We start from the raw sequence: 55920 nt of genomic DNA on the forward strand, positions 1-55920 counted from the left end.
GACTACGGCGCCCCCGCGGGGTGGCACGCACCAGGCTGGCCGCCGTCACCGCAGCAGCAGCAGCAGCCCCCGGCCCAGCAACATCCGCCGGCCCAGCCGCAGCCGCCGGTCCAGCAGCCGCACGGCTACTGGTATCCGGCGCCGCATCAGGGTTGGCAACAGCAGCCCTACCCGCCGTATCAGCCGTATCCGCAGCAGGGGCCACCGCAGCAACAGGGTGCACCACCCCCATCGAACGAGGACAAGGGTCAGGACAACAGCCGGCGTAACGGCTGACAGGCCGGCCGGCTCACAGGGAGGCTCCATTGGCGCAGTCGCAGCACAACTCTGTTTCGTTCAGGCCCGCGAACTTCGACCAGCCACGCGCTGAGGCGGCGGTCCGCGAACTGCTGCTCGCGGTGGGGGAGGACCCGGACCGCCATGGGCTCGAGTCCACGCCCGCGCGGGTGGCGCGGGCGTACAAGGAGTTGTTCGCCGGCCTGTACATCGATCCGGATTCGGTGCTGGACACCACATTTGACGAGCAGCACGACGAGCTGGTGCTGGTCAAGCAGATCCCGATGTACTCGACCTGCGAGCATCACCTGGTCTCTTTTCACGGCGTGGCACACGTCGGTTACATCCCCGGCCAGGACGGGCGCGTCACCGGGTTGTCCAAGATCGCCCGGCTGGTCGATCTCTACGCCAAGCGACCGCAGGTGCAGGAACGGCTCACCGGTCAGATCGCCGACGCGATGATGCGCAAACTCGATCCGCGCGGTGTGATCGTCGTGGTCGAGGCCGAGCACCTGTGCATGGCCATGCGCGGAGTGCGCAAGCCGGGCGCGGTGACGACCACATCGGCCGTGCGAGGGCAGTTCAAGGTCGATGCGGCATCGAGGGCCGAGGCGCTGGACCTGATACTGCGCAAGTGAACTCGACACGGGTGCGCGTCATGGGGGTCGTGAACGTCACCGACGACTCCTTCTCCGACGGAGGGCTGTTCCTCGACCGCGACCGCGCCGTCGAGCACGGGCTGGAGCTGGTCGCCGAAGGCGCGGCGATTGTCGACGTGGGCGGTGAGTCGACTCGCCCCGGGGCCACGCGCATCGACCCCGAAGTCGAGAAATCGCGGGTGTGCCCGGTCATCTCCGAGCTCGCCGCCGAAGGCGTCACGGTCAGCATCGACACGATGCACGCCGACGTCGCGCGGGCGGCACTGGAGAACGGCGCCCAGATCGTCAACGACGTCTCCGGCGGGCGCGCGGACCCGGGTATGGCGCCATTGCTCGCCGACGCGAAAGTGCCGTGGGTGCTGATGCATTGGCGGTCGGTGGGCGCAGACCGTCCGCACGCGGTGCCCGCCTATCGGAACGTCGTCGACGAGGTCCGCACCGAACTGCTCGCCAGCGTGGACGCCGCGGTGGCCGCCGGGGTCGACGCGACCAACCTCATCATCGATCCGGGGTTGGGCTTCGCCAAGACCGGCGACCACAACTGGACGCTGTTGCGCGCCCTGCCCGAATTCGTCGCCACCGGCATCCCGGTGTTGGTCGGCGCGTCGCGCAAACGCTTCCTCGGAACGCTGCTCGCCGACTCCGACGGAGAGCCGCGACCGCCGGACGGCCGGGAGACAGCGACCGCGGTGATCTCGGCGCTGGCCGGTCTGCACGGCGCCTGGGGTGTGCGGGTGCACGATGTGCGCGCGTCGGTCGATGCGGTCAAGGTGTTGGAGGCGTGGTCGCATGGCTGACCGAATCGAGTTGCGCGGCTTGCGAGTTCGCGGCCATCACGGTGTCTTCGAGCACGAGCGTCGCGACGGCCAGGAGTTCATCGTCGACATCACGGTCTGGATCGACCTCGCCGCCGCGGCGGCCAGTGACGACCTCGCCGACACCCTGGACTACGGCGCGTTGGCACAGCGGGCGGCCGACATCGTCGCCGGACCGCCGCGGGACCTGATCGAGACGGTGGCCGCAGAGATCGCCGACGGCGTCATGGATGACGGCCGTGTGCACGCCGTCGAGGTGGTCGTGCACAAGCCCGCGGCGCCGATCCCGCTGACGTTCTCCGACGTCGCGGTGGTGGCGCGTCGATCGCGGCGCGCCCGGGGTGGCCCTTGACCACCGCGGTTTTGTCGATCGGGTCGAATCTCGGCGACCGGCTGGCGATGCTTCGGTCGGTCGTCGACGGGCTCGGTGACGCGCTGCGTGCGGCGTCGCCGGTGTACGAGACCGCCCCGTGGGGCGGTGTCGAACAGGAGCCGTTCCTCAACGCCGTCCTCGTGGCCGACGATCCCGCGCTCGACGGCCACGGTTGGCTACGGCGCGCCCACGAGTTCGAACAATCCGCCGAGCGGGTGCGCGCACAACGATGGGGGCCGCGCACGCTCGACGTCGACATCGTCACCTGCCGAAGCGGGGGACGCGAGCTGATCTCGCAGGACCCCGACCTGACCCTGCCGCATCCGCGTGCCCACCAACGCGCGTTCGTGCTCGTGCCCTGGTTGGTGGTGGAACCGGACGCGGCGTTGACGGTGGCAGGCCGACTGCGCCGGGTCGACGAACTGCTCGCCGCGCTCCAACCGGCCGAACGCGACGGCGTGCACCGCACGGAGTTGGTGTTGCGCTGATGGGGCCGACCAGAAGGCGCGACCTCGCGGCCGCTGCGGTGCTGACCGCTGTCGTCGGCTATTTGCTCGTGCTCGCGTCATACCGGTGGTTCCCGCCGATCACACTGTGGACGGGTGTGTCGCTGCTGGGGGTGGCGATCGCCGAAGCGGGCTGGGCGTTCCACGTCCGCGCCAAGATCAACGACGGTGAGATCGGCGTGGGATCCGGCCGGCTGAACCCGCTCGCGGTGGCGCGGTCCGTGGTGATCGCCAAGGCCTCGGCTTGGGTCGGCGCGCTGGTGTTCGGTTGGTGGGCGGCCGTCCTGGCGTACCTGTTGCCGCGCCGTTCCACTCTGCGCGTCGCCGCCGAGGACACCGCGGGTGCCGCGGTGGCCGCCGGGTGCGCATTGGCTCTGGTGGTTGCCGCGCTGTGGTTGCAGCATTGCTGCAAGTCTCCGGGCGAGCCGCCGGAGAACCCCAATGGGGCAACGGATTAACGAAGTTCGGCCCACGCGGTAACGAATCGCCGACGAGGCGACACGCGGAGTGACCTGTGACAGGTACAGTCGCCCCCATGACCGATCCGACCCGCAGCGCACGCTATCGGCGTGCCGCCCGCAGGCCGGGTTGGATGCTGTTGACCGCGTTGCTGGTGCTGGCGATCGCGGCCAGCTCCGCGCTGGTGTTCACCGATCGGGTGGAGCTGCTCAAGCTTGCGGTCATCCTGGCGTTGTGGGCGGCGGTGGTCGCGGCGTTCGTCTCGGTCATCTACCGACGGCAGAGCGATGTCGACCAGGCCAAGGTGCGCGACCTCAAGCTCGTCTACGACCTGCAGCTGGACCGTGAGATCTCGGCGCGGCGCGAATACGAGCTGTCGTTGGAGACGCAACTGCGCCGCGAGCTGGAAGCCGAGGTGCGCGCACAGGCGGCCGACGAGATGGCGAGCCTGCGAGCCGAACTGTCCGCGCTGCGCGCCAATCTGGAGATCCTCTTCGACGCGGACCTGTCGCACCGGCCCGCGATCGAACCCGAGCGCACGACCGTGCGCGCTTACAGCGACTGGGCGAGGGATTCGGAGACCACGGGCCGCGTCAGCAGCAGCCGCATCGACGATTACCGGCCCGACATCGAAGAGCGGACCGAGGAAAGCGCGATCATCGACGTGCCCGCCGAACCCCAACCGCCCGAGTTCGATTGGCAACCGACCGCCGAGCACGGCGGGGCGCACCGCAGAGCCTCCGACGCCGACTGGGGACAGCAACCGGCACAGGAGCCTGCCGCGTGGTCGCCGCCGCCTGCCGAGCCCGCTCCGCCACCACCGCCGCGGGCCGAGCCCGTTCCACCACCGCCACCGCCGCCACCACCGCCGGTCGAGCCCGTGGCACCGCCACCGCCGCGGGCCGAGCCCGTGCCGCCGCCACCACCGCGGGCCGAGCCCGTGCCGCCGCCCCCGCCCGAGCCTGCGCCGACCAGTGACTGGCAGCCGGCACCGGCGGATGGGCGCTGGATTCCACCCGGCGCCCCGGGCAGCAACTGGGTGTCGGGAGGCAACGGATCGACGACCGAGTACGTCGGCAGGCGCCGGGCGCCGGAACCCGGAGAAGACGCGGCCCGGCCGGCCGCCGAACCCGACCTCTCGCCGCCGGTGCCCGAACCGCGACGCGGCAGGCATTCGGCGTCGCCGGGAAGCGGTGATCCGGGGCGTCCGGAGCAGCAGGCCGGGCCCGCAGAACCGCCGGAACCACCCGCGCCCGGAGGGCGGCGACACCGCAGCGCCGACGACCCCGACACCGCCGGACAGTCCGTCGCTGAACTGTTGGCCCGGCTGCAGGCGAGCCCCACACCGGGCGGGCGTCGCAGGCGCCGCGAGGAGTGAGCTAATCTCGTAGCGACCGTCCGGTACCCGCACCGCAGGACCGGAACGTACACACATCAACTCGCAGCGAGGTCGACTTCATGGTCGCCATGGGGACACCACCTGGCGGATTCCGCCCGGCGCGGCTCACTGTCGGCATCGTTTCCGCAGGCCGCGTCGGTTCCGCGCTGGGTGTGGCCCTCGAACGCGCCGAGCATGTGGTGGTGGCGTGCAGCGCGGTCTCGCGCGCGTCGCGTGACCGCGCCCAGCGCCGGCTGCCCGACACCGCGGTTCTTCCGGTCGACGAGGTGGCGAGCCGTTCCGAACTGTTGATCCTCGCCGTGCCGGACGCCGAGTTGGCGAAGTTGGTGTCCGGTCTGGCCGCGACCCGGTCGGTGCGGCCGGGCACGATCGTCGCGCACACCTCCGGTGCGAACGGCATCGACGTGCTGACACCGCTGACCTCGCTGGGCTGCACGCCGTTGGCGATCCACCCGGCGATGACCTTCACCGGCACCGACGAGGACATCGACCGCCTCTCGGACACCTGCTTCGGGGTGACGGCCGCCGACGAAGTCGGATACGCGATCGCCCAATCACTGGTGCTCGAGATCGGCGGGGAGCCGTTCCGGGTCCGCGAGGACGCGCGCACGCTCTATCACGCAGCACTGGCGCATGCCGGTAATCACGTGGTGACGGTGCTGCTCGACGCGGTGGAGGGGCTGCGCTCGGCGTTGTGGGGCCAGGAACTGCTCGGCCAGGAACTGGTCGGCGACGCGCCGGGAGGGCTGGCTGAGCGGGTCATCGGCCCGCTGGCCCGCGCCTCGTTGGAGAACGCGCTACAACGCGGGCAGGCGGCGTTGACCGGCCCGGTGGCACGCGGGGACGCCGCCGCCGTCGCGCGTCACCTGGAAGCCCTGACGGAGGTGAATCCCGAATTGGCGCAGGCATATCGGGCGAACTCGCTGCGCACCGCTCAGCGTGCGCACGCCCCGGACGACGTGGTCGCGGTGCTCACCGCCGATTCGGACGCCGGTGGGGCAACGCGTCGGATGGGGACGGGCCGATGACCGTCGGTAAACCGCAGTTCACGGCGGGTGAACTGAACGTCTACTCCAAACCGACAGACGTCTCGGCGGTCACCAGAGCGCTGCGCGCCACCGGTCGCCGCGTGATGCTGGTCCCGACGATGGGCGCTCTGCACGAAGGTCACCGCATGCTCATCCGCTCCGCCAAGCGTGTCCAGGGCGCCGTCGTGGTGGTGTCGATCTTCGTCAACCCACTGCAGTTCGGGGCGGGTGAGGATCTCGAGGCGTATCCGCGCACACTCGACGACGACCTCGACGCCCTGCGCGACGAGGGGGTCGAGATCGCGTTCACCCCGACCGTCGCCGACATGTATCCGGACGGAACGCGCACGTCGGTTCATCCCGGCCCGCTGGGTGCTGACCTCGAAGGGGCTTCTCGGCCAACGCATTTCGCGGGTGTGCTGACGGTGGTGCTCAAGCTGCTCAACATCGTCCATCCCGATCACGCGTTCTTCGGGGAGAAGGACTACCAGCAGTTGGCTCTGCTCCGGCAGATGGTCGCCGACCTCAACGTCGACACGAGGATCGTGGGCGTGCCGATCGTGCGGGAGGCCGACGGCTTGGCGATGTCGTCGCGCAATCGCTATCTGGACCCGGAGCAACGCGAACATGCGGGCGCACTGTCCGCTGCGCTGCTGGCGGGTATGTACGCCGCGGGGGAGGGGACCGCTGCCGCGTTGGACGCCGCACGTGCGGTGCTCGACTCGGTCCCGGCGATCGAGGTGGATTATCTCGACGTGCGCGACCCGATGCTCGGGCCGGCACCGGAGGTCGGGGCGGCACGCATGTTGGTGGCCGGCCGGCTGGGGTCCACCAGGCTGCTGGACAACATCGCCATAGATATCGGGGTGCCGTCGGGGCCGGGCCCGGACGTCCCGTTTGACGAGCACGAACTTCCTTGGAGGAACTGATGTTACGGACAATGCTGAAATCGAAGATCCACCGCGCCACGGTGACGAAGGCCGACCTGCACTACGTCGGCTCGGTGACCATCGACGCCGACCTCATGGATGCCGCCGACCTGCTCGAGGGTGAGCAGGTGACGATCGTCGACATCGACAACGGTGCGCGGCTGGTGACGTATGCCATCACCGGTGAACGTGGCAGTGGCGTGATCGGAATCAACGGCGCGGCAGCACATCTGGTGCACCCGGGCGATCTGGTGATCCTGATCGCCTACGGCACCATGGAGGATGCCGAAGCCAGGGCATACCAGCCGCGGATCGTGTTCGTCGACGCCGAAAACAAGCAGGTCGACCTCGGTCACGACCCCGCATTCGTACCGGCCGACGCGGCCGAGTTGATGTCGCCTCGGTGAGTCCGTGTTACTAGCCATCGACGTCCGGAACACCCACACCGTCGTGGGTCTGGTCTCGGGTTCGGGGGATCACGCGAAAGTCGTGCAGCAGTGGCGGATTCGCACCGAATCGGAAGTCACGGCCGACGAACTCGCGCTGACCATCGACGGGCTGATCGGCGACGACTCCGAACGTCTGACGGGGGCCGCGGGCCTGTCGACCGTACCGTCGGTGATGCACGAACTGCGCGAGATGCTGCGCCAGTACTGGCCGTCGGTGCCCCATGTATTGATCGAGCCCGGTGTCCGCACGGGGATTCCGCTGTTGGTGGACAACCCGAAGGAAGTCGGCGCCGACCGCATCGTGAACTGCCTCGCGGCATACCACAAGTTCGGGACCGCAGCCATCGTCGTCGACTTCGGCTCGTCGATCTGCGTCGACGTGGTCTCGGCGAAGGGCGAGTTCCTCGGCGGCGCGATCGCTCCCGGCGTCGAGGTGTCCTCCGACGCGGCCGCGGCGCGGTCGGCGGCGTTGCGTCGCGTCGAGCTGACCCGGCCGCGTTCGGTCATCGGCAAGAACACCGTGGAGTGCATGCAGGCCGGTGCGGTGTTCGGGTTCGCCGGCCTGGTCGACGGCCTGGTGCAGCGCATCCGCGACGATGTCGACGGCTTCGGGGGCACCGACGTCGCCGTGGTCGCCACCGGACACACCGCGCCGCTTCTACTGCCGGATATGCGCACCGTCGAGCATTTCGACGAGCACCTCACCCTCGACGGGTTGCGGCTGGTGTTCGAGCGCAACCGCGACAACCAGCGCGGTCGCCTCAAACAGGCCCGCTGAATGGTGATTTCAGTGCCCAACCGGTCGCCCGGTGAGCGTCGACGCACCGAAATTCCTAGTCGGCGCACGTTCATTTAGGCTGGCACGACGTGACCGAACCCGACTCGTCCCGCGCTGCACCGGCCGCGGACGCCACATCCGAGCCCGACGTTCCTGAGCAGTACCGGATCCGTCAGGCCAAGCGTGAGCGGCTGCTCGCCGAGGGACGCGAACCGTATCCGGTGGCGATCGGGCGCACCCATTCCCTGGCCGAGATCCGCGAGACGTATCCCGATCTGGCCGCCGGCTCCGAGACGGGGCAGATCGTAGGCGTGGCGGGGCGGGTGATGTTCGCCCGTAACTCCGGGAAGCTGTGCTTTGCCACGCTGCAGGAGGGGGACGGCACGCAGCTGCAGGCGATGATCAGCCTCAACAAGGTCGGACAGGATTCGCTGGACGCGTGGAAGGCCGACGTGGACCTCGGCGACATCGTCTTCGTGCGCGGTGAGGTGATCAGCTCCCGGCGCGGTGAACTCTCGGTGTTGGCCGACTCCTGGCAAATGGCTTCGAAGGCCCTGCGGCCGCTGCCGGTCGCCCATAAGGAGATGAACGAAGAGGCGCGGGTGCGGCAGCGCTACGTCGATCTCATCGTGCGACCCGAGGCCAGAACCATCGCTCGTCAGCGGGTCGCGGTGGTCCGCGCGGTGCGCTCGGCGCTGGAACGGCGCGGATTCCTCGAAGTCGAAACCCCGATGCTGCAGACACTCGCAGGCGGCGCTGCGGCGCGACCGTTCGTGACGCACTCCAATGCCCTCGATGCCGACCTATATCTGCGTATCGCGCCGGAACTGTTTCTCAAGCGCGCACTGGTCGGTGGATTCGAGCGCGTCTTCGAGTTGAATCGAGTGTTCAGAAACGAAGGCGCCGATTCCACACATTCTCCGGAATTCGCGATGCTCGAGACTTATCAGGCTTACGGTACGTACGACGATTCGGCCGTCGTGACCCGAGAGATTATTCAAGAAGTCGCGGACGAGGCGATCGGAACACGCGAGGTGCCATTGCCTGATGGCAGTGTTTACGATCTTGATGGCGAATGGCAGTCCATCGAAATGTATCCGTCGCTGTCCGAAGCCCTCGGCGAAGAGATCACCCCGGAAACACCGGCCGAGAAGTTGTGGGCCATCGCTGATCGTCTCGGGGTCTTGATCCCGCGCGACCGGGGTTACGGCCACGGGAAGCTGGTCGAGGAACTGTGGGAGCACACCGTCGGGAACACCTTGTGGGCGCCCACGTTCGTCCGTGACTTCCCCGTCGAGACGACGCCACTGACGCGACCACACCGCAGTATTGAGGGCGTCACCGAGAAATGGGATCTCTATATCCGGCGTTTCGAACTGGCGACCGGCTATTCCGAGCTGATCGATCCGGTAATCCAACGCGAAAGGTTCGAAGCCCAAGCGAGAGCGGCGGCCGCAGGTGATGACGAGGCGATGGTTCTCGACGAGGATTTTCTGGCAGCCCTGGAGTATGCCATGCCGCCGTCAACGGGAACCGGAATGGGCGTCGACAGATTGATGATGGCCCTGACGGGACTGTCGATTAGAGAGACGGTTTTGTTCCCGATTGTTCGACGCCACGGCAACTGAACGCGGTGCCATAACACGACGGCGTACGATCTTGTTGTATGGCGCACACGGATATGGCACATTGGTGCCGGGTTCGATACTTTACTGCGATCCTGTGATCGCGCAGAAGGGCGAGTTTAAATGGCGAAGAAAGTAACCGTCACCTTGGTCGACGATTTCGACGGCGAAGGTGCGGCCGACGAGACCGTTGAATTCGGCCTCGACGGGGTGACCTATGAGATCGACCTTTCTTCGAAGAATGCCGCGAAGCTGCGCGACGCCCTGAAGCCGTGGGTCGATTCCGGTCGCAGGGTCGGTGGCCGTCGGCGCGGACGTGCCGCCGGGTCGGGCCGCGGGCGAGCGGCGATCGACCGCGAGCAAAGCGCGGCGATCCGGGAGTGGGCACGTCGTAACGGACACAATGTGTCAACGCGTGGGCGCATTCCCGCCGATGTGATCGACGCCTTCCACGCCGCTACGTAGCGCGCTCCTCACAGACGCCGCGGCTGGTGTTCGCTAGCCGCGAAGCCGCCGGGGCTGGATTCGGAAACGAATCGGCCCACCGATGCGTTGCTCTCCCGTAGCGGCGGGTATCCGATCCCGTGCGCGTCGGCGCCCCGGTGTCCGCTCAGAGCAGACCGGCGGGCGGGACGCGCCGCCCTACTGCCCACTAGAGTGGACGGTGGTGCGGTGCGAACTCGAGACCGTTGGGCGCGCGTGGCACCGACCAATTGATGGAGAGCAGGTAACCACCGATGTTTGAGAGATTCACCGACCGTGCCCGCAGGGTCGTCGTCCTGGCTCAAGAAGAGGCCCGGATGCTCAACCACAACTACATCGGCACCGAGCACATCCTGTTGGGACTCATTCACGAGGGTGAGGGCGTAGCGGCCAAGTCGCTGGAGTCGCTGGGCATCTCGCTCGAAGGCGTGCGCAGCCAGGTCGAGGAGATCATCGGCCAGGGTCAGCAGGCGCCGTCGGGCCATATCCCGTTCACCCCGCGCGCAAAGAAGGTGCTGGAGCTGAGCCTCCGCGAGGCGCTGCAACTCGGCCACAACTACATCGGCACCGAGCACATCCTGCTCGGCCTCATCCGTGAGGGCGAGGGCGTCGCCGCCCAGGTGCTCGTGAAGCTGGGCGCCGAACTCACCCGCGTGCGCCAGCAGGTCATCCAGCTGCTGAGCGGCTATCAGGGCAAGGAGACCGCGGAAGCCGGCACCGGCGGCCGCGGCGGCGAGGCCGGCAACCCGTCCACCTCGCTGGTGCTCGACCAGTTCGGCCGCAACCTGACGGCGGCCGCGATGGAGGGCAAGCTCGATCCGGTCATCGGCCGCGAGAAGGAAATCGAGCGGGTGATGCAGGTGCTGAGCCGTCGCACCAAGAACAACCCGGTGCTGATCGGCGAGCCCGGCGTGGGCAAGACCGCCGTCGTCGAGGGGCTGGCGCAGGCCATCGTGCACGGCGAGGTCCCCGAGACGCTGAAGGACAAGCAGCTCTACACCCTGGACCTGGGGTCCCTGGTGGCCGGCAGCCGGTACCGCGGTGACTTCGAGGAGCGCCTGAAGAAGGTCCTCAAGGAGATCAACACCCGCGGCGACATCATCCTGTTCATCGACGAGCTGCACACGCTCGTGGGGGCCGGAGCCGCCGAGGGCGCCATCGACGCCGCGTCGATCCTGAAGCCGAAGCTGGCCCGTGGCGAGCTGCAGACGATCGGTGCCACCACGCTCGACGAGTACCGCAAGTACATCGAGAAGGACGCCGCCCTGGAACGCCGCTTCCAGCCGGTCCAGGTCGGCGAGCCCACCGTCGAGCACACCATCGAGATCCTCAAGGGTCTGCGTGACCGGTACGAGGCGCACCACCGTGTCTCGATCACCGACTCGGCGATGGTCGCGGCGGCCACTCTGGCCGACCGCTACATCAACGACCGGTTCCTGCCGGACAAGGCGATCGACCTGATCGACGAGGCCGGTGCCCGGATGCGGATCCGCCGGATGACCGCTCCGCCGGACCTGCGTGAGTTCGACGAGAAGATCGCCGACGCGCGCCGGGAGAAGGAGTCCGCGATCGACGCGCAGGACTTCGAGAAGGCCGCGAGCCTGCGCGACAAGGAAAAGCAGCTCGTCGCACAGCGCGCCGAGCGTGAGAAGCAATGGCGCTCAGGTGATCTCGATGTGGTTGCCGAGGTCGACGACGAGCAGATCGCCGAGGTGCTGGGCAACTGGACCGGCATCCCCGTGTTCAAGCTGACCGAGGAGGAGACCACTCGGCTGCTGCGCATGGAGGAGGAACTGCACAAGCGGATCATCGGCCAGGAGGACGCCGTCAAGGCGGTCTCCAAGGCGATCCGGCGCACCCGTGCCGGCCTGAAGGATCCGAAGCGTCCGTCGGGTTCGTTCATCTTCGCCGGCCCGTCCGGTGTCGGTAAGACCGAGCTGTCCAAGGCGCTGGCCAACTTCCTGTTCGGCGACGACGACGCGCTCATCCAAATCGACATGGGCGAGTTCCACGACCGGTTCACCGCCTCGCGGCTGTTCGGTGCCCCTCCGGGCTACGTCGGCTACGAGGAGGGCGGCCAGCTCACCGAGAAGGTGCGGCGCAAGCCGTTCTCGGTCGTGCTGTTCGACGAGATCGAGAAGGCGCATCAGGAGATCTACAACAGCCTGTTGCAGGTCCTCGAGGACGGCCGCCTGACCGACGGTCAGGGTCGTACGGTCGACTTCAAGAACACCGTGCTGATCTTCACGTCGAACCTGGGCACGTCCGACATCTCCAAGGCGGTCGGGCTGGGCTTCTCCCAGGGTGGTGGCGAGAACAACTACGAGCGGATGAAGCAGAAGGTCAACGACGAGCTGAAGAAGCACTTCAGGCCCGAGTTCCTCAACCGCATCGACGACATCATCGTCTTCCACCAGCTGACCCGCGACGAGATCATCCGGATGGTCGACCTGATGATCGGCCGGGTGTCCAACCAGCTCAAGGCCAAGGACATGACGATGGAGCTGACGGACAAGGCCAAGGCACTGCTGGCCAAGCGTGGATTCGATCCCGTGCTCGGCGCGCGGCCACTGCGGCGCACCATTCAGCGCGAGATCGAGGATCAGCTGTCGGAGAAGATCCTGTTCGAGGAGATCGGACCCGGCCAGCTCATCACGGTCGACGTCGACAACTGGGACGGCGAAGGCTCCGGAGAGGACGCGGTGTTCACGTTCAAGGGCACCAAGCGTCCCGCACCGGTGGCCGAGCCGGACCTGGCCCAGGCCGGTGCGGCAGGCGCTGCAGGCCCAGCCGAATAACGGCATCACGCCAACGAGAACGGGCGGTACCCACCAGGGTGCCGCCCGTTTTCCGTCTGATCCCGCTACCGCTGGACCGTGTGGATAGGATGTGCGATGTTATCGGCGGGCGAAGGAATCTGGTGAGAATCCAGAACGGTCGCGCCACTGTGTCAAGTCAGACCCGACGCTCGCCGTCAGCTTGAAACTGAGGACGCGAAATCCTCCGAAAGGACACCGACATGACCTCACCAGAGGCACGCAAGAGCGTTGCACCCGCACTCGACGTCTCCGCCACCGGCGCGGCAGTGTGGCTCTCGGCAACCGCTTTCCTGGCGCTGTTGGTGCTCTACTTCATCGGCCTGGACCAGGGCGCGACGTCGGTGTTCGGTGCGGACAACACCGCCATCCACGAGTTCGTGCACGACGCCCGGCATCTGCTCGGTTTCCCCTGCCACTGACGGCCCGGGGAACCAAGCATGGAAAAGCAGATCATCTGGCGTGGGCTGCTCGCAGGCGCCCTCGCCGGCGTGCTCGCGTTCGTCTTCGCCCGCATCTTCGTCGAACCGCAGATCGACCGGGCCATCGCCTACGAGGAGGGCGTCGGGTCCGCGCACGAGGCAGTGGAAGCCGCGAAAGGCGCGGGCCTTAACCATGGCCACAGCCACGGCGAGGGCGGCGGATTCGAGCGCGCCGTTCAGATGAACATCGGTATGGGACTGGGCGTGTTGCTGTTCAGCCTGGCGATCGGCGCGATCTTCGCGGTGACCTTCGCCGTGGCCTACGGTCGCGTCGGTGACATCTCGGCACGCCTGCTGTCGCTGTATGTGGCCGGCGGAATGCTGTTGAGCCTGTACGTCGTTCCCGCGCTGAAGTATCCGGCGAGCCCGCCGGCTCTGAGCCTGGACGAGACCATCCGCCAGCGCACGCTGCTGTACCTGCTGTTGGTGGTGCTGTCCGCGGCGCTTCTGGTCGGCGCGGTGTATCTGGGTCGACGGTTGGCCGGGCGCCTGGGGACATGGAATGCGACCATCGCCGCCGCGGGGTCCTACCTCGCCGCAGTGGCGGTCGTGATGCTCGTGCTCCCGACCATCGACGAGACACCGGGACCGCTGACCGACGACGCCGGAAACATTGTCTACGAAGGCTTCCCAGCAGATGTGCTCTACGACTTCCGGCTGTATTCGTTGGGCACCCAGATCGTCGTGTACGCGACGATCGCTTTGGTCTTCGGTGCGATGGCCGCACGGCTGCTCGAAGGTAACCGGCAGGAGAGCATTCCTGCGTGAGTGAGGTCGTCCGGCTGACGCTCGTATCGCATGCGCTGACCGATGCGATGTCGGCCGGACGATTCCCCACCGACGAGCCATTGAATCCCACCGGTCACCGGCAGGTCGACGCGTCGATCGACCTCGGTGTCGTCGACGCGGCCCTGTGCGGTCCCGAGAAGCGCACCAGGCAGACCGCCGAGCTGCTCGGCCTGCAGGCCGACGTGGAGCCGCGGCTCGCGGACCTGGACTGCGGTCGGTGGCGCGGTGACGTGCTGGGCGGAGTGCGACCGGCCGACCTGGCGATCTGGCTGACCGATCCGACCCGGGCGCCGCACGGCGGCGAATCGGTTGTCGAGCTGGTCGACCGGGTCCGCGACTGGATGGACTCGTTGACCGACCGCCGCAGCAGGCTCGTCGCGGTGACACATCCGGCGGTGATCCGCGCCGCGATCCTCATCGCGCTGGATGCTCCGCCGAAGTCGTTCTGGCGCATCGACATTGCGCCGGTAACTCGAACGGTGATGCATTTCCGCGCGCATGCGTGGACACTTCGGTCGTACTAGCGGGGTCGAACCGCTGATCAGCCGACCGGCACCAGGTCGAAACTCTGGCGCACGATCGAGAGCAACCACCCCGCGGCAGTGGGGCTGCGGTAACGGGGCCAGTTCAACTGGAAGCTGACCACCCATGGCTGCCTCGTGTGGTCGACGGCATACCAGCTGAACGTGAGGTCGCCGGGCAGGTTTCCGCCCTTGGCGCCGATGTAGCCCCACTTTGAACCGTCGAGATCGATGCCGGGTATCGCCGAGAGGATGTCCTTCACCGGCGCTGCCTCGCCCACGGCGGCCGCCTGCAGTGCGATGTGCACACGGCAGATGTCGGCGGCGCTGCCGTACCACTCCGCCCCGAAGTTCGACGCCGGGGTGTGCGTCCGGTGTGGATCCGGTTCGTAGGGGCGGGAATTGGTCTGTTGGAGCAGTTGCGCCCGGACTTGCGGGTCGCCTTTCTCGACCGCCTGACGCCACTGCTCGCGGAGATCGGGTCGCCCCCAGCCGACCGAGAACATTTCGTGCATGGTGGGAAACGGCGTCATGCTGGCCGGGTCGTGGTGGCGCGCCAGGACCAGCGCCCGCTCCACAGCACCCGTCCCCAGCCGGTCGATGAGAAGATCGGTGGCCATGTTGTCGCTGGCCGAAATCATCTGCTGCGCAGCGGTTCTCACCGATACCCGGGCGCCGGGAGGGAGTTCCTCAAGGCCTGCGGATCCGACCGCCTTGGCCCGCTTGGTGATGGTCAGCGCGTCGGTCCATTTCAGGGTGCCGGCTTTGACCGCTTCGGCGACCGCGAGCAGCACGTAGAGCTTGAAGATCGACGCCAACGGCAACGACAGTTCGGTGTTGGTTCCGGCCACCACATCGCACTTCGACCGGTCGGCAACCACCTTCGACACCTGATACGAGTAGCGGGCACCCGACTTCGTGATCTCGGCGTCGACATCGGCCCATTCGTCGATCTCCGGTGGGCGCAGCGTCACATCGAACCGGTCCACCATTCCGGCATCGTCGGTGCGAAGGTCGATCTCCTGCGCAACGCCATACGACGTCAGCACCCCGACCTCGGCATGGCCGGCCCGGATGTCGACGTCGGTCACCTTGAACGGCCGGTCCCACCAGATCCGGTCGAGCTTGGCGACGATCTCGTCGACCTTCTCGGGTGCCGCCATCGTGCGCACTCCCACGGGGCCGATCGGCCAGTCGGAGTTGAGCATGTCCAGCGTCTGCTTGGCCCGCAGCCCCTGGGGCGTGTTGATCTCGATTGGTGCGCCGTACGCGGCGTCGGCCGGCGCAGGCCTGACGTCCGCGCAGCCGCCGACGGCGACGACCAACGAGGCCGCGACCGTCAGCCCGAGCGCCCGGCGCGCGATGAGCGAGCCTCTACTTGTCAGCACCCGCAACGTCGAGGACGACCTCGAACTCGAGCAGTGACGCGCCGGTGGCCACCGGGTTGGCCTGCTGGCCCTTGTGGGCCTCGATGGCCGGACCCGTCGCCCAGGCCTGGAACGCCTCCTCGGACTCCCACTGCGTCACCACGAAGTAGCGGTTCTCACCCTTGATGGGCCGCAACAGCTGAAAGCCGAGGAAACCGGGCTGGTTGTCGACGGCGTGAGCCCGGTGCGCGAAGCGCTTCTCCAGTTCGGGACCGGCGTCGGGCGGGACCTCGATCGCGTTGATCTTCACCACGGGGTTCTGGCTTGGCATGCGCATCAGGCTACCGAATGCATCGGGGTCACCCGGAGGCACGATGATGTCGGGATGCAGTCAGCAGGCGGTACGCGGGCCCCGCTCACCCACCGCGGCGGCAGGGGCCGCCCGCTCGTCCTGGTGCACGGCCTGATGGGGCGGGGTAGCACGTGGTCGCGCCAGCTGCCGTGGTTGACCCGGCTGGGTGAGGTCTACACCTACGACGCACCCTGGCACCGGGGCCGCGACGTCGCCGATGTCCGGCCGATCAACACCGAGCGGTTCGTCGCCGAACTCGGTGACGCGGTGGCGGGCATCGGTTCGCCCGCGGTCATGATCGGCCATTCGATGGGCGGACTGCATTCATGGTGCCTGGCCGCTACGCGACCCGATCTCGTGGCGGCCTTGGTGGTCGAGGACATGGCTCCGGACTTCCGCGGCCGCACCACGGGTCCCTGGGAACCGTGGCTGCACGCGCTACCGGTCGAATTCGATTCCGCACAACGCGTTTACGACGAGTTCGGCCCCGTGGCGGGTCAGTATTTCCTCGAGGCGTTCGACCGCATCCCGGGTGGCTGGCGATTGCACGGCCGAACAGATGTTTGGATCGAGATCGCCGCCGAATGGGGCACCCGCGACTACTGGCGCGAATGGCAGGCCGTCGGTGTGCCCGCGCTGTTGATCGAGGCGGGTAACTCGGTCACCCCACCGGGGCAGATGGCCCGGATGGCTGAGTCCGGTCCCCACACGACGTACCTACGGGTGCCCGAGGCAGGCCACCTCGTCCACGACGACGCGCCGAAGGCCTATCGGCAGGCGGTCGAGTCGTTCTTAGCGGCGCTCTCCGACCGCACCTGAGGAGGGCCAGACGGGGTGGCGCTCGAAACGGGTGCGAATCGCGGCGAGGTCGTGTTCGAGGCGCAGCAGGTCGCGATCGTCTTCGAACACCCGGCCTGCCATCGGCGCGGCCATGCGGAACTGGTCGCGGTGCAGTCGCAGGTGTCCGGAGCGGCTGGCGGCCCAGGCGAGCGCGATCGCCACCGCGACCGGGGAAACGAGAACCAGAAGTGCCAGTAACGTGCTCATGGCAGCAACTATTCGCCAGACGAAATCCTGCCAACAGCGGCAGTAATGACACTTTGAGATAAAATACTGCCATGTCAATCAAGAGCGTATCGACGCTCGTTCTGGATGGCCTGGCGATCTTCGAGTTCGGCGTCATCTGTGAGGTCTTCGGCATCGACCGCTCCGGCGACGGCATTCCCAACTTCGACTTCAAGGTGTGCGGTCCGGTTCCCGGGAAGCCGCTTAGCACCTCGGTCGGTGCGACGCTGACCCCCGACCACGGCCTTGACGACCTGATCGGCGCCGACCTGGTTGCCATCCCGGCGATCGGAGGATCGCAGTATCTGCCCGAGGCGTTGGCCGCCGTCCGGGCCGCCGCCGAGTCGGGATCGATCATCCTGACCGTCTGCTCAGGTGCGTTCGTCGCTGGCGCCGCCGGCCTCCTCGACGGCAGGCCGTGCACGACGCACTGGATGCACGCCGACGAACTCGCTCGCAGGTATCCGACGGCCAAGGTCGACCGCAACGTACTGTTCGTCGACGACGGAAACCTGATCACCAGCGCGGGGACGGCGGCAGGCATCGACGCGTGCCTGCACCTGGTCCGGCGCGAACTGGGCAGCGAGGTGACCAACAAGATCGCGCGCCGCATGGTGGTGCCGCCCCAACGCGACGGCGGCCAGCGCCAGTACATCGACCAGCCGATCCCGGTGCGGTGTTCAGAACGCTTTGCGCCGCATCTGGATTGGATACTGACCAATCTCGACAAACCGCATACGGTGGCCACGCTCGCGGCCCGCGCACACATGTCGGCGCGTACCTTCGCGCGGCGGTTCGTGGAGGAGACGGGTCGCACCCCGATGCAGTGGGTGACCGACCAACGCGTGTTGTACGCGCGAACCCTGTTGGAGGAGACCGATCTCGACGTCGACCGGATCGCCGAGCGCAGCGGCTTCGGGACGGCAACGCTGTTGCGGCACCACTTCCGCAGGATCATCGGGGTGACGCCGTCGGACTACCGCCGCCGATTTGCTTGTGGCACGGGAGAAGCCGAGCCCGGCAGCGCGATGGCATCGGCCTGACGCCCCGCGCTCAGCCGCCTTCTCCGGCAAGTGCGAACCGGCCGTCGGCGGTCTGCTCGACGAGGCCGTCAACGAGAAGCGAGTCCAACGCGCGGTCGCGCTGCGCGGTGTCGGACAGCCATGCGACGTCCAGCTGCGCGCGGGTGACGGGGGAGTCGTTGTCGCGCAGGACATCCAGCAGCATGCCCCGGACCTGGCGGTCGGTGCCCGCGTAGCGCTGGACACGTCGAGCCGGGGAGTCCGACGCGGGGAATCCGCGGGAGCGCCACGCGCACTCACTCAGCGGACACAGCCCGCATCGGGGCGCACGCGCGGTACAGACCGTCGCACCCAACTCCATCAAGGCAATCGAGAACTTCGGCGCCAGAGCGGCTTCGGGCAGCAAAGCCTCGACATCGGCGAGGTCGCGCGCAGACGACGATGCCGCGGCGTCGGCGCGCCCGTGCACGACCCGGGTCACCACCCGCCGAACGTTGGTGTCTACCACCGGTACCCGATCGCGGTACGCGAAACAGGCGATGGCCCGCGCGGTGTACGCCCCGACGCCCGGCAGCGTCAGCAGGGTCTCGACGTCGGGCGGTACGACGTCGTCGTACTGCTCGGCGATCACCGTCGCGCATTCGTGTAACCGCATGGCGCGGCGCGGATAGCCGAGCTTGCCCCAGGCCCGCAGGATGTCTGCGGCGTTCGCCGCCGCGGTCGCCGACGGAGTGGGCCACCGCTGCACCCACGTGAGCCACACCGGTTCGACCCGCGCGACCGGCGTCTGCTGGAGCATGAATTCGCTGACCAGGATCTGCCACGGCGTCACCCCCGGCCGGCGCCACGGCAGATCTCGCTGGTCGCGGTCATACCAATCGACCAACTGGGGCACAATGTCGGTCATGCCCAACACCAGCCCAGTGACCGCGTGGAAAGCACTCAAAGAGGGTAACGAGCGCTTCGTGGCCGGCAAGCCCCAACATCCGAGCCAGGGGATTCAGCATCGCGCAAGTTTGACCGGGGGGCAGAAGCCGACCGCGGTCGTGTTCGGCTGCGGAGACAGCCGGGTGGCGGCCGAACTGATCTTCGACCAGGGTCTGGGCGACATGTTCGTGGTGCGCACCGCCGGTCATGTCATCGACTCGGCGGTGTTGGGTTCCATCGAGTTCGCGGTCTCGGTGCTCAACGTGCCGTTGATCGTCGTACTGGGCCACGACAGCTGCGGCGCCATCAAAGCCTCACTGTCGGCTCTCGACGAAGGTGTGGTGCCCGGTGGTTACGTGCGTGACATCGTCGAGCGGGTGATGCCGTCGATACTGCAGGGACGCCGCGAAGGATTGGGCAGGGTCGACGAATTCGAGGCCCGGCATGTCACCGAGACCGGCACGCAGCTGATGGCCCGCTCGACGGCGATCGCCGAGCAGGTGGCGGCCGGCGACCTCGCGATCGTCGGCGCGACCTATCACCTCGCCGACGGCCGGGTGGTGTTGCGGGACCACATCGGCGACATCGGCGAAGGCTGACCTGCCCCCGTTGCTGTTTGCTCATTGAGCGACACGCCGGGCGACCTCGACCGATAAGGCGTGACCTGGCCTTACCGTGGGGTTGTGCTGGATCTGGAACCGCATGGCCCGCTACCGACGCAGATTTACTGGCGTCGCCGGGCATTGGCGTTGGGCATAGCGGTCCTCGTGATCGGCGTGATCGCGGCCATCGTGGTCGTTGTCGTGAAGAACACCGGGGGCTCCGACGCGGAGGGCGCCGAGGCATCCACCGCCGCCGCGGCAGGCGAGCCGACGCCGCTGCCGGGCGAGAACCCCGAGGTGAAGACCCCGGTGATGCCGCCGGCGCAGGACGCGCCGCCGCCCACACCGACACCCACCGCGGCCGTCACACCACCGCCGGTGCTCAACGAGGGCGACGACTGCCCCGACTCGACGCTGGCGGTCAAGGGCATCACCAATCAACCGCAGTACGTCGTCGGTGAGCAGCCGAAGTTCACGATGGTCGTCACCAACATCGGGCTCGTCGGCTGCAAGCGCGACGTCGGCGCCGCGGTGCTGGCCGCCTACGTCTACTCGCTGGACAACGCCCGGCTCTGGTCCAACCTGGACTGTGCACCGTCGAACGAGACCCTGGTCAAGGCGTTCCAGCCCGGCGAGCAGGTGACCACCGAGGTCACCTGGACGGGTATGGGATCGGCTCCGGGTTGCCCGCTGCCGCGCCAGCCGATCGGGCCGGGCACCTACAACCTCGTCGTCCAGCTGGGCAATCTGCGGTCGGCCACGGTGCCGTTCATCCTTGCCGCGCCGCAGTCGCCGGAGCACGGTCAGGGCGCCGCCCCGCCACCGGGACCCGTTCCGAACTGAGGTCCGGCGCGGACTCAGGCCAGCCGGTCGGCGATCGTCGACTCGGCCAACTGCGAGAGGCCCTCCCGGATGTGGCGCGCCCACATCGAGCCGATGCCCTCGACCGACTGCAGGTCGCCGGCGCTGGCCGCCAGCAGGCCCTGTAGCGAGCCGAACGAACGAACCAGCAGGTCGACATGTGCGAACTGCAGGCGCGGGATACCGGCCATCGCGCGGTAGCCCCGCGAGCTCATCGCCGAATCCTGCGCCTCGATCGTCGACGGGTAACCGAAGACCCGTGCCAGCGTCGTGAAGTCCAGGAGCTCACTGTCGGAGAGCCCGTCGAGCTCCTCGAGCGTGGCGCTCACCTGCGCCGCCGACGGAGGGTCCGGGTTGGCGTGATAATCGCGCACGAGGAGTTCGCGGGCGGTGTCGTTGTCGCCGACCAGCTCGTCGAGCTGAAGTTTGAGCTGACGGCCGTCGGTGCCGAGTTCAACCACGTACGAATCGATTTCGAGGCTGATCCGGCGAACCATCTCGAGCCGCTGCACCACGGTCATCACGTCGCGCAGCGTGACGAAGTCCTCGATCTCGGCCGTCGACAGCTGCCTGCTGACCTCATCGAGCCGTGTCTTGTAACGCTCGAGGGTGTCGATCGTCTGGTTCGCGCGCGACAGGATGGTCGCCGAGTCGGGGATCACGTGCCGTTCACCCGCTACATACACGGTCACGATGCTCATCGAGTGGCTGACCGAGATCACCGGATAGCCGGTCTGGATCGCGGTGCGCTCGGCGGAGCGGTGACGGGTTCCCGACTCCTCGGTCGGGATCGACGGGTCGGGTACCAGTTGCACGTTGGCCCGCAGGATGTGGGCGCCGTCGCTGGACAGCACCACCGCGCCGTCCATCTTCGAAAGCTCCCGCAGGCGTGTCGGCGCGTAGCGGACGTCGAGGGAGAAGCCGCCGTCGCAGATGGCCTCGACGCTCTCGTCGTAGCCGATCACGATCAGTGCGCCCGTGCGGCCGCGCAGGATGCGCTCGAGGCCGTCGCGCAGCGCCGTTCCCGGGGCCAAGCGAGCGATGGTCTCGCGCATGGTGGGCCGCGCCAAGGGCACGACCGTACGTCGTCCTGACCTGCCACCCGACTTCACGGCCATCGCCCCTCCCTAGGATCGGCCGCCACTGCTCTATCTTTGCCGATCTTCGCCGACTTTGCTGATATCGCGCAAAACCCGCAACGCCGAACCGATGTCGTGGGCGGTGATCGCCCGCAAACCGGCGGGTACCGATGTCACACCGGGTGGTATGACCGCCGAGGTGAAGCCGAGCCGGGCCGCCTCGGCCAGGCGGCGGTCCATTCCGGTGACCCGGCGCAGGTCGCCCGCCAGGCCGACCTCCCCGATGGCCACGGCGGCGGCGGGCACGGGCAGATTCATCTTCGAGGACGCGATGGCCACCGCGATCGCCAGGTCCGCCGACGGATCGGTCAGGCGCATGCCGCCCACCGTCGACAGGTAGATGTCGTGCGCACCCACCGACAGGCCCGCATGCTTGTCCAGAACCGCGGTGATCATCGCCGCGCGTGAGGAGTCGATTCCGCTGACGGCGCGGCGGGCCGTCCCGTTCGCCGGCGCCCCGATCAGCGCCTGAACCTCCCCGATCAACGGACGCTTACCGTCCAGGGTGACCGTGATCGCTGTCCCCGCAACGGGTTTGGGCCGTTGGTCGCGAAACAGTCCGGATGGGTCCGCGACGCCCTCGATCCCGTTGTCGTGCAACAGGAAACAGCCGACTTCGTCTGCGGCGCCGAAGCGGTTCTTGATGCCGCGGACCATTCGCAGCGACGACGCGCGGTCGCCCTCGAAGTGCAGAACGACGTCGACAAGGTGCTCGAGCGAGCGTGGGCCCGCGATGGCACCGTCCTTGGTGACGTGGCCGACGAGGATCAGCGCGACACCGGATGTCTTGGCCGCCATCGTCAAAGCGGTGGTCACCGCGCGCACCTGGGTGACGCCGCCGGTGACGCCGTCGGCCTCGGTGGTGGACATGGTTTGCACCGAGTCGACCACCACCAGGCTGGGCTGCACCTCGTCGATGTGTGCGAGCGCCGTGGACAGATCCGACTCCGCGGCCAGGTACACCTCGTCGTGGGTGCAGCCCGTGCGTTCCGCCCGCATCCGGATCTGGCCGGCCGACTCCTCACCCGAGAGGTACAGCGCGCGCTTGCCCGCCGTCGCCCAGCGGTGCGCGACCTCCAACAACAGCGTCGACTTGCCGACGCCGGGGTCGCCGGCGAGCAACGTCACCGATCCGGGGACCAGGCCGCCGCCGAGCACCCGGTCCAGCTCGGTGACACCGGTGTGGCAGTGGCGGGTGCGCCCGGGATCGATAGAGCTGATCGGCACGGCCGCGGAGGACGGGGCGACCGAACGTCGCGCTCCGGCTCCGGCCACCGCCGAGAGCACAGCCACCTCGTCGACCGTGCCCCAGGTGCCGCACTCGGGGCAGCGGCCGACCCACTTGAGGGTGACGTGGTGGCACTCCGAGCAGCGGTATTGCGCGCGCGTTTTGACGCCACTTTTGGCCACGCAGTGACGGTAGCCGTCGCCTAAGACAGATCCCGACAGGAACTCAGTGCCAGGCGGTCGTGTCGCGGACTTCGCTCAGTGTCCGCCGCCGTGCCCGCCGGCTTCGGTGGCTTCGCCGCGCCGCGGCGCCTCACCGGCAGAGATCGGCACCCGCACGGTGGTCTCGCCCGCCTTCTCGAACTTGAACGTGAAGTCGTAGAGCAAGCCGTTGGTGATCGGCTTGCTCAAGGTGACCTTCGCTTCGGCGGCTTCAGCGGCCTCGACGCTCTCCAACGGGGTGATCTGCCCGTCCGGCGCGCCGACCGTGAGCATGCCGCTCGCGGGAACGGTGGTGTCACCGGTCAGGGCAACCTCGCCGACCTCGGAGGTGATCGACTCCAGCTTGTCGGCTTGTTCGGCCGAGGTGTTGGCCGCCACGAAGATCAGCTCGACCTCTTTGCCCGGCCTGACGAAGTCGGTCACTTGTTGGGCCCGCAGGTGCACGTTGCGCAGCGCGATCTCGCCGAGGTTGGCACTGGTGCCGTTGACGGCCGGCTCCTGCGTGGTCATCTGCGAGACCTGTCCCGAACTGCAGCCGACGAGCGCCCCGCCCACGACAAGGGCAGCGGCCAGCCCGCAGGCGGCCAGTTTGAAGCGGTCCACTCTTGCCTCCTGCTCGGGCCGTCGAGGCGACCGATCCGATCGGTCGCGGGATTCGACTATGCAGAGTAGTAGGTGCGTGCGGGCCGCGGTAGCTGAGGTCCGGCACGCCGCAGGGAACCCACGGGCAGCAAGGGCGGAAGTCTCCCCGGAAGTGCCACTGTCCCATGATCGATGCCCCACCTCAGCTACCTCTCGGACCTCTCGAAGAGGCCGCAGCCATGCACGGATTGGTCGGCGTGTCAACCCCTAACGTTCACCCGAGGTGCCCCTGACCTGCACCGTTGATCCACCCCCGTCTGGGCGCCGTGCTAGCATTGAGGCGTGAAAGGGGCTCGAAACTGATGATTTTCAAGGTCGGAGACACCGTTGTTTATCCCCACCACGGTGCTGCGTTAATCGAGGCGATCGAAACCCGGACCATCAAAGGCGAACAGAAGGAGTACCTCGTCTTGAAGGTCGCCCAGGGTGACCTCACGGTTCGAGTGCCAGCCGAAAACGCAGAGTATGTCGGGGTGCGCGACGTCGTCGGACAGGAGGGCCTGGACAAGGTTTTCCAGGTTCTCCGTGCCCCCCATACCGAGGAACCGACCAACTGGTCGCGGCGGTACAAGGCCAATCTCGAGAAGTTGGCCTCGGGCGATGTGAACAAGGTCGCCGAAGTGGTGCGCGACCTGTGGCGGCGCGATCAGGAGCGTGGCCTGTCGGCGGGTGAGAAGCGGATGCTGGCCAAGGCGCGGCAGATCCTGGTGGGCGAGCTCGCTCTCGCCGAGAACACCGATGACGAGAAGGCCGCGACCATTCTCGACGAGGCACTCGCCGCCGCTTCCTGAAGCCGATGACGAGCCTGCCTAGGGTCGGGCTCGGCACCGACGTACACTCCATCCAGGCGGGGCGGCCGTGTTGGTTGCTGTGCCTGCTGTTCGACGGGGCGGACGGCTGCGCAGGCCATTCCGATGGTGATGTCGCGGCGCACGCGCTGTGCGATGCACTGCTTTCCGCGGCCGGTCTCGGCGATCTCGGCGAGGTCTTCGGCACCGGTCGCGACGAGTGGCGCGGCGCCGGCGGCGCCCACATGCTCCGGCATGTCCATGAGCTCGTCTCGGCGCACGGCTTCCGAATCGTCAATGCGGCAGTCCAGGTGATCGGCAACCGGCCGAAGGTCGGTCCGCGCCGCGGCGAGGCGCAGAACCTCCTGTCAGAATTGCTCCACGCCCCGGTGTCCGTCAGTGCGACCACCACCGACGGCCTGGGTCTGACCGGACGTGGTGAGGGTCTGGCGGCGATCGCGACCGCATTGGTGGTCGAGCGCGATTAGGCCGGTAAGCTGGCCCGTCGTGAGCGGAGCGAACGGCCGGCCGAGGTGACCGACCTGCGGCTGTACGACACCATGAGCGGTGCCGTACGCGACTTTGTTCCCGTGCGCCCCGGGCACGCCTCGGTCTACCTCTGCGGTGCCACGGTCCAGGGTCTGCCCCACATCGGGCACGTGCGCAGCGGGGTGGCATTCGACGTCCTTCGCCGTTGGCTGATGGCCAAGGGGTACGACGTCGCCTTCATCCGCAACGTCACCGACATCGACGACAAGATCCTCAACAAGGCCGCCGACGCCGGAAGACCGTGGTGGGAGTGGGCCGCCACCTATGAACGCGCGTTCTCGGCCGCCTACGACGCGCTCGGGGTGTTACCGCCGTCGGCCGAACCCCGCGCCACCGGCCACATCACCCAGATGATCGAGCTGATCGAGCGCCTGATCGAGCGGGACCACGCCTATGTCGGCAACGGTGACGTCTACTTCGACGTCCTGAGCCTCCCGGGTTACGGCAAGTTGTCCGGCCACAAGATCGACGACGTACACCAGGGCGAGGGCGCTGCGACCGGTAAGCGTGACGAACGCGATTTCACCTTGTGGAAGGGCGCCAAACCTGGTGAACCGTCCTGGCCGACGCCATGGGGGCGCGGACGGCCGGGCTGGCACACCGAATGCGTCGCGATGTGCCAGGCGTATCTGGGCGCGGAGTTCGACATCCACGCGGGCGGCATGGATCTGGTGTTCCCGCACCACGAGAACGAGATCGCGCAGGCCGAGGCGGCAGGCGACCCGTTCGCCCGGTACTGGCTGCACAACGGCTGGGTGACCATGGGCGGCGAGAAGATGAGCAAGTCGCTGGGCAATGTGCTCGCGATTCCGGCTGTGCTGCAGCGTGTCCGGGCAGCAGAGTTGCGGTATTACCTGGGCAGCGCGCACTACCGGTCGATGCTGGAGTTCTCCGAGACGGCGCTGCAGGACGCGGCGAAGGCCTACACCGGTATCGAAGACTTCCTGCACCGCGTCCGAAACCGAGTGGGTGCCGTCGTCCCCGGTGAGTGGACGTCGAAGTTCGCCGCGGCGCTCGATGACGACCTCGCCGTTCCGATCGCGCTGGCCGAGGTGCACGCCGCCCGTGCCGAGGGCAATCGCGCGCTGGACGCCGGTGACCACGAGACGGCCTTGACGCAGGCGATGTCGATCCGCGCGATGATGGGCATCCTCGGCGCGGACCCGCTCGACGAGCGCTGGGAGTCCAAGGACGAGACGTCGGCCGCACTGGCCGCGGTCGACGTGTTGGTGCGCGCCGAAGTCGAGCGGCGCGAGGATGCGCGGACTCGGCGGGACTGGGCCGAGGCCGACGCGATCCGGGATCGCCTCAAGGAAGCCGGCATCGAGGTCACCGACACCGCCGATGGTCCGCAGTGGACGCTGCTCGACGGGCACACGAAGTAGATGGCCGGAAACTCGAGGCGCAGAGGCGCCGTCCGCAAGCCGGGAACGAAGAAGGGGCCGACGGTCGGATCGGGCGGCGTGCGCCGACGGGGCCTTGAAGGCCGCGGTGCCACTCCGCCCGCCCACATGCGGCCCAACCATCCCGCGGCCAAGCGGGCTGCCAAGGCGGCGAAATCCCAGCCGCGGCGACAGGGCAAGAAGACCGACGACACCGAGGTGGTGCTCGGGCGCAATCCCGTCTTGGAGTGCCTGCGCGCCGGGGCGCCGGCGACCGCGCTGTACGTCGCGCTGGGCGCGGACGCCGACGAGCGGTTGACCGAATCCGTGCAGATCGCCGCCGATGCGGGCATCTCGATCCTCGAAGTGCCGCGCCACGACCTTGACCGCATTGCCGTCAACGGTCTGCATCAGGGTGTGGCACTTCAGGTTCCGCCGTACTCGTACGCTCATCCCGACGATCTGCTCGCAGCGGTCACGGCCGACGGCGCCTCGGCGCTGCTGGTCGCATTGGACAACATCTCCGACCCCCGCAATCTCGGTGCGATCGTGCGGTCTGTCGCCGCGTTCGGCGGCCATGGCGTCCTGATCCCGCAGCGCCGCTCGGCCTCGGTGACCGCGGTCGCGTGGCGCACCAGTGCGGGTGCCGCCGCCCGGGTTCCGGTTGCACGGGCCACGAATCTCACCCGCACACTGAAGAACTGGGCCGACGCGGGCCTGCAGATCGTCGGCTTGGACGCCGACGGAGACACCACGGTTGACGAACTGGACGGCTCCGGACCGATCGTCGTGGTCGTCGGCTCCGAAGGCAAGGGGCTGTCGCGCCTGGTACGGGAGACCTGTGACGCGGTGGTGTCGATTCCGATGGCCGGTCCGACCGAGTCTTTGAACGCCTCCGTGGCCGCGGGGGTCGTGCTCGCCGAGATCGCGCGTCAGCGCCGAGGTTAGAGGCCGAACAGCCGCAGCCCCACCCACAACCCGGCGACCGCGGCCACCAGTGTGACGGGCACCGTGCACAACCCGATGCGGCTGAACTCGCCTGCAGTGGTAGTTGTTTCGCGCCGTATCACGCCACGCCACAGCAAGTTGGCCAGTGAGCCGACGTAGGTCAGGTTCGGTCCGATGTTCACTCCGATCAACACCGCCAGCACGGGGCCCGGCCCGGATGTAGACACCAGCGGCAGCAGCACCAGCACCGCGGGCAGGTTGTTGACCACGTTCGACAGAAGCGCCGCGACGGCGGCGATCCCCAGCAGAGCGAGCAGGCCGTGACCGCTCGGCAGTAGGCCCCGCATCGCGTTGTCGAGGCCGTTGACCATCACGGCGTCGACCACGATGCCGAGGCACAGCACGAACAGCAGAAACGGCACATCGGCTGCGGCTGCCATCCGGGCCACGGTCGTGTGGCGGCGCGCCAGGCTCCGGCCGCCGAGCACGACGACTCCGCCGAGTGCCGCCCAGGCCGGTGAGACCCCGAGTGCCGAGGTGACGATGAATCCGGCCAGCGTCAAACCCAATACGACAAGGGGTGACACGGGGACATGCACCGTCTCACCGGAGACGGGATGGGGCAGGACCGCGAGCTGTCGCCTGAAAACCCAACGCAGCACGACGAATTCGACGAGGATGGCCACCAGCCACGGCAGGGTCATGAGCGCGGCGAAGTGCAGGAAGGTGATGCCGGCCGCGGTGAACGCCAGCAGGTTGGTCAGGTTCGACACCGGCAGCAGCAGCGACGCGCTGTTGGCCAGGTGCGCGGTCGCGTAGGCATGCGGGGTGGGCGGCACCGACAGCAGGCGGGCAGTCGCAAGCACGACGGGGGTCAGCAACAGCACCGTGGCGTCCAGGCTCAGGATCGCCGTCGTCGCCGCGGCGATCGCGAAAACGCCTGCGAGCAACCGGCTCTGGCTTCCGTCGGCGGCACGCGCCAACGCCGCACCCGCGGCGCGGAACACCCCTTCGTCGGCGCACAACCGCGCCAACACCAAAACGACGGCCAAGAAGCCGACCACCGGCAACAGGCGGCCGATCTCCGCCGCAGCCTCGGGCAGCGAGATGACGTCGGCGCCGATCAGCAGCGCCGCCGCGGGAACAGCCACAACGGCTTCCGGCCATTTGTGCGGGCGGGCCACCGCGAAGACCAGCACGACCGCCAGGGCGGCCACGGCCAGGATCAGATCCACGGATCGGCAGGCTGCCACAGCGTGGGCAGGTGCAGTGCGACGCCGTCGTCGTGGGCCAGTCGCGACAACACCCGCATCGAGACATCGAGGTCGTCGGCTACGTAGGGGAGCGGGCGCAGTGGTTGGTGCAGGGGACGGAAGAAGTCGTCCCAGTGGATGAGCACCACGCGGCGCGCATCCACGGTCCGCACGGTCTCGTGCCAGTACTCATGCAGGTAGTGCTCCGCTTGCAGCCCGAGTTGACCGACGCCGAGGTACACGACGTCGGCGCGTTGTCCGGCCAGCGCGCCCGGAACGTATCCCGCGCTGCCGACGATCAGAAGGCGACGATCCGACGGACGGTGATGAACGATCGTGGACCACGCTTCACCGCACCGGTACGCCGACACCCTGACCGGCGGAACGACCGGCCGCGTGATGACACCCGGAAACCGGTCGGGCGGACAGTGATTCCCTTCGACGAGGGTGACCTCGTAGGCGCCCAGCGCGACGGGGTCGCCGGGGCTGACGACCTCGATGCGGTCCTCCGGCAAACCGTGGCCGCGGCCGACCTGAGCGGCGGACCGGCCGCCGACGAGACGGGCGCCGGTGCGCTCGGCGACCACCGCGCTGTCCATCGCGTGGTCGTAGTGAGTGTGCACGGGAAGCACGGCTTCCAGCCGGTCGATCCGCAGGCGGGCCAGGCAGCCGTCGATACGCGGTTCCGACGGCGACAGTCGTCGCAGCCCGACTTCGCGCAGGCCCGGCCGGGAGAAGAAGCCGTCGGTCAGCAGCGCCGATTCGCCGTCGTCGATGAGCAGCGTCGTGACGCCCGCCCAGGTGACCGTCAATGGGGTAGGCGCTGTCGCCGGCGGGGTGTCGAAATAGCGCTCGTAGTCCGCCAGGTTCGGCCTGCCGAGCTTGAGACGCATGGCGTCAACTCTAAGTGGGCCGCTTGATGATGCGCTTGACCTGCGAGCAGCACCCCTCCCTGGTATTGAAAACGATTTTCATTACCGTTAGCGTACCGAGCCGAGGAGGAACATGTCCGCGCACTGTCAGGTCACCGGCCGAGCACCAGGCTTCGGCAACCCCGCATCGCACTCATATCGGCGCCCAAATGCGCAGGATCTCGACTGGCAGTTGCATGCGAGATGCCGGGGGCTGCCGACGGAGATGTTCTTCGCTTCTGATGGCGAGCGCGGCCAACTCAGGGCGGCGCGCGAGGAACGCGCGAAGAAAGTGTGTCGACCGTGCCCGGTCAAGCAGGAATGTCTGAGGTATGCCTTGAGTTCCGTGGAAGCCTGGGGGGTATGGGGCGCAACGACGCCCCGAGAACGGCAACTGATCGACCAGGGCCCAACCGGCTCGGCCGACAAGGCGCCGCCAGATCGAGGTGTGGCAGGATCACTTGCCATAGGCGATCGCGACCAGAGGAAGCCGGTGTGATTCCGGCGCGGTCCCGCCACTGTGAGCGGCGAGGTCCTTTTCGAGACCGAGCCGGGAGCCAGATACTCACCGCGGTCGCCTCCTCATAAGGCTGGGGCGGATTTCCCCGGTGAGGCTGATCTCGGCGTACCGAGAGCGCTTCCCGTGGTGTCCGCACGACGGAAGGCACGTGGATGGCGGTGCGTCGACACCTTGCGGCGGCGGTGATCTCGGCGCTGCTGTGCACTTCGTGCGGCACGGCGAGCCTGCCGACCGACACCACCGCTGACGACGGGCTGGCTGGCTTCCCGGTGACCGTCACCAACTGCGGCATCACCACGACTTACGACCGTCCACCGCGCCGGGCCGTGGCCCTCAATCAGCATTCGGTCGAGACGATGCTGGCACTGGGACTGGAGAAGTCCATGGTCGGCACCGCATTCCTCGACGATCGGGTGCTGCCCGAATACCGAGTCGCCTACGAGGCCATACCGGTGATCGCCGAGGAGTACCCGTCATACGAGACGCTGCTCGCCGCCGAACCCGACTTCGTCTACGGCGGTTGGGCAAGCGCATTCGACGATAAGGAGGGGCGCGGGAGGGAACGGTTGAAAAAGGTCGGCATCGACACGCACCTCAACCCCGAGAACTGCTCTGCTGAACCGATGACGCTGTCTGCTGTGGACGACGAAATTCGCACCATCGGACGGATATTCGGCGTCGGTGACCGAGCCGACCGGGAGGTCGAACGCCAGCGGCGGACCCTGCGGGAAACCCGTCACCACGTGCGTGGCGTGGTACCGGTCGACGTCGCCGTCTACGACAGCGGTGAGGCGACCGTGTTCACCTCCGGCGGCCAGGGCATCGGCAATCAGATCATCGAATCCGCGGGCGGGCGCAACCTGTTCGCCGACGTTCCAAAGGTGTGGGCCGACGTCTCGTTCGAACAGTTCGCCGAGCGTGCCCCCGAAGCCATCCTGATCTACGACTACGGTGAGCAATCGGTCGAGCAGAAGAAACGGTTCCTGTTGGGCAATCCGGTGCTGCAACGAGTTCCCGCCATTCGCGATCAACGCTTCGCGGTTTTGCCGCTGTCGGAGATCACCGCCGGCGTCCGCGTCGGACGCGCGGTGAAATCCCTTGCCGAACAGCTACATCCGGAGCTGACCGGATGACGGCCGTCGCCCTTGACAAGCCGGCGTGGCCCGCGCCCCCGCGTGACCGCCGCGTTCCGTACGGCTTGGTGCTGGTGGCGCTCGTGGCGTTGCTTCTGGTGTGCGTGACCGCAGGGGTCGCCATCGGATCGGTGCCCCTTCCGCCCGGTCAGGTGTGGCAGATCCTGCTGCATCGACTCAACCCGATGTTGATCGATCCGACATGGCCGCCGGTGCGCGCCTCGATCGTCCTCGACGCACGACTCCCCCGAGTGGTGCTGGCGGCGGTCATCGGGGCCGGCCTGGCAGGCTGCGGGATGGTGTTGCAGGCTGTCGTGCGCAACCCCCTGGCCGATCCGATGCTTCTGGGTGTGTCGTCGGGTGCGTCCGTGGGTGCCGTCGCGGTGTTGGTGGCCGGCGCCGGCCTCGGCTTGTTCATGCTGCCGGCGGCGGCGTTTCTCGGGGCGTTGGTCGCGCTGGTGGCCGTCTACCTTCTGGCTCGTACGGGGGGCCGGATGACGACACTACGACTGATACTCGCCGGTGTCGCGGTCGCGGAGGTGCTCTCGGCCGTCGCCAGCCTGTTGATCGTCACCTCCGACGACCCGCACAAGGCCCAGTCCGCGGTGCGCTGGATGCTGGGCGGGCTCGGTGGGGCGACCTGGTCGACGGTGTGGATCCCGGCCATCGCTGTGGCCGTCGGTATCGCGGTGCTGCTCGCCGTCACCCGGCCGCTCAATCTGCTGTACAGCGGTGAAGAAGCCGCTGCTGCACTGGGTTTAGACGTGCACCGCTTCCGCGCCGCGATGTTCGTCGTGGTCGCGCTGATGGTGGGCGCCATGGTTGCGGTCAGCGGTGCGATCGGCTTCGTGGGCCTGATCATGCCTCACATCGTGCGGATGCTCGTCGGCGCCGACCACCGTCGCGCCCTGCCGGCGGCCGCGCTGCTGGGAGCCTCGTTCCTCATCGTGTGCGACATCGCCGCACGCACCGTCGCCGCACCGGAGGAGCTTCCGGTCGGTGTCCTCACCGCCCTCGTCGGCGGGCCGTACTTCCTGTGGCTCATGCGGCGCAGGGTTTCGGCATGAACGGCGGGATCCACATCGACGACGTGACGGTGTCCAAGGGGCGAAAGATGTTGATCCGCAACGTCTCCGTGCGGGTGGAACGCGGTGAGATGGTGGCCGTCGTCGGACCCAACGGTGCCGGCAAGACGACGCTGCTGCGCACTCTCTACCGTGCTCAGCGGCCGACGTCGGGTCGTGTGCTGGTCGACGGCGAGGACGTCTGGCAGATGTCGGCCAAGCGCGCGGCGCGCCGGATCGCGGCCGTGTTGCAGGACGCGCCAGCCGATTTCGCGCTGACGGTGTTCGACGTGGTCGCGATGGGCCGAACCCCGTACAAGCGCGCGTTCGATGGCGACAATGCCGACGATCGGCGCGTCATCGCCGAGGCGCTCGAATCCGTCGATCTATCCGGCTTGGCCAACGACCCGTTCGACCGGCTCTCGGGGGGCCAGAAGCAGCGCGTGATGATCGCACGTGCGCTGACTCAGAGGACCGGCACGATCGTGCTGGACGAGCCGACCAACCACCTCGATCTGCGCCACCAGCACGATGCCCTGCACCTGCTGCGGATCACCGGCGCCACCGTCGTCGCGGCATTGCACGATCTCAATCTCGCTGCGGCATACTGCAGTCGGATCTGCCTCCTCGACTCCGGCGGCGTGGTGTCGATCGGCACGCCCGCGCAGGTGCTGACCGAGGACATGCTCGCCGAGGTCTACGGCGTCGCAGCCAAGGTCGGACTCGACGCCGGCACCGATCGGATGCGGGTCGACGTGACACCCAGGGTGTGGACCCGGTGAGGATCGACAGTCAACTCACCGAGATCGCTCGCTTCGGCGGGTTCTTCGCCATCGAACATGGGCCTGCCGAACCGGGTTGGCGGCCGGTGACCGCGTGTTACGCCGACGGATACCAGGACCTGATCGAGGCGACGGCCGCGCGCTACCGCACCGGCGACCTTCGCATCGGCGCTTCGACGGTGCAGTTGAGCCACGCGTCCAGGCTCTGGTCGCCCGTGCTCGCGTGTGCGCTCGAACACGGCGTCGTGCCCGACCTCACGGGTCTGCAGCGAGCGCCGGACAGCCCGGCACTGAGAATCCCTGTCCCCGAGGGTGAGCTGTTGGAGGGCGACCGGGTGGCCACGCTGCACCGCATCGTCGTCGAAGAGCACTTGGAGCGATTGACCGACGGGCTGCGCGTCAAGGTCGCGTCCGGTCTGCTCTACGGCAACATCGCCTCGGCGTTGGTGGCCGCGACCCGGGCGCTGTACTCGGTGCGGCCTCAGTTGCGCGATGCCGCGACCGTGCTGGCACGGTCGCTGTTGGGGACCGGAAAGCTCACCGGCACCGGAACCGTCAAGCACAACTTGGCGTTTCGCCGCCGCAGTTGCTGCCTGTACTACCGGGTGAGCGACGGGTCCAAGTGCGGGGACTGCGCGTTGCGTTGAGTCAGGTGAAGGGCGCGATCTCGACACCTTCTGCGAGTAGTCGCTCGCGGACGGCCGTGGCGATCTGCACGGCGCCCGGTGAATCACCGTGCACGCAGATCGAATCGACGGTGATCGGGATCGTCGAACCGTCGACCGCGTCCACTCGCCCGGCGGACACCATCGACGCGATCCGGTCGGCGATGACGTCCGTGTCGTGCAGGACGGCGCCACGTTGGCGACGGTCCACCAGTCGCCCGTCGGGGCGATAGGCTCTGTCGGCGAACGCCTCAGGGACGGTGCGCAATCCGAGCTGTTCGGCCTCGCGGAAGAACGCCGAACCGGTGAGCCCGAGCACCGGGAGGTCCGGATCGACGTCGTGTACGGCCTCGGCGACGGCTCGGGCCTGGTCGGTGTTCGTCACGATCGCGAAGTACAGCGCCCCGTGTGGTTTGACGTAGGTGACGGCGGTCCCGGCGGCGCGCGCGATCGCCTGCAGCGCGCCGATCTGATAGATCACGTCGGCCTTGAGATCCTCGGGCGTCGCGTCGATGAACCGGCGGCCGAATCCGGCCAGGTCGCGATAGCTCACCTGGGCGCCGACCCGCACGCCGCGCTCGGCCGCCGCCCGGCAGGCCCGCAAAAGCAGTGCGGGGTCACCGGCGTGGAAGCCGCAGGCGACGTTGGCGCTCGTGACGATGTCGAGCATGGCGTCGTCGTCACCGAGCCGCCAGACCCCGAAACCCTCGCCGAGGTCGGCGTTCATATCGACGGTTCTCATGGCGGTAATCCCGCGGATGTGGATGACGGCCAACGGTTTTCGGCGACGAATTCGGTCAGGGGCCGTCCGGTCGTCCATTCGTCGATTTCGAGCTGTGGACGGTCCGGGAACTCGGGGACCGGGCCAAGACACAGGATCGCCACGGGCTCAGAGCCGTGCGGCATGCCGAGCAGTTCGGCGAGCCTGTCCGGTTCGAAGATCGACACCCAGCCCATGCCGAGCCCCTCTGCGCGCGCAGCCAGCCACAGGTTCTGTATCGCACAGGAGACCGAGGCCAGGTCCATGTGCGGAAGGGTGCGCCGCCCGAACACATGCTCGTGTCTACCGTCGCCCAGCGCGACGACGAGCAACTCGGCGCAGTCCAGAATCCCTTCGACCTTGAGGGTCAGAAACTCCTCGCCGCGTGGCCCCAGCGTCTCGGCGGTCCGCACACGCTCCTCGTCGACGAGGTCGCGGATGGCTCGCCGTAGCCGGTCGTCGGTGATCCGGATGAACCGCCACGGCTGCATCAGGCCGACGCTCGGCGCGGCGTGCGCGGCCTGCAGCAGCCGCACCAACACGTCCTCGGGTACCGCCGCGTCGGGCAGGAACCGGCGCATATCGCGGCGTTCGGCGATCACGCGGTAAACCGCGCGGCGTTCTTCGATGTCGAACGCGTGCTGGTTCACGCGGTCAGCTTAGGCGTCCGGGAGCCCGCCGTGACGTCGGCCGCGCGGTGCAAGAGGCGCTCGCTATTGGAAACGGTTATCGTTATCGGTGTGTTGACTGCCCGGGTCGCCCGCACGATCCTCGCCAGCGCGGTGCTGGCCGCTCCGTTCGGGGTGGCGTGCGCCGGCGGTGACGAGCGAGCTCGGGATACAAGTACCGCTCCGTGTCCGGTCCGGCCGGTCGACGTGGTCGTCAGCGTCGACCAGTGGGCCGACATCGTCTCCCAGCTGGGCGGCGGCTGCGCCGAGGTCGCCACGGTGCTGGCCGGCTCGGCGGCCGACCCGCACGACTTCGAGCCCGCGCCGTCCGATGCGGCGAAGTTCGAAGGCGCTCAGCTCGTGGTCCTCAACGGTGGCCACTACGACGAATGGGCGGTCAAGCTCGCCGCGAGCACGGCCCCCGACGCGCCGCTCGTGGAGGCAGCGGCCGGTCACCAGGACCATCAAGGCGAGACCAACCCCCACGCCTGGTACGACCCCGCCGCGGTGACGGCCCTCGCCGACGCGGTCACCGCCCGCCTGCGTCAACTCGCACCGGAGGCGGCGGGGTACTTCGACGAACGTCGCGTCGCGTTCGCGGAGGATCTCAAGCCGTACCATGAGCTCATCGATTCCCTGAAGGCCAAAGCGTCCGGCAAGAGCTACGCCGCGACCGAGACGTCATTCGATGACATGGGCGCGGCGCTCGGCCTGACCAACCGCACCCCCCGCGGCTATCAGGTCGCATCGTCCAACGACTCCGAACCGTCCCCGGCCGACCTCGACGCCTTCCTGCAGCTGCTGTCCGACCGCGGCGTTGACGTCCTGATCTACAACGTCCAGACGGAAGGTTCTGTCCCGCAACAACTTCGGACGGTGGCCGAACAGTCGGGGGTTCCGGTGGTCGAGATCACCGAGACCTTGCCGCCGGACGCGGACTCCTTTCAGAGCTGGCAGGTCGACCAGTTGATCGCACTCGGCGAGGCGCTCGGTGTCGGAAGCTGATTCGGAACCTGATGCCCGATCCGACGTCGAGCAGCCGGCGCTGACCTTCGAGGACGTCAGCGCGGCGCGCGGCGGGCGGCTGATCTGGTCGGAGGCGACGTTCGAGGTCCCCGCAGGCGGCATCGTGGCCGTCATCGGGTCGAACGGGGCCGGAAAGACGACGCTGCTGCAGATCGTGCTCGGCCTGGTGCCGCCGGCATCCGGACACGTTCGCGTCTTCGGTCAACCGGCCGGTGCGCTCAACAAGTCGATCGGCTACGTCCCGCAGAACTACGCGTCGGGCTCCGGCGAGGCGATCCGTGCGCGCGACGCCGTGATGCTCGGCCTCGTCGGACACCGGTGGGGCTTCGGGTGGCCGAGCCGCGAGGACAACCGTCGCGTGGACGAGGTGCTCGCCGCCGTCGACGCGACCGCGGTGGCGCACAAACGGCTGTCGCAACTGTCCGGCGGCCAACGCCAGCGGGTCGCGCTGGCCGAGGCGCTGGTCTCCAAACCTCGCATGTTGATCCTCGACGAGCCGTTGGCCGCGCTCGATCTGCGCAGCCAGCGCGAGATCGTCGCCGTGCTCGACCAGATCAGCAAGGAGTTCGGCGTGACGATCCTGGTCGTCGCGCACGACCTGAACCCATTGCTGGGCGTGTTGACCAGTGCCATCTACCTGCTCGACGGGCATGCGCACTTCGACACCTTCGACGGTGTGGTCGACGAGACGCTGCTGAGCCACCTCTACGGCACCCGAGTGGAAGTCGTGCACACGCCGCAGGGTGATCTGTACATGCGGAGGCCGTGATGAACACGACCATCGTCGCGCTTGGCTACCAAGACAATTGGTGGCAGATCCTCACGTCGGCCTTCATGCGCAACGCCTTGATCGGCGGCACGATCGTCGCCCTGGCCGCCGGCCTGATCGGTTACTTCGTCGTCGTGCGCAACACGGCCTTCGCCGCGCACGCGCTCGCTCACATCGGGCTGCCGGGCGCCACAGGGGCGGTACTCGTCGGCGTTCCCGTCGGGGTAGGGCTCGGCGTGTTCTGCATCGGCGGCGCCCTGGTGATCGGAGCGCTGGGCCGCCGCGCGGCCGACCGCGAGGTGGCCACCGGAACCGTGCTGGCCATGGCGACCGGTCTCGGGCTGTTCTTCAACTCGCTGGCCACCAAGAGTTCGAGCACGCTGACCAACGTCCTGTTCGGCAACCTGCTGGCGATCTCCCGGCAGCAGATCACAACGTTCGCCGTGCTGGTGGCGGTGCTGGCGGTGTGCATCGCGATGATCTACCGGCCGCTGCTGTTCACCTCCGTCAACGCCCAGGTCGCCGACGCCAAGGGGGTGCCCGTGCGCGCTCTTTCGGTGGCGTTCATGGCGCTGCTCGGGCTGGCGGTGACGATGGCGGTGCAGGCGGTCGGCACACTGCTGCTGTTCGCGCTCGTGGTCAGCCCCGCCGCGGCGGCGATCATGCTGACACCACGACCGGGCAAAGCGATCGCCTTGGCCACGGGCTTCAGCCTCGCTGCGGTATGGGCGGGTCTGGGGCTGTCGGCGATGTTCAACGCGCCGCCCAGCTTCGTGATCGTTACGGTCGCGTGCAGCGTCTGGGCCGTGGTCTGGGCCGGGCAGCGCGGGCTGCGGCGAACCGCCGATCGGGTGCTGGTCACCTGAGCCCGAGGCGTGGTCGGCTACCCTCACGGAGCATGCCGAGGAGTCCCACGCCGCGACGGCGTGCCACGCTGGCTTCTCTGGCGGCCGAACTCAAGGTCTCGCGCACCACGATCTCCAACGCCTACAACCGGCCGGACCAGTTGTCGGCCGAACTCCGCGAGCAGGTGCTGGCCACCGCGAAGCGGCTGGGATACCCGGGCCCCGACCCGGTGGCGCGCTCGCTGCGCACCCGCAAGGCCGGTGCGGTGGGTTTGATGATCACCGAACCGCTCAACTACTCGTTCAGCGACCCGGCCGCCCTCGACTTCGTGGCCGGCCTGGCCGAATCGTGTGAGGAGGCCGGACAGGGACTGCTGCTCGTGGCGATCGGGCCCAACCGCAGCGTCAGCGACGGTACCGCGGCGATCCTCGCTGCCGGCGTGGACGGTTTCGCGGTGTATTCGGCCTCCGACGACGACCCGTATCTCGCGACCGTCCAGCAGCGGCACCTGCCGGTGGTGGTGATCGATCAGCCCAAGGACGTACCTGGTGCCTCGCATGTGTGCATCGACGACCGCGGTGCGATGCGCCGACTGGCCGAACACGTTGTGCAGCTGGGCCATCGGGAGATCGGCCTGTTGACCATGCGGCTGGGCCGGGATCGGCCGCAGGGCGGGGCCGGCCCCACGGTGGCCGATCCACAACGGCTGCAGACTCCGCACTTTCACGTGCAGCGCGAGCGCATCGCGGGCGTTCGTGACGCGATGAGCGCGGCCGGGCTCGACCCGGAATCGCTGACCGTGGTGGAGAGCTACGAGCACCTGCCGACCTCGGGCGGGGCGGCCGCGGAGGTCGCGCTGGCCGCCAATCCCCGGCTGACCGCGTTGATGTGCACCGCCGACGTACTGGCCCTGTCGGCGATGGATTATCTACGGGCGCGGGGTATTTACGTTCCCGGCCAGATGACGGTCACCGGATTCGACGGGGTTCCCGAGGCGCTGCGGCGCGGCCTGGCCACCGTCGCGCAGCCGAGCATCGAGAAGGGCCGCCGGGCGGGGCGGCTGCTGCACCACCCGCCACGGTCGGGTCTGCCCGTCGTGGAGGTGCTCGACACCGAAGTCGTCCGCGGCCGCACGGCGGGCCCGCCCGCTTAGATCTGGGTGATCAGTGGGCACGCCCGCCACTGCTCCACCATCGGTGCGACGCTGTCGGCGAGCATCGGCAGCTCAGGAGCCATCGCCAGCGCCGCGATCATCGCGAGCCGGCCGGCGGCCTCGGTGATCCGTAGGACACGTTCATCGGTCGGCCGCAGGCCCATGGAGACGGCCGCCGTGTCATAGGCGGCGACGGCGTCGGGGCCCACCATCGCCAGATCGGATTCGATCGCACCCACCGTCACGAGCTCGAAGTCCGACCACAGCTCGCCGTCCGGTGTGGTGATCATGTTGTGGTACGGCGCATCACCGTGAATGGGCTGCACGTCGACGCCGGGGAACGCGGACTCGAATGCCGTGCGCGACGTCAGAACCGGGGCGATGACATCCCATTCACGTTGCGCCCGTCCGAGATCCGGTGCCGAGACGAGCCCGGGCAGGTTCCGTAACGTCGCCAGCCCCTCGGGTATGTAGGTGCCGAACGGTGCCCAGAAATCGAGATCTCCGTCGTAGTCGCGCAGTGCGGCGTGTAGCTGCGCGGTCTGCTCCATGCGCCGCGCCAGGTCCGGGTTTGCATCGGGGATCTGTTCGACGAATTGCCAGAACGTCATCGAGAACCCGTCGCGGCGAACCGGTTCGGCAGGCACCAGCGGGCTCGGCGCGACCACCGGATGCCCGCGTTCGGCGAGCCATCGGGTGACGGCGAGTTCCGCGCGCTGTTGTCTGGTCTGCACATCCGGGTTGTTGGTGTACGACGGCGGCAGCACGGTGGGCACCCGGACGACGACCGGTTCGGGGTGAAGATGCACGATCACGGAGAACACGTCGTAGAGGACGCGGGGATCGTCGCAGCGCAGGCCGAGGTCGGCAGCCGCGGCGGTGGCCGCGGCGACTGCGGAAGCGGTCCGCTCGGCGATCTCGGCGTCGGTCAGCACCGTCATCGCGACCGCGAGCGCCGCGCGTCGAGCAGGTGAATCAACGCCGCGGCAACGTCTTCGGGCGCCTCGACCCGATAGGCCGCCAGTGTCTCGCCCGGCCCGACCTTCACCCCGACATCGTCGCCGCGAAGGCGGCGGAACGCCTTCTCATCGGTGACGTCATCGCCGAAGAACACCACCGCGGTCGCGTTCTCCTGCTCTCGGAGGATGTCGATCGCCTCGCCCTTGTCGGTCTGGATCACCGCGAACTCCAGCACCGCTTTGCCTTCGGTCAGCTGCGCATCCCAATCCGTCGCCGCCTCGCGGGCCGCGGAGAGGGCGGCCGCGCCATCGCTCGCCGAGGCGTTGCGCACGTGCAGGGCGACACTGGCAGGTTTGGTCTCGACGGTGACACCAGGCTTGCCGGAGGCGATCTCGCGCAGTGCCGACGTGATGCGTTGCAGGAGAACGTCGTCGACCTCGTGGGCGAAGCCCGTGTTGAACTCGGCGCCGTGGCTGCCGACCAGATGTACCGCGGCCGGCATCCCCGACAACTCGCGCAACACGTCGAGCGCGCGTCCGGAGATCAGCGCGGAAGCCGTGTCGGGAAGGTCGGCCAGCGCGACCAAGGCCTCTGCGGCGTCGGCGAGTGGCCGGGCATCGGCCGGATCACTGACGATCGGCGCGAGCGTGCCGTCGAAGTCGGAGGTGATCAGCAACCGCGGCGCCGCGGCGGCCGCGGTGAGCGCGCGCTGCAGATCCGCGGGAAGCACGCCTAGATCTTAGGGTGCTCTCCGTCGCCGATCAGCAGCCGCACCGCGAGGTCCAGTCGCTTGCTGACGTCGGTTGCCGAGGCCCGTCGGGTCAGCCAGGCGAGCAGGTTGGACAACCAGACATCGGAGATGACGCGCGCGATGTGGTACTGGTCCTCGGTCGGCTCACCGTCGCTCATCGCGCGGGCGAACATCGAGTCCATCAGCTTGCCGACGTGGTCGACCTCACCGGCCGCCGACGCGTCGGCGAACACGAACGCCCGCGTCATCGCCTCGGTCAACAGCGGATTGCGCTGCATCGCGCGGTTGAGCTTGCCCACCATGATGTTGAGCCGCTGGTACGGCGTGCCACCGGCAAGCGCAGCGCGGTCGGTCTTGGCGTCTATCCGCTCGAACTCGCGCCCCAGCGCCGAGACCAGCAGGTGCACTTTGGACGGGAAGTACCGGTACAGGGTGCCGACCGCGACGTCGGCCCGTTCGGCCACAGCTCGCATCTGGACAGCTTCGTAGCCGCCCTTGGAGGCGATGGCCAGTGTGGCGTCCAGGATGCGCTTGCGGCGCTCGCGCTGGGCTTCCGAGCCGAGCTCTGACTCGGACAGGACGGCCACGTTCATCACCTGACGCGGTCGAGAATCCGACTGCGAGCCCGGGTTGGCGGCTGCTGGCTGAGACGGGCCGGACATGCGGCGGGTTTCTCCTTCGCTCTGCGTTCTCGCTGAAAACGATACGCATGCCGATGCATTTTCTCTCACCCCGATGTCCCCGATGGCACCGACGTGTCCTGCTGTAATGGCGGTCGACTTGACGGTCGGTCGCTGGCACTATTAGAACACGTTCTAGTGAGGAGCACCGTCTTCTCACCCAATAGCTAGGAGTGCACGGTGTCGCTCGCATCCCCGGGGACCATGGCCGACGACCAGGCTGCCGCCAGGGAGCTGGTGCGTGACTGGGCAAGCGCTTCCGGCGTCGTCGCGGCGGCGCGAGACGTCGAGCAGGGGCAGGCGGACGCCTGGCGCCGAGCCTATTCGGGCTTGGCCGAACTCGGGATCTTCGGGGTGGCGCTGCCGGAGGAGCTCGGCGGTGCCGACGGCACGGTCGACGATCTGTGCGCGATGGTCGACGAGGCGGCGGCCGCGCTGGTGCCGGGTCCCGTTGCGACGACCGCACTGGCCACGCTCGTGCTCGAGGCGCCACAAGTGCTGCAGGCGCTGGCTTCGGGCGAGCGGGTCGCCGGGGCGGCGTTGACGGCAGACGTGCGGTTCGCCGACGGCCGGGCCTCGGGCACCGCGGACTACGTGCTCGGGGCCGATCCCACCGGGGTGCTGCTGGTGCCGGCCGGAGACGTGTTCGTCATGGTGGACGCCGGTGCAGACGGCGTCTCCGTCGAACCGCACAAGGCCACCGACTTCTCCCGGCCGCTGGTGCGCGTCGTACTCGAATCTGCGCCCGCAGAGGCGGTCGGCGCTCCCGCACAGCGAGTGATCGACATCGCCGCCGCCGTCATGGCGGCCGAGGCCGCGGGTCTGGCGCGCTGGGCGTTGCAGACCGCGACCGAGTACGCGAAGGTGCGCGAGCAGTTCGGCAAGCCCATCGGCAGCTTCCAGGCCATCAAGCACATGTGCGCCGAGATGCTGCTGCGGTCCGAGCAGGCCTCGGTGGCCGCGATGGACGCGGCAAGGGCGGTCGCGGAGGGCGACGACAACCAGCTCTCGATCGCCGCGGCGGTGGCGGCCGCCGTCGGGATCGAGGCCGCCAAGGCCAACGCCAAGGACTGCATCCAGGTGCTGGGCGGCATCGGGATCACCTGGGAGCACGACGCGCATCTGTATCTGCGGCGCGCCTACGGCATTTCGCACTTCCTAGGCGGAGCGCCGCGCTGGTTGCGCCGAGTTGCGGCGTTGACGCAACAGGGTGTGCGCCGTGACCTGCGCATCGATCTCGAGTCGGTTGCCGACCTGCGACCCGAGATCGCCTCTGCCGTCGCGGAAGTCGCAGCGTTGCCCGTCGAGAAGCAGCAGGCCGCGCTCGCCGATGCGGGCTTGCAGGCACCGCACTGGCCCAAGCCGTACGGCCGCGGTGCCGGCCCCGCCGAGCAGTTGTTGATCGACCAGGAGCTGGCGGCCGCCGGAGTCACCCGGCCGGACCTGGTGATCGGATGGTGGGCTGCGCCAACGATTCTCGAGCACGGCACCCCCGAACAGATCGAGAAGTTCGTACCCGCGACGCTGCGGGGCGAACTGCTGTGGTGTCAGCTGTTCTCCGAGCCAGGCGCCGGATCGGATCTGGCGGCGCTGCGCACCAAGGCGGTTCGTGTCGACGGCGGTTTCAAGTTGACCGGTCAGAAGGTGTGGACCTCGGCGGCGCACAAGGCCGCGTGGGGTGTCTGCCTTGCGCGCACCGATCCGGATGCGCCGAAGCACAAGGGGATCACGTACTTCCTCGTCGACATGAAATCACCGGGCATCGACATCCGCCCGCTGCGCGAGATCACCGGGGACAACCTGTTCAACGAGGTGTTCTTCGACGAGGTGTTCGTGCCCGACGAGATGGTGGTCGGCCAGGTCAACGACGGATGGCGGCTGGCGCGCACCACGCTGGCGAACGAGCGGGTCGCGATGGCTCACGGCACCGCGCTGGGCAACCCGATGGAGGAGTTGCTCAAACAGGTCGCCACGCTGGACTTCGACGTGGCCGGCCAGGACCGGTTGGGTTCGTTGATCGTGGCGGCTCAGGTCGGCTCACTGCTGGACCAGAAGATCGCCGAACTCGCTGTTGGAGGCCAGGATCCCGGCCCGCAGGCCAGCGCGCGCAAGCTGATCGGCGTGCGCTACCGGCAGGCGCTCGCCGAACTGCGGATGGAATTGTCCGAGGGCGGCGGCGTGGTCGAGAACTCGACGGTGTTCGACTTCCTCAACACCCGGTGCCTGACCATCGCGGGCGGGACCGAGCAGATCCTGCTCACCCTCGCGGGCGAACGGCTTCTCGGCCTTCCCCGTTAGCTGAACGCGGCCGGGTCGCCTAATCGGTTGATCGCACGCAGCTGGTGCTTGTAATCAACCGGATAAGCGCGCCGGGCTGCCCCGTTAGCTGAACGCGGCCTGTGCGCACGCGTCCGGCGAGGTGATGTTGACCCCGCCGTAGACCACCTGGATGTGCGAGCACACGATCAGCGGAACGTCGGTGCGGGGCGCACCGGTGCGCTGATCGACCGGCCAGGCGATCCCGTGGAACTGGAACTTCTCGGGCGGACCGCCCCCGAAGTAGATGGTCGTGAACTCCACGTCGGTCAGCGATTTGAACGACCGGGTGTTGGGCGCATCGAAGTTGAAGTTGATGTACACGCTGCGATCCATGGTGCGCAGCGTCGTGGTCTGGCGGGCCCACAGGTCGCCGGGGAAGCCGAGAACGTCTGGGCCGCGGCGCAGGTTGGCGTTGGCGTCGAACAAGCACTTGGCCTCGGCCGCGATGCAGTTCGCGGTCACGTGCATCTCGAGGTTGGTGCCGGGGTCGACCGGAACCGACGAGTCCGCGGTGTCGACGGCCGCGGCCGCCGTCGGGGTGGGTGCCATGACCGTCAGCGCCAGAAGGATCACCGAGATCGCCGCAGCGACGCCGGTCAGCCGGTTCGTCACGTTGCTCCCCTTCCACGTGCGGCGAATGCTAGCCCGCGCGCTATTCGTCATAGGTGACTTCGACCGAATCCGAGCGGGGCAGGGCTTGGCAGCCCAGGATCAGCCCCTCGTCGAGGTCGGACTGTTCGAGCACGTCGTTGACGTCCATCTCGACGTCGCCGCTCTTCTTCAGCACCGCGCACGCGCCGCAATGGCCCTCGCGGCAGGAGAACGGCGCGTCGAGCCCCTTGTCCAGCAGCACGTCGAGCAGTTTGGCGTTGCGGGGCCACCGCACCTCGTGGGTTTCGCCGTCGAGCGTGACGATCGCGGTGGCCGGACCCTCGTCGCTGTCGTCCTCCTCGATGACCACCGCCGCGAACGGATCGGAGTCCAGCGACTTGAACACCTCGATGTGCACCCGCTCGGCGGGCATGCCCGCGCCCTTGACCGCCTCCTCGGCCGCGGCCATGAACGGCCCCGGACCACAGATGTAGGCGTCGTGACTCGTGTAGGGAGCGGTCAGCGCGGCGAGCGCCGCCGCGCTCGGCAGACCCTGCACCGTTTCCAGCCAGTGCACGACGACAAGACGCTCGGGATACTTCTCGCTGAGCTCACGTAGCGCCGAGCCGAAGATGACGGACGTCTCGTCCCGGTTGGCGTAGATCAGCACGACCTTGCCGCTGCCCTCGGCCAGCGCCGACTTGCAGATCGACATCATCGGCGTGATCCCGGAGCCGGCGGCAAGCAGCAGGAAGTCGGTGTCCAGCGTCTTGGGCACGAAGGTGCCCGAAGGCGCGAGGACGTGGATCTTCATGCCGACGTGCGCGTGATCGCACAGCCAGTTCGAGGCGTACCCGTCGGCGGTGCGTTTGACGGTGACGGTCAGCCGGTCGTCGGTGAAGGGCGAACTGCACAGGGAGTAGCAGCGCGCCACCGAACCCGTCCGGTCGCTGGGCACGCGCAGTGTCAGGAACTGTCCTGGCGCATAGCGCAACCGTTCGGCGGGGATATCGGCGCCGGAGGGCACGCTGAACACCAGCGAGCGCGCGTCGTCGGTCTCGGTGACGACATCGGCAAGTTCCAGCTCGAGCACGTGGCTGCCGAGCGGCTCGTCGGTCACTTTCGCGTCCACCTCTCACGTCCGCCAGCCCTGCGACCCAGGGCGATAACTAGAACAGGTTACAGAAATGCATGTGTGCAGGTCCAGGTCCTACAGGTATGCCCTACTCGACACGAATCGTAACGTGTTCTAATCTGACGGCTAAGCGGTTCGCGCTTCGCGTGAGTGCTCATCGCAGTTGTGGGCTCTTCGCGCGAGCGCTCATCGCAGTCCGTCCTATCCCGGGAGGCACATCAGTGACGTCCATTGAACAGCGTGACGTGCAGTCGGTCCTAGCCGGGATCGACGACCTACTGCCGCTGATCGCCAAACGCGCACAGGCCACCGAAGACCTGCGCCGCCTCCCCGACGACACGGTCAACGAACTCAACGAGGTCGGCTTCTTCAAGCTGCTTCAGCCCGAGCAGTGGGGCGGCATGCAGTGCGATCCGACGCTCTTCTACGAGGCGGTGCGCCGCCTTGCCAGCGTCTGCGGCTCGACCGGTTGGGTCAGCTCGATCATCGGCGTGCACAACTGGCACCTCGCGCTGTTCGACCAGAAGGCGCAGGAGGAGGTGTGGGGCGACGATCCCGCCGTGCGGATCTCCTCGTCGTATGCGCCGATGGGGGCGGGCACCGTCGTCGACGGCGGCTACATCGTCAACGGTTCGTGGAACTGGTCGTCCGGTTGTGACCACGCCACCTGGACGTTCGTCGGCGGCCCGGTGATCAAGGACGGCAAGCCGGTGGACTTCGGCAGCTTCTTGATCCCGCGCTCCGAATACGAGATCGACGACGTGTGGCATGTGGTCGGTCTTAAGGGAACCGGGAGCAACACGCTCAAGGTCAAGGACGTGTTCGTGCCACGGCACCGCTTCCTGTCCTACAAGGCGATGAACGACCGCACCGCGGGCGGGCTGGAGACCAACACCGCACCGGTCTACAAGATGCCGTGGGGCACAGTGCATCCCACCACCATCTCCGCGCCCATCGTCGGTATGGCGTACGGCGCGTACGACGCGCACGTCGAACATCAGGGCAAGCGGGTGCGCGCGGCGTTTGCGGGGGAGAAGGCCAAGGACGATCCGTTCGCCAAGATCCGGATCGCCGAGGCCGCCAGCGATATCGACGCGGCCTGGCGTCAGCTGATGGGCAATGTCGGCGACGAGTACGCCTTGCTGAAAGCGGGCGAGGAGATTCCGTTCGAGCTGCGCGCCCGCGCCCGCCGTGACCAGGTGCGCGCGACCGGCCGTGCGATCGCCTCGATCGACCGCCTCTTCGAGGCTTCCGGTGCCACCGCGTTGAGCAACGACGCACCGGTGCAACGGTTCTGGCGGGACGCCCACGCCGGGCGTGTACACGCCGCCAACGATCCCGAACGCGCCTACCTGATCTTCGGCAACAACGAGTTCGGGCTGCCGCCGCAGGACACGATGGTTTAACGGGAAGGCCAGATGACCTCATACATCCAGGAAACCGAGCAGCAGGTCGAGGTCACCTTCGAATCGACGTCTCGGTACGCGCAGGTTCGCGCTGGTGAACGAGACATGCGGCTGCACTACCACGAAGCCGGCGTCGGCCACTCTGAGACGGTTGTGTTGCTGCACGGCGGCGGACCCGGCGCATCGAGCTGGTCGAACTTCTCCAAGAACATCGCGGTGCTCGCCAGGCACTTTCACGTCATCGCCGTGGACCAGCCCGGTTACGGCCACTCCGACAAGCACACCGAGCACGAGCAGTACAACCGCTACAGCGCGAACGCGGTGCTCGGGTTGTTCGACCACCTGGGCATCGAACGCGCTGCGCTGGTGGGCAATTCGCTCGGCGGGGGGACCGCGGTGCGGTTCGCACTCGACAATCCCAAGCGGGCAGGCCGGCTGGTGCTGATGGGGCCCGGCGGGCTGTCGGTCAATCTCTTCGCGCCCGACCCCACCGAGGGCGTCAAACTGCTCGGCAAGTTCACCGCCGAGCCCACGCGCGAGAACATGGAGAAGTTCCTGCGCATCATGGTTCACGACCAGAAGCTGATCACCGGTGAGCTGATCGACGAACGGTTCGAGATCGCCAGCCAGCCCGAGTCACTGGCCGCGGCCAAGGCGATGGGAATGTCGTTCGCGGGCGCGGACTTCGAGCTCGGCATGATGTGGCGCGAGGTGTACAAGCTGCGCCAACCGGTCCTGCTGATCTGGGGCCGCGAAGATCGCGTCAACCCGCTCGACGGCGCGCTGGTGGCGCTCAAGCAGATTCCGCGCGTGCAGCTGCACGTCTTCGGGCAGTGCGGACATTGGGCTCAGCTGGAGAAGTTCGACGAATTCAACAAACTCACCATCGATTTCTTGAAACCTTCTCGGGAGGGCATGCGATGACCATCAAATCGCTTGGCTACCTTCGAATCGAGGCGACGGACGTCGCGGCGTGGCGCGAGTACGGCCTGAAGGTGCTCGGCATGGTCGAGGGCTCCGGCCAGACCGACGGCGCGCTCTATCTGCGGATGGACGAGTTCCCGGCCCGATTGGTGATCGTGTCGGGAGAGCACGACCGTCTCCTGCAGTCCGGCTGGGAGACCGCCAATGCCGAGCAGTTGCAGGACATCCGGAACCGGCTCGACATCCAAGGTGTGCCGTACAAGGAGGCTTCGGCCGCCGAGCTGACCGAACGCCGGGTCGACGAGATGATCCGCTTCGACGACCCGTCCGGTAACACGCTCGAGGTCTTCCACGGCGTCGCGCTCGAGCACCGCCGCGTCGTCAGCCCGTACGGCCACAAGTTCGTCACCGAGCAGCAGGGCCTGGGCCACGTGGTGCTGACCACCCGTGACGACGCCGAAACGCTGCACTTCTATCGGGACGTCCTCGGTTTCCACCTGCGTGACTCGATGCGGTTGCCGCCCCAGCTGGTCGGACGGCCCGCCGACGGCGCGCCCGCCTGGCTGCGCTTCCTCGGCGTCAACCCGCGCCACCACAGCCTGGCGTTCATGCCGGGTGAGACGCCGAGCGGCATCGTGCACCTGATGGTCGAGGTGGAAAGCGCCGACGACGTGGGGCTCTGCCTGGACCGCGCGTTGCGCCGCAAGGTTCCGATGTCGGCGACGCTGGGCCGCCACGTCAACGACAAGATGCTGTCGTTCTACATGAAGACGCCGGGTGGTTTCGACGTCGAATTCGGTTGTGAGGGCTTGCAAGTCGAGAACGAAGACTGGGTCGCGCGGGAAAGCACCGCGGTCAGCCTGTGGGGCCACGACTTCAGCGTCGGCTTCAAGTGACGGTGAAGATCACTCGATAATGGCGGCCGAACCGATCGATCCGCGCACATTCCGCAGCGTGCTCGGGCAGTTCTGCACTGGCATCACGGTGATCACCACGATCCACGACGGCGTGCCGATCGGATTCGCGTGCCAGTCGTTCGCCGCGCTGAGCCTGGATCCACCGCTGGTGCTGTTCTGCCCGACGAAGATGTCGCGGTCGTGGCAGGCCATCGAGGCCAGCGGTCATTTCTGCGTGAACGTGCTGCACGAGAACCAGAAGGACGTCTCGGCGCGGTTCGGCTCCAAGGAGCCCGACAAGTTCGCCGAAATCGAGTGGTATCAGTCAAAACTCGGCTCACCGGTCATCGAGGGCACGCTCGCTCACATCGACTGCTCGGTGCATTCGGTGCACGACGGGGGCGACCACTTCGTCGTGTTCGGCGCGGTGCATTCGCTCTCGGACGTCCCGCACCGCAAGCCGCGGCCCCTGCTGTTCTACCGCGGGCAGTACACCGGTATCGAGCCGGAGAAGAACACGCCCGCGCAATGGCGCGACGACCTCGAGGCCTTCCTCACCGCCACCACCGACGACACCTGGCTCTAGCGCTACAACAACTCGTCGATGAAGCCGACGATCGCGGCCGTAACCTCCCGGTGCACGGTCTCATTGAGAACGTCGTGACGAGCGCCCTCGAATTCGGCCAGGCGCAACGAATCGATCTGCTCGGAGTAGGCCCGCACCGCCCCGACCGCAGCGATCGGATCATTCGAACCGTGCACGGCCAGCGTCGGCACCGCGAGCTTCGGCAGGACGGCGCCGAACCGGTCCCAGGCCCGGTCGAGTTCCCGTGTCAGCGCCACACCGTCGGCATCGACGAATGCCAGCGGGTCGGTCGCCAGCAGGTCGAGGTAGAACGGGTCGTCGGACAGCCAACTGGGCTCGAGGCGCAGTGCGGTGTCGTTGTCGAGCATCGCCGGGATCGGCACCAGCGGAGCGCCCGAGACGACCCCGCCGGCATAACGGTCGGGCTGGTCGAGCAGCCGGAACAGCGTGACGATCGAGCCGAAGGAGTGCCCTTGTGCGATCAACGGTATTCCGGGCGTGGCACTTTCGGCGAGCGAGATCAGGGCGTCGGCAAGCGAGGAGCTGTCCTCGGTTGATCCGAAGTCTCCGCGGGTGCCCGGGCTCAAACCGTGGCCGAACTGGTCGACCGCCCACAGGTCGAAGCCCGCGGCGTTGAGCGCAAAGCCGTAGCGGTGGTAGAGCCCGGTGTGCTCGCCGAAGCCGTGCAGGAAGATCACCGCCGCGCGCGGCTGCGCCGATGCCCAGTGGCGGTAGTAGGGCCGGCCTTTCGGGTGGTCGATGAACGGCATACCGACGACGTTAACCCTTGCCCAGCAACACGTCGTGCTGGTCGTGCATCCGGTCGCGGATCGCGTCCACAACGGCCGCCACCTCGGGCCGGCGCAGTGTTTCACCACGGGTGACGAGCCAGTACGTCAGCCGCACCGACGCCTCGCCGCGCAGGACGCGCACCAGATCGGCGTGGCGGTCGGCCATGAAGCAGGGCAGCAGCCCGAGTCCCGCGGCGGCGCGGGTCGCCTCTACGTGGACGAAAACGTTCGTCGACGTGACGGACTCCCGCATCGCGGGTGCGAAACTCGTCGCCGCATCGAGGTCGTCGACCTGCAACATCGAGTCGATGAAATAGACAAGCGGATGACGGTTCAGGTCGGCGATGGTGGTCGGCGTACCGTGCTCGGCCAGGTAGTCACGGGAGCCGTAGAGGCCGAGGCAGTAATCACCGAGCCTGATCGCCCTGGCCCGATGCACTCGCGGTTCGCCGACGACGACCTCGACGTCCAGCCCGGACCTCTGCTGGGTCGCGCGGCGGGTGGCGGCGACGATCTCGACGGCCACATTCGGATGCTGCCGTTGCACACGGGCGGCGGCGGGGGCGGCGATATAAGCGGAGAAGCCGTCGGTGGCCGAGATCCGGACGACGCCCTCGAGCGCACGTTCGCCGGCGGGGTCGACGGCCAGCGAGCGCACGGCCGAGTCGATGACCTCCGCTGCGGCCAGCGCTTCGCGTCCGAGTTCGGTGAGTTCCCATCCGCCCGCGCCGCGGGCCAGCACGCGTCCCCCCACCGACTCCTCGAGTGCTGCGATACGCCTGGAGATCGTGGTGTGGTTGAGGCCCAGCTCCTCCGCGGCCGCGTTGTACCGGCCCGACCGGCCGACCGCCAGCAGCACCAGGAGGTCATCGGCGCTCGGTCGTCGCCGACCCGACGGCTGGGTCATATGTGCATTTTTGCAGATACTCCCTGCATCTTTCGCCATTGCCCGGTGACGTATCTGCGGGAATACTCACAAGCGACTTGTCCGCCATCACAACCCGAAGGAGTCTGCGATGGGTGTCACCAATGCCGACAGCGCCGCCGCGCCGGTTCCCACCGGACTCAAACGCGTCGTGGTCGCCTCGATGGCGGGCACCGTCGTCGAGTGGTACGAATTCTTCCTCTACGCCACCGCCGCCACTCTCGTCTTCAACAAGGTGTTCTTCGCAGAAGGCACCAGTGAGGCCAGCGGCCTGATCGCCGCACTCCTGACCTATGCCGTCGGATTCGTGGCACGGCCCCTGGGCGGCATCGTCTTTGGTCACTTCGGCGACAAGTACGGGCGCAAGAAGCTGTTGCAGTTCGCGATCCTGCTGGTCGGCGCCGTCACCTTCCTCATGGGGTGCCTGCCGACCTATGCGCAGATCGGCGTGTGGGCGCCGATCCTGTTGGTGGTCCTGCGGTTCATGCAGGGCTTCGCGGTCGGAGGCGAATGGGGTGGAGCGGTCCTGCTCGTCGCCGAGCACAGCCCCAACGACGGGCGCGGCTTCTGGGCCAGCTGGCCGCAAGCGGCGGTGCCGGTGGGCAATATGCTCGCCACCGTCGTCTTGCTGGTGTTGACCGCCGCGCTGCCGGAGACGGCGTTCCTGTCCTGGGGATGGCGGGTCGCGTTCTGGCTGTCGGCGGTGGTGGTGCTGATCGGCTACTACATCCGGACCAAGGTCACCGATGCTCCGATCTTCGTGGCCGCACAAGAAGAGGTCGAGCGCGTCAAGGCCGTTTCGTACGGCGTGGTCGAGGTGCTGAAGCGTTATCCCCGTGGCGTTTTCACCGCGATGGGCCTGCGGTTCGCCGAGAACATCATGTACTACCTGGTGGTCACCTTCTCGATCGTCTACCTCAAGACGCATGTCGGCGCGGACACCAGCGACATCCTGTGGTGGTTGCTGGTCGCGCACGCGGTGCACTTCGTGGTGATCCCACAAGTGGGGCGGTTGTCCGATCGGTTCGGCAGACGGCCGGTGTACATCGTCGGGGCGGTCCTCGGAGGCACGTGGGGCTTCTTTGCCTTTCCGATGATGAACAGCGGCTCCTACGCGCTGATCATGGCAGCCATCATTCTCGGGCTCGTCATCCACGCGCTGATGTACTCACCGCAACCGGCGATCATGGCCGAGATGTTCCCGACCCGCATGCGGTATTCCGGTGTCTCCCTCGGGTATCAGGTGACATCGATCATCGCCGGATCGCTCGCGCCGGCCATCGCCACCTGGCTGCTCGACAAGTTCGGCTCGGCGGTGCCGATCGCTCTCTACCTCGCGGGCGCTTCGCTGATCACCCTGGTGGCTGCGTTGTTCAACCGTGAGACCAAGGGCCTCGATCTCGCGACACTGGACGCAGCCGATCGTGAGCAACTCGCCAAAGCGGGTGTCGTATGAGCGATCTCGATGGTCGCACCGCTTTGGTCACCGGCGGCGCAAGTGGGATCGGCGCGGCGTGTGCGCGTGCCTTGGCCGAGTGTGGGGCTACGGTCACCGTCGCGGACCTCGACGAGGGCGGCGCCAACAAGGTCGCCGACGAGATCAACGGAAAGGCCTGGGCGGTAGACCTTTCCGATGCGTCAGCGCTCGAGGAGCTTCGGCTGCAGACCGATATCCTGGTCAACAACGCCGGGGTACAGCATGTCAGCCCAATCCACGAGTTTCCGCCCGAGCGCTTCCGCTTCATCCTCGCGTTGATGCTCGAAGCGCCATTCCTATTGATCCGTGCGGCGTTGCCGCACATGTACGACCGCAAGTTCGGGCGCGTCATCAACATCTCATCGGTGCACGGTCTGCGCGCATCGGAGTACAAGAGCGGCTACGTCACCGCCAAGCACGGTTTGGAAGGGTTGTCGAAGGTGACGGCCCTGGAAGGCGGGCCGCACGGTGTCACGAGCAACTGCGTCGACCCCGGCTACGTGCGGACCCCGCTGGTGACCAAGCAGATCGCCGATCAGGCCCGCACCCACGGCATTGACGAGGATAAGGTGGTCGCCGACATTCTGTTGAAGGAGAGCGCAATCAAGCGACTTGTCGAACCCGAAGAAGTTGCCTCCCTGGTGACCTGGCTCGCCTCGCCGGACGCGGTGATGGTGACCGGAGCGTCGTACACGATGGACGGCGGGTGGAGTGCCCGATGACCGCCACCCCACAATGGACACCCACCGAAGCCGATGTCGCCGGAGCGCGGGTCACCGACTTCGCACAGTTCCTGCAGCGCCGCACCGGCCGAAACCACGCCGACTACGAGTCGCTGTGGCAGTGGTCGACCGACGAGCCGGATGCGTTCTGGGCCGCGTTGTGGGACTACTTCGACCTCGGTGACCGCCCGGAAAAAGTGCTCGCATCCACTGAAATGCCTGGGGCGCAGTGGTTTCCGGGCGTACAGCTCAACTATGTCGACCAGGTGATTCGCAACGCCCGGTCGGACCGGCCCGCCATCGTGTACCTGCGCGAGGGCGGGGATCCGGTCGACGTGCCGTGGACCGAGTTGTTGGGACGCACGGCGGCATTCGCACAGACGCTGCGCGACCTCGGCGTAAGCGTCGACGACCGGGTCGTCGGCTATCTGCCCAACATTCCCGAGGCCGTGATCGCATTCCTCGCGACCGCCAGCATCGGTGCGATTTGGAGCGCCTGCGGCCAGGACTATTCGGCTAAGGCCGCGCTCGACCGTCTGGGGCAGCTCGAACCGACGGTGTTGGTGACCACCGACGGCTATACCTACGGCGGGAAGTTCCACGACAAGTGCGCCGACATCGCCGCGCTGCAAGAGGGATTACCGACGCTGCGTGCGACGGTGATGGCACCCGACCTCGCGGGCAGCAGCAGCAAGGAGTTGACCACGACACCGGTCGACTTCGCCCACCCGCTGTGGATCCTGTTCTCCTCGGGCACCACGGGGCTGCCCAAGGGCATCATGCATGGGCACGGCGGTGTGCTGGTCGAACACCTCAAGGCCGTGAGCCTGCAGTCGGACATCGGAGCTGACGACACCTTCTTCTGGTACACCAGCCCCAGCTGGATGATGTGGAACTTCCAGGTGGCCGGCCTGCTGGTCGGGGCGACGATCGTCTGCTACGACGGCAGTCCCAACGCACCGCGTCCGGATGCGCTCTGGGAGATCGCGGCGCGGGTCAAGGCGACCGTGCTGGGGACCAGCCCGGGTTATGTGCTGGGCTGCGCGAAGGCCGGCGCGGTGCCGCGCAAGGAGCACGACCTGTCGGCGTTGCGCACGGTCGGCATCACCGGCTCGTCGCTTCCTCCGTCGTCGTCGCTGTGGTTGCGCGACAACGTCGGTGAACATGTCCAGGTGTCGTCGATCAGCGGCGGCACCGACGTAGTGTCCGCTTTCATCGGCGGGGTCCGCACGGTCCCGGTGTGGCCGGGTGAGTTGTCGGCGCCCTACCTCGGATGCGCGCTGGACTCGTGGGACGAGTCCGGCAACCCGGTGCGCAACGAGGTCGGCGAGCTGGTGGTGACCCAGCCCTTGCCGTCGATGCCGGTCGGGTTCTGGAACGATCCCGACGGGTCGCGTTACCGCGCAGCGTATTTCGAGATGTTCCCCGGTGTGTGGCGACACGGCGACTGGATCACCATCACCGACCACGGCAGCATCATCGTGCACGGCCGCTCGGACTCGACCTTGAATCGGCACGGTATCCGAATGGGCAGCGCCGACATCTATCAGGCGGTCGAACGGCTGCCCGAGGTGGCCGAAGCCTTGATCATCGGCGTCGACGAACCTGACGGCGGATACTGGATGCCTCTCTTCGTGGTCCTCGCCGAGGGTGCCGAACTGACCGACGAGGTTCGCGAGCGCATCAAAAACACCGTCCGCGAGGAAGTCTCGCCGCGACATGTGCCCGACGAGATCATCGCCGCGCCGGGTGTGCCGCACACCCGCACAGGCAAGAAGCTCGAGGTGCCGATCAAGAAGCTGTTCCAGGGAGCCGACGCCGCGAAGGTGGTCGAGCGCAGCGCCGTCGACGACCCGGACCTGCTCGACTGGTACGTCACGCAGCGTCGAACGTGACCAGGTCGACGCTGAGCCGGCCTTCAATCATGCTGACGGATCGCACGGGTGGACCGGGCAGCGGCGGCGCGGTCGATCGATATGTTGCACCGGTGGGCGTCGTGAATTCGGCGCTGTGTACGCCGTCGCGATCACTGGTCACCACCGACCAGCCGGACGCTTCCTTGGCGTAGTTGCAGGCCTCGCATTCGCCTAGCCCGTTCAACGCACTCGTTTGCCCGGCTCGGTGCCGCGGCACCGCATGGTCGCGGTGGCGTATCGGTGCGTTGCAGTAAGGAGTGCGGCACGTCTGGTCTCGAATTCCGATGAATGCCGCCAAACCCTTTGGAAAGGTGCGGGCTTGGGATTCCATGGCGACGAGCTGACCGCTGACCGGATGGCGGTACAGACGCCGCAGCATCGCCTTGACGGCGGCGTCGGTGGCCGCATCAACGGTCAGTGCTCTCGCGATCGAACTCGGTAGCGGACCGTATCCGTCGAGCCACGCGGGTGAATCGTCGTCACCCCACAGTGTGGTGTCGGCCATCACAAGGTTCAGCGTGACCGGCACGGGCTGCTCGACCGGACACCCCGTGACCCGTTCCACCAAGGTATCGGCCATCACTTGCCCGCGAGACCTGTCATCGAACGTGGTGTCGGCGGCGCGTTTCAACGCCGCGTAGACACTGACACCCTGCGCGACGGGCAGCAGGGCGGTAACCCACGTCATCGTGTCGGGGGCCGGACGGATGGTGACGCATCGGTCGGCAGCGGCTTTGGCGCTGCGATCCACGACCGCTTCGACGTCGAGCGCACAGGCAATCTTCTTGGCTTCCGCGGCGATCCGCTTGTC

At 67.7% G+C, this 55920-nt stretch carries 59 protein-coding genes, 3 pseudogenes and 1 riboswitch (2 of these 63 cut by a window edge); of the genes and pseudogenes, 43 read left to right on the forward strand and 19 right to left on the reverse strand.

Going from position 1 to position 55920, the window contains the following annotated elements; translation table 11 throughout:
* The 17 genes and pseudogenes from ftsH to AU198_RS09610 form a co-directional block, all read left to right on the forward strand.
* On the forward strand, positions 1-276 hold the 3' end of the coding sequence (gene ftsH, locus AU198_RS09530) for an ATP-dependent zinc metalloprotease FtsH (RefSeq protein WP_064347868.1). Its footprint begins 2064 nt before the window's first position; 276 of the gene's 2340 nt are visible here — the last part of the coding sequence; its start codon lies off the left edge, out of view; it ends in the stop codon at positions 274-276.
* Between the two features lie 29 nt (positions 277-305).
* The gene (folE, locus tag AU198_RS09535) at positions 306-914 is read left to right on the forward strand and encodes a GTP cyclohydrolase I FolE (RefSeq protein ID WP_064347869.1); all 609 of its coding nucleotides are present in this window, start codon (positions 306-308) and stop codon (positions 912-914) included.
* Between the two features lie 20 nt (positions 915-934).
* Positions 935-1751, forward strand: a pseudogene (folP, locus tag AU198_RS09540) (dihydropteroate synthase); the annotation flags it as partial.
* Positions 1752-2102 (forward strand): dihydroneopterin aldolase, encoded by a 351-nt coding sequence (gene folB / locus AU198_RS09545; protein ID WP_502689280.1) that lies wholly within the window; start codon positions 1752-1754, stop codon positions 2100-2102.
* Positions 2099-2611 carry a 2-amino-4-hydroxy-6-hydroxymethyldihydropteridine diphosphokinase gene (folK, locus tag AU198_RS09550; RefSeq protein ID WP_064347871.1) on the forward strand — a complete coding sequence of 171 codons (513 nt, stop codon included), beginning with the start codon at positions 2099-2101 and terminating at the stop codon, positions 2609-2611. The genes folB and folK overlap by 4 nt, the downstream gene beginning before the upstream one ends.
* Positions 2611-3087, forward strand: coding sequence for a DUF3180 domain-containing protein (locus AU198_RS09555; protein WP_064347872.1), 477 nt, complete (start codon positions 2611-2613; stop codon positions 3085-3087). The genes folK and AU198_RS09555 overlap by 1 nt, the downstream gene beginning before the upstream one ends.
* A gap of 77 nt (positions 3088-3164) precedes the next feature.
* Positions 3165-4466, forward strand: coding sequence for a DUF6779 domain-containing protein (locus AU198_RS09560; protein WP_064347873.1), 1302 nt, complete (start codon positions 3165-3167; stop codon positions 4464-4466).
* Between the two features lie 89 nt (positions 4467-4555).
* The gene (locus tag AU198_RS09565; protein ID WP_064348186.1) at positions 4556-5515 is read left to right on the forward strand and encodes a Rossmann-like and DUF2520 domain-containing protein; all 960 of its coding nucleotides are present in this window, start codon (positions 4556-4558) and stop codon (positions 5513-5515) included.
* On the forward strand, positions 5512-6444 hold the full coding sequence (gene panC, locus AU198_RS09570) for a pantoate--beta-alanine ligase (protein ID WP_064347874.1): 933 nt from the start codon (positions 5512-5514) through the stop codon (positions 6442-6444). Before AU198_RS09565 ends, panC begins: the two co-directional genes overlap by 4 nt.
* Positions 6444-6851: an aspartate 1-decarboxylase gene (gene panD, locus AU198_RS09575; RefSeq protein ID WP_064347875.1), complete on the forward strand. Its 408-nt coding sequence runs from the start codon at positions 6444-6446 to the stop codon at positions 6849-6851. Before panC ends, panD begins: the two co-directional genes overlap by 1 nt.
* A 4-nt stretch (positions 6852-6855) precedes the next feature.
* Positions 6856-7671, forward strand: a complete 816-nt coding sequence (locus AU198_RS09580) for a type III pantothenate kinase (protein ID WP_064347876.1) — start codon at positions 6856-6858, stop codon at positions 7669-7671.
* Between the two features lie 89 nt (positions 7672-7760).
* Positions 7761-9299: a lysine--tRNA ligase gene (gene lysS / locus AU198_RS09585; RefSeq protein ID WP_064347877.1), complete on the forward strand. Its 1539-nt coding sequence runs from the start codon at positions 7761-7763 to the stop codon at positions 9297-9299.
* A 120-nt stretch (positions 9300-9419) separates the two neighbouring features.
* A complete protein-coding gene (gene lsr2, locus AU198_RS09590) occupies positions 9420-9761 on the forward strand; it encodes a histone-like nucleoid-structuring protein Lsr2 (RefSeq protein WP_064347878.1) in 342 nt (113 codons plus the stop codon).
* Positions 9762-10033: 272 nt separating this feature from the next.
* Positions 10034-12577 carry an ATP-dependent protease ATP-binding subunit ClpC gene (clpC1, locus tag AU198_RS09595; RefSeq protein WP_064347879.1) on the forward strand — a complete coding sequence of 848 codons (2544 nt, stop codon included), beginning with the start codon at positions 10034-10036 and terminating at the stop codon, positions 12575-12577.
* A gap of 221 nt (positions 12578-12798) precedes the next feature.
* On the forward strand, positions 12799-13017 hold the full coding sequence (locus AU198_RS09600; protein ID WP_064347880.1) for a CbtB domain-containing protein: 219 nt from the start codon (positions 12799-12801) through the stop codon (positions 13015-13017).
* 18 nt (positions 13018-13035) lie between these two features.
* A complete protein-coding gene (locus AU198_RS09605; protein ID WP_064347881.1) occupies positions 13036-13845 on the forward strand; it encodes a CbtA family protein in 810 nt (269 codons plus the stop codon).
* The gene (locus AU198_RS09610; RefSeq protein ID WP_064347882.1) at positions 13842-14390 is read left to right on the forward strand and encodes a histidine phosphatase family protein; all 549 of its coding nucleotides are present in this window, start codon (positions 13842-13844) and stop codon (positions 14388-14390) included. The genes AU198_RS09605 and AU198_RS09610 overlap by 4 nt, the downstream gene beginning before the upstream one ends.
* Before the next feature lie 17 nt (positions 14391-14407).
* Here the strand turns inward: AU198_RS09610 and AU198_RS09615 are convergent, their stop codons facing one another.
* Complete coding sequence (locus tag AU198_RS09615) at positions 14408-15781, reverse strand: serine hydrolase (RefSeq protein ID WP_082690947.1); 1374 nt, start codon at positions 15779-15781, stop codon at positions 14408-14410.
* On the reverse strand, positions 15762-16085 hold the full coding sequence (gene mhuD, locus AU198_RS09620) for a mycobilin-forming heme oxygenase MhuD (RefSeq protein WP_064348188.1): 324 nt from the start codon (positions 16083-16085) through the stop codon (positions 15762-15764). Before mhuD ends, AU198_RS09615 begins: the two co-directional genes overlap by 20 nt.
* Before the next feature lie 54 nt (positions 16086-16139).
* Here mhuD and AU198_RS09625 point away from each other — a divergent pair, with 54 nt between their 5' ends.
* Positions 16140-16925, forward strand: coding sequence for an alpha/beta fold hydrolase (locus AU198_RS09625; RefSeq protein ID WP_064347883.1), 786 nt, complete (start codon positions 16140-16142; stop codon positions 16923-16925).
* On the opposite strand, the gene AU198_RS09630 is transcribed toward AU198_RS09625, so the two are convergent.
* The gene (locus AU198_RS09630) at positions 16899-17153 is read right to left on the reverse strand and encodes a hypothetical protein (protein WP_064347884.1); all 255 of its coding nucleotides are present in this window, start codon (positions 17151-17153) and stop codon (positions 16899-16901) included. The genes AU198_RS09625 and AU198_RS09630 overlap by 27 nt on opposite strands.
* A gap of 71 nt (positions 17154-17224) precedes the next feature.
* Here AU198_RS09630 and AU198_RS09635 point away from each other — a divergent pair, with 71 nt between their 5' ends.
* Positions 17225-18214, forward strand: a complete 990-nt coding sequence (locus AU198_RS09635) for a GlxA family transcriptional regulator (RefSeq protein ID WP_064347885.1) — start codon at positions 17225-17227, stop codon at positions 18212-18214.
* 10 nt (positions 18215-18224) lie between these two features.
* On the opposite strand, the gene AU198_RS09640 is transcribed toward AU198_RS09635, so the two are convergent.
* Positions 18225-19100: an iron-sulfur binding domain-containing protein gene (locus tag AU198_RS09640; RefSeq protein ID WP_064347886.1), complete on the reverse strand. Its 876-nt coding sequence runs from the start codon at positions 19098-19100 to the stop codon at positions 18225-18227.
* Between AU198_RS09640 and AU198_RS09645 the strand changes: the two genes are divergently transcribed.
* A complete protein-coding gene (locus tag AU198_RS09645; protein WP_064348189.1) occupies positions 19099-19719 on the forward strand; it encodes a carbonic anhydrase in 621 nt (206 codons plus the stop codon). The genes AU198_RS09640 and AU198_RS09645 overlap by 2 nt on opposite strands.
* An 84-nt stretch (positions 19720-19803) precedes the next feature.
* Positions 19804-20565, forward strand: coding sequence for a hypothetical protein (locus AU198_RS09650; protein WP_064347887.1), 762 nt, complete (start codon positions 19804-19806; stop codon positions 20563-20565).
* Between the two features lie 14 nt (positions 20566-20579).
* Here AU198_RS09650 and disA read toward each other — a convergent pair whose 3' ends face one another.
* The 3 genes from disA to AU198_RS09665 form a co-directional block, all read right to left on the reverse strand.
* Positions 20580-21701: a DNA integrity scanning diadenylate cyclase DisA gene (gene disA, locus AU198_RS09655; RefSeq protein ID WP_064347888.1), complete on the reverse strand. Its 1122-nt coding sequence runs from the start codon at positions 21699-21701 to the stop codon at positions 20580-20582.
* 30 nt (positions 21702-21731) lie between these two features.
* A complete protein-coding gene (radA, locus tag AU198_RS09660) occupies positions 21732-23132 on the reverse strand; it encodes a DNA repair protein RadA (protein WP_064347889.1) in 1401 nt (466 codons plus the stop codon).
* A gap of 75 nt (positions 23133-23207) precedes the next feature.
* Complete coding sequence (locus AU198_RS09665) at positions 23208-23774, reverse strand: copper chaperone PCu(A)C domain-containing protein (RefSeq protein WP_064347890.1); 567 nt, start codon at positions 23772-23774, stop codon at positions 23208-23210.
* Between the two features lie 341 nt (positions 23775-24115).
* Here AU198_RS09665 and carD point away from each other — a divergent pair, with 341 nt between their 5' ends.
* The 4 genes from carD to rlmB are packed head-to-tail and all read left to right on the forward strand — an operon-like array spanning position 24116 to position 27480.
* Positions 24116-24604: an RNA polymerase-binding transcription factor CarD gene (gene carD / locus AU198_RS09670; RefSeq protein ID WP_003888533.1), complete on the forward strand. Its 489-nt coding sequence runs from the start codon at positions 24116-24118 to the stop codon at positions 24602-24604.
* 5 nt (positions 24605-24609) lie between these two features.
* A complete protein-coding gene (gene ispF / locus AU198_RS09675) occupies positions 24610-25089 on the forward strand; it encodes a 2-C-methyl-D-erythritol 2,4-cyclodiphosphate synthase (protein WP_064347891.1) in 480 nt (159 codons plus the stop codon).
* A gap of 45 nt (positions 25090-25134) precedes the next feature.
* Entirely contained in the window at positions 25135-26535 is a 1401-nt protein-coding gene (cysS, locus tag AU198_RS09680) for a cysteine--tRNA ligase (protein WP_064347892.1), read from the forward strand.
* The gene (gene rlmB, locus AU198_RS09685; protein ID WP_064347893.1) at positions 26536-27480 is read left to right on the forward strand and encodes a 23S rRNA (guanosine(2251)-2'-O)-methyltransferase RlmB; all 945 of its coding nucleotides are present in this window, start codon (positions 26536-26538) and stop codon (positions 27478-27480) included.
* Here the strand turns inward: rlmB and AU198_RS09690 are convergent.
* Entirely contained in the window at positions 27477-28715 is a 1239-nt protein-coding gene (locus AU198_RS09690) for an SLC13 family permease (RefSeq protein WP_064347894.1), read from the reverse strand. The two genes, rlmB and AU198_RS09690, sit on opposite strands and share 4 nt — an antisense overlap.
* The gene (locus tag AU198_RS09695) at positions 28706-29626 is read right to left on the reverse strand and encodes an MBL fold metallo-hydrolase (protein WP_064347895.1); all 921 of its coding nucleotides are present in this window, start codon (positions 29624-29626) and stop codon (positions 28706-28708) included. Before AU198_RS09695 ends, AU198_RS09690 begins: the two co-directional genes overlap by 10 nt.
* A gap of 112 nt (positions 29627-29738) precedes the next feature.
* Between AU198_RS09695 and AU198_RS27000 the strand changes: the two are divergent.
* The 6 genes and pseudogenes from AU198_RS27000 to AU198_RS09715 all read left to right on the forward strand — a co-directional run.
* A pseudogene (locus AU198_RS27000) lies at positions 29739-29811 on the forward strand (large ribosomal subunit protein bL28); the annotation flags it as partial.
* Positions 29812-29828: 17 nt separating this feature from the next.
* Positions 29829-30035 (forward strand): annotated as a pseudogene (locus tag AU198_RS25750) (WhiB family transcriptional regulator); the annotation flags it as partial.
* Between the two features lie 36 nt (positions 30036-30071).
* Positions 30072-30231: riboswitch (cobalamin riboswitch) on the forward strand.
* Positions 30232-30316: 85 nt separating this feature from the next.
* The gene (locus AU198_RS09700; RefSeq protein ID WP_064347896.1) at positions 30317-31297 is read left to right on the forward strand and encodes an ABC transporter substrate-binding protein; all 981 of its coding nucleotides are present in this window, start codon (positions 30317-30319) and stop codon (positions 31295-31297) included.
* The gene (locus AU198_RS09705; RefSeq protein ID WP_064347897.1) at positions 31294-32364 is read left to right on the forward strand and encodes a FecCD family ABC transporter permease; all 1071 of its coding nucleotides are present in this window, start codon (positions 31294-31296) and stop codon (positions 32362-32364) included. The genes AU198_RS09700 and AU198_RS09705 overlap by 4 nt, the downstream gene beginning before the upstream one ends.
* Positions 32361-33143 carry an ABC transporter ATP-binding protein gene (locus tag AU198_RS09710; RefSeq protein WP_064348190.1) on the forward strand — a complete coding sequence of 261 codons (783 nt, stop codon included), beginning with the start codon at positions 32361-32363 and terminating at the stop codon, positions 33141-33143. Before AU198_RS09705 ends, AU198_RS09710 begins: the two co-directional genes overlap by 4 nt.
* Positions 33140-33790 carry a (2Fe-2S)-binding protein gene (locus AU198_RS09715; RefSeq protein WP_064348191.1) on the forward strand — a complete coding sequence of 217 codons (651 nt, stop codon included), beginning with the start codon at positions 33140-33142 and terminating at the stop codon, positions 33788-33790. The genes AU198_RS09710 and AU198_RS09715 overlap by 4 nt, the downstream gene beginning before the upstream one ends.
* 1 nt (position 33791) lies before the next feature.
* Here the strand turns inward: AU198_RS09715 and AU198_RS09720 are convergent, their stop codons facing one another.
* Both AU198_RS09720 and bluB read right to left on the reverse strand, forming a co-directional pair.
* Positions 33792-34550: a LamB/YcsF family protein gene (locus tag AU198_RS09720; RefSeq protein WP_064347898.1), complete on the reverse strand. Its 759-nt coding sequence runs from the start codon at positions 34548-34550 to the stop codon at positions 33792-33794.
* A complete protein-coding gene (bluB, locus tag AU198_RS09725; protein ID WP_064347899.1) occupies positions 34547-35218 on the reverse strand; it encodes a 5,6-dimethylbenzimidazole synthase in 672 nt (223 codons plus the stop codon). Before bluB ends, AU198_RS09720 begins: the two co-directional genes overlap by 4 nt.
* A gap of 66 nt (positions 35219-35284) precedes the next feature.
* Here bluB and AU198_RS09730 point away from each other — a divergent pair, with 66 nt between their 5' ends.
* From AU198_RS09730 to AU198_RS09745, 4 genes are read left to right on the forward strand one after another with little or no spacing between them, the layout of a single operon-like run.
* Positions 35285-36241: a metal ABC transporter solute-binding protein, Zn/Mn family gene (locus tag AU198_RS09730; RefSeq protein WP_064348192.1), complete on the forward strand. Its 957-nt coding sequence runs from the start codon at positions 35285-35287 to the stop codon at positions 36239-36241.
* On the forward strand, positions 36228-37031 hold the full coding sequence (locus tag AU198_RS09735) for a metal ABC transporter ATP-binding protein (protein WP_064347900.1): 804 nt from the start codon (positions 36228-36230) through the stop codon (positions 37029-37031). Before AU198_RS09730 ends, AU198_RS09735 begins: the two co-directional genes overlap by 14 nt.
* Positions 37031-37897, forward strand: a complete 867-nt coding sequence (locus tag AU198_RS09740; protein ID WP_064347901.1) for a metal ABC transporter permease — start codon at positions 37031-37033, stop codon at positions 37895-37897. Before AU198_RS09735 ends, AU198_RS09740 begins: the two co-directional genes overlap by 1 nt.
* A gap of 32 nt (positions 37898-37929) precedes the next feature.
* Positions 37930-39030: an Rv3575c family transcriptional regulator gene (locus AU198_RS09745; protein WP_064347902.1), complete on the forward strand. Its 1101-nt coding sequence runs from the start codon at positions 37930-37932 to the stop codon at positions 39028-39030.
* Here the strand turns inward: AU198_RS09745 and AU198_RS09750 are convergent.
* The 3 genes from AU198_RS09750 to kstR are packed head-to-tail and all read right to left on the reverse strand — an operon-like array spanning position 39027 to position 41328.
* On the reverse strand, positions 39027-39965 hold the full coding sequence (locus tag AU198_RS09750) for a phosphotransferase (protein ID WP_082690972.1): 939 nt from the start codon (positions 39963-39965) through the stop codon (positions 39027-39029). The two genes, AU198_RS09745 and AU198_RS09750, sit on opposite strands and share 4 nt — an antisense overlap.
* Before the next feature lie 2 nt (positions 39966-39967).
* Positions 39968-40720, reverse strand: a complete 753-nt coding sequence (gene otsB / locus AU198_RS09755) for a trehalose-phosphatase (RefSeq protein WP_064347904.1) — start codon at positions 40718-40720, stop codon at positions 39968-39970.
* A 2-nt stretch (positions 40721-40722) separates the two neighbouring features.
* Positions 40723-41328, reverse strand: a complete 606-nt coding sequence (gene kstR, locus AU198_RS09760) for a cholesterol catabolism transcriptional regulator KstR (RefSeq protein ID WP_197416085.1) — start codon at positions 41326-41328, stop codon at positions 40723-40725.
* Between the two features lie 297 nt (positions 41329-41625).
* Between kstR and AU198_RS09765 the strand changes: the two genes are divergently transcribed.
* Positions 41626-43719, forward strand: a complete 2094-nt coding sequence (locus tag AU198_RS09765; RefSeq protein WP_064347906.1) for an acyl-CoA dehydrogenase family protein — start codon at positions 41626-41628, stop codon at positions 43717-43719.
* A gap of 84 nt (positions 43720-43803) precedes the next feature.
* Here AU198_RS09765 and AU198_RS09770 read toward each other — a convergent pair whose 3' ends face one another.
* Entirely contained in the window at positions 43804-44352 is a 549-nt protein-coding gene (locus tag AU198_RS09770; protein WP_174523718.1) for a hypothetical protein, read from the reverse strand.
* 40 nt (positions 44353-44392) lie between these two features.
* Positions 44393-45451, reverse strand: a complete 1059-nt coding sequence (locus tag AU198_RS09775; RefSeq protein ID WP_064348194.1) for a ferredoxin--NADP reductase — start codon at positions 45449-45451, stop codon at positions 44393-44395.
* Positions 45452-45687: 236 nt separating this feature from the next.
* Between AU198_RS09775 and hsaA the strand changes: the two genes are divergently transcribed.
* Genes hsaA through hsaB form a run of 4 tightly spaced genes read left to right on the forward strand, consistent with a single transcriptional unit; the run spans position 45688 to position 49278 of the window.
* A complete protein-coding gene (gene hsaA / locus AU198_RS09780) occupies positions 45688-46872 on the forward strand; it encodes a 3-hydroxy-9,10-secoandrosta-1,3,5(10)-triene-9,17-dione monooxygenase oxygenase subunit (RefSeq protein WP_064347907.1) in 1185 nt (394 codons plus the stop codon).
* A 12-nt stretch (positions 46873-46884) separates the two neighbouring features.
* On the forward strand, positions 46885-47796 hold the full coding sequence (gene hsaD, locus AU198_RS09785; RefSeq protein ID WP_064347908.1) for a 4,5:9,10-diseco-3-hydroxy-5,9,17-trioxoandrosta-1(10),2-diene-4-oate hydrolase: 912 nt from the start codon (positions 46885-46887) through the stop codon (positions 47794-47796).
* Entirely contained in the window at positions 47793-48692 is a 900-nt protein-coding gene (hsaC, locus tag AU198_RS09790; protein ID WP_064347909.1) for an iron-dependent extradiol dioxygenase HsaC, read from the forward strand. The genes hsaD and hsaC overlap by 4 nt, the downstream gene beginning before the upstream one ends.
* Positions 48693-48711: 19 nt before the next feature.
* Positions 48712-49278, forward strand: coding sequence for a 3-hydroxy-9,10-secoandrosta-1,3,5(10)-triene-9,17-dione monooxygenase reductase subunit (gene hsaB, locus AU198_RS09795; RefSeq protein ID WP_064347910.1), 567 nt, complete (start codon positions 48712-48714; stop codon positions 49276-49278).
* Between the two features lie 2 nt (positions 49279-49280).
* Here hsaB and AU198_RS09800 read toward each other — a convergent pair whose 3' ends face one another.
* Both AU198_RS09800 and AU198_RS09805 read right to left on the reverse strand, forming a co-directional pair.
* The gene (locus AU198_RS09800; RefSeq protein ID WP_064347911.1) at positions 49281-50048 is read right to left on the reverse strand and encodes an alpha/beta fold hydrolase; all 768 of its coding nucleotides are present in this window, start codon (positions 50046-50048) and stop codon (positions 49281-49283) included.
* A gap of 10 nt (positions 50049-50058) precedes the next feature.
* Positions 50059-51015, reverse strand: a complete 957-nt coding sequence (locus AU198_RS09805) for a LysR family transcriptional regulator (RefSeq protein WP_064347912.1) — start codon at positions 51013-51015, stop codon at positions 50059-50061.
* Between the two features lie 70 nt (positions 51016-51085).
* Here AU198_RS09805 and AU198_RS09810 point away from each other — a divergent pair, with 70 nt between their 5' ends.
* From AU198_RS09810 to AU198_RS09820, 3 genes are read left to right on the forward strand one after another with little or no spacing between them, the layout of a single operon-like run.
* On the forward strand, positions 51086-52450 hold the full coding sequence (locus tag AU198_RS09810) for an MFS transporter (protein ID WP_064347913.1): 1365 nt from the start codon (positions 51086-51088) through the stop codon (positions 52448-52450).
* Positions 52447-53193, forward strand: a complete 747-nt coding sequence (locus AU198_RS09815; RefSeq protein WP_064347914.1) for a 3-hydroxybutyrate dehydrogenase — start codon at positions 52447-52449, stop codon at positions 53191-53193. The genes AU198_RS09810 and AU198_RS09815 overlap by 4 nt, the downstream gene beginning before the upstream one ends.
* On the forward strand, positions 53190-55088 hold the full coding sequence (locus tag AU198_RS09820; protein WP_064347915.1) for an acetoacetate--CoA ligase: 1899 nt from the start codon (positions 53190-53192) through the stop codon (positions 55086-55088). Before AU198_RS09815 ends, AU198_RS09820 begins: the two co-directional genes overlap by 4 nt.
* On the opposite strand, the gene AU198_RS09825 is transcribed toward AU198_RS09820, so the two are convergent.
* Positions 55069-55920, reverse strand: the 3' portion of a protein-coding gene (locus tag AU198_RS09825) for an HNH endonuclease (protein ID WP_064347916.1). The gene runs 429 nt beyond the window's last position; only the last 852 of its 1281 coding nucleotides appear in the window; its start codon lies beyond the right edge, outside the window; its stop codon occupies positions 55069-55071. The two genes, AU198_RS09820 and AU198_RS09825, sit on opposite strands and share 20 nt — an antisense overlap.

Origin of the sequence: Mycobacterium sp. GA-1199 (assembly GCF_001500045.1) — a bacterium.
Classification (GTDB): domain Bacteria; phylum Actinomycetota; class Actinomycetes; order Mycobacteriales; family Mycobacteriaceae; genus Mycobacterium.

Bases quoted from the DNA above. Each gene is read 5' to 3' on its own strand.
- AU198_RS09700 (WP_064347896.1), top strand. From the start codon at position 30,317: ATGGCGGTGCGTCGACACCTTGCGGCGGCGGTGATCTCGGCGCTGCTG.
- panD (WP_064347875.1), top strand. From the start codon at position 6,444: ATGTTACGGACAATGCTGAAATCGAAGATCCACCGCGCCACGGTGACG.
- AU198_RS09810 (WP_064347913.1), top strand. From the start codon at position 51,086: ATGGGTGTCACCAATGCCGACAGCGCCGCCGCGCCGGTTCCCACCGGA.
- clpC1 (WP_064347879.1), top strand. From the start codon at position 10,034: ATGTTTGAGAGATTCACCGACCGTGCCCGCAGGGTCGTCGTCCTGGCT.
- hsaB (WP_064347910.1), top strand. From the start codon at position 48,712: ATGGCGGCCGAACCGATCGATCCGCGCACATTCCGCAGCGTGCTCGGG.
- AU198_RS09800 (WP_064347911.1), bottom strand. From the start codon at position 50,048: ATGCCGTTCATCGACCACCCGAAAGGCCGGCCCTACTACCGCCACTGG.
- AU198_RS09640 (WP_064347886.1), bottom strand. From the start codon at position 19,100: ATGACCGACATTGTGCCCCAGTTGGTCGATTGGTATGACCGCGACCAG.
- AU198_RS09745 (WP_064347902.1), top strand. From the start codon at position 37,930: ATGCCGAGGAGTCCCACGCCGCGACGGCGTGCCACGCTGGCTTCTCTG.
- AU198_RS09765 (WP_064347906.1), top strand. From the start codon at position 41,626: ATGGCCGACGACCAGGCTGCCGCCAGGGAGCTGGTGCGTGACTGGGCA.
- hsaC (WP_064347909.1), top strand. From the start codon at position 47,793: ATGACCATCAAATCGCTTGGCTACCTTCGAATCGAGGCGACGGACGTC.
- AU198_RS09815 (WP_064347914.1), top strand. From the start codon at position 52,447: ATGAGCGATCTCGATGGTCGCACCGCTTTGGTCACCGGCGGCGCAAGT.
- AU198_RS09630 (WP_064347884.1), bottom strand. From the start codon at position 17,153: ATGAGCACGTTACTGGCACTTCTGGTTCTCGTTTCCCCGGTCGCGGTG.
- ispF (WP_064347891.1), top strand. From the start codon at position 24,610: ATGACGAGCCTGCCTAGGGTCGGGCTCGGCACCGACGTACACTCCATC.
- AU198_RS09820 (WP_064347915.1), top strand. From the start codon at position 53,190: ATGACCGCCACCCCACAATGGACACCCACCGAAGCCGATGTCGCCGGA.
- AU198_RS09705 (WP_064347897.1), top strand. From the start codon at position 31,294: ATGACGGCCGTCGCCCTTGACAAGCCGGCGTGGCCCGCGCCCCCGCGT.
- panC (WP_064347874.1), top strand. From the start codon at position 5,512: ATGACCGTCGGTAAACCGCAGTTCACGGCGGGTGAACTGAACGTCTAC.
- hsaD (WP_064347908.1), top strand. From the start codon at position 46,885: ATGACCTCATACATCCAGGAAACCGAGCAGCAGGTCGAGGTCACCTTC.
- AU198_RS09740 (WP_064347901.1), top strand. From the start codon at position 37,031: ATGAACACGACCATCGTCGCGCTTGGCTACCAAGACAATTGGTGGCAG.
- AU198_RS09555 (WP_064347872.1), top strand. From the start codon at position 2,611: ATGGGGCCGACCAGAAGGCGCGACCTCGCGGCCGCTGCGGTGCTGACC.
- AU198_RS09635 (WP_064347885.1), top strand. From the start codon at position 17,225: ATGTCAATCAAGAGCGTATCGACGCTCGTTCTGGATGGCCTGGCGATC.
- AU198_RS09805 (WP_064347912.1), bottom strand. From the start codon at position 51,015: ATGGCGAAAGATGCAGGGAGTATCTGCAAAAATGCACATATGACCCAG.
- disA (WP_064347888.1), bottom strand. From the start codon at position 21,701: ATGGCCGTGAAGTCGGGTGGCAGGTCAGGACGACGTACGGTCGTGCCC.
- AU198_RS09720 (WP_064347898.1), bottom strand. From the start codon at position 34,550: ATGAGAACCGTCGATATGAACGCCGACCTCGGCGAGGGTTTCGGGGTC.
- AU198_RS09645 (WP_064348189.1), top strand. From the start codon at position 19,099: ATGCCCAACACCAGCCCAGTGACCGCGTGGAAAGCACTCAAAGAGGGT.
- mhuD (WP_064348188.1), bottom strand. From the start codon at position 16,085: ATGCCAAGCCAGAACCCCGTGGTGAAGATCAACGCGATCGAGGTCCCG.
- carD (WP_003888533.1), top strand. From the start codon at position 24,116: ATGATTTTCAAGGTCGGAGACACCGTTGTTTATCCCCACCACGGTGCT.
- AU198_RS09565 (WP_064348186.1), top strand. From the start codon at position 4,556: ATGGGGACACCACCTGGCGGATTCCGCCCGGCGCGGCTCACTGTCGGC.
- rlmB (WP_064347893.1), top strand. From the start codon at position 26,536: ATGGCCGGAAACTCGAGGCGCAGAGGCGCCGTCCGCAAGCCGGGAACG.
- AU198_RS09625 (WP_064347883.1), top strand. From the start codon at position 16,140: ATGCAGTCAGCAGGCGGTACGCGGGCCCCGCTCACCCACCGCGGCGGC.
- AU198_RS09560 (WP_064347873.1), top strand. From the start codon at position 3,165: ATGACCGATCCGACCCGCAGCGCACGCTATCGGCGTGCCGCCCGCAGG.
- AU198_RS09695 (WP_064347895.1), bottom strand. From the start codon at position 29,626: ATGCGTCTCAAGCTCGGCAGGCCGAACCTGGCGGACTACGAGCGCTAT.
- lsr2 (WP_064347878.1), top strand. From the start codon at position 9,420: ATGGCGAAGAAAGTAACCGTCACCTTGGTCGACGATTTCGACGGCGAA.
- AU198_RS09600 (WP_064347880.1), top strand. From the start codon at position 12,799: ATGACCTCACCAGAGGCACGCAAGAGCGTTGCACCCGCACTCGACGTC.
- AU198_RS09710 (WP_064348190.1), top strand. From the start codon at position 32,361: ATGAACGGCGGGATCCACATCGACGACGTGACGGTGTCCAAGGGGCGA.
- AU198_RS09605 (WP_064347881.1), top strand. From the start codon at position 13,036: ATGGAAAAGCAGATCATCTGGCGTGGGCTGCTCGCAGGCGCCCTCGCC.